This is a genomic window from Halomonas alimentaria, assembly GCF_009902005.1.
Lineage (GTDB): Bacteria > Pseudomonadota > Gammaproteobacteria > Pseudomonadales > Halomonadaceae > Halomonas > Halomonas alimentaria.
Window position 1 is genome coordinate 910733 of the sequence record NZ_WUTT01000001.1, and the last position, 57058, is coordinate 967790.

51 protein-coding genes (2 of these 51 cut by a window edge) are annotated in these 57058 nt (G+C 66.8%); 34 read left to right on the forward strand and 17 right to left on the reverse strand.

All coding sequences use genetic code 11. From position 1 onward, the window contains the following. The 8 genes from GRB96_RS04380 to GRB96_RS04415 form a co-directional block, all read left to right on the forward strand. Positions 1–369, forward strand: partial view of a TRAP transporter permease gene (locus tag GRB96_RS04380; RefSeq protein WP_161430864.1) — the 3' end only. Its footprint begins 2226 nt before the window's first position; only the last 369 of its 2595 coding nucleotides appear in the window; the start codon falls outside the window, past its left edge; the stop codon is at positions 367–369. A gap of 13 nt (positions 370–382) precedes the next feature. Then, positions 383–811, forward strand: a complete 429-nt coding sequence (locus tag GRB96_RS04385; protein WP_161430866.1) for a universal stress protein — start codon at positions 383–385, stop codon at positions 809–811. Positions 812–1071: 260 nt separating this feature from the next. Further along, positions 1072–1899 (forward strand): DUF2189 domain-containing protein, encoded by an 828-nt coding sequence (locus tag GRB96_RS04390; protein ID WP_161430868.1) that lies wholly within the window; start codon positions 1072–1074, stop codon positions 1897–1899. A gap of 99 nt (positions 1900–1998) precedes the next feature. Continuing rightward, positions 1999–2484, forward strand: coding sequence for a lysozyme inhibitor LprI family protein (locus GRB96_RS04395; RefSeq protein ID WP_161430869.1), 486 nt, complete (start codon positions 1999–2001; stop codon positions 2482–2484). 58 nt (positions 2485–2542) lie between these two features. Then, positions 2543–3040, forward strand: a complete 498-nt coding sequence (locus tag GRB96_RS04400; RefSeq protein ID WP_161430871.1) for a putative pterin-binding protein — start codon at positions 2543–2545, stop codon at positions 3038–3040. Positions 3041–3067: 27 nt separating this feature from the next. Then, the gene (locus GRB96_RS04405) at positions 3068–5221 is read left to right on the forward strand and encodes an ATP-binding protein (RefSeq protein WP_161430873.1); all 2154 of its coding nucleotides are present in this window, start codon (positions 3068–3070) and stop codon (positions 5219–5221) included. A gap of 70 nt (positions 5222–5291) precedes the next feature. Beyond that, entirely contained in the window at positions 5292–6455 is a 1164-nt protein-coding gene (gene nosP, locus GRB96_RS04410; RefSeq protein WP_161430875.1) for a nitric oxide-sensing protein NosP, read from the forward strand. Next, the gene (locus GRB96_RS04415) at positions 6433–7773 is read left to right on the forward strand and encodes an ATP-binding response regulator (RefSeq protein ID WP_240894121.1); all 1341 of its coding nucleotides are present in this window, start codon (positions 6433–6435) and stop codon (positions 7771–7773) included. Before nosP ends, GRB96_RS04415 begins: the two co-directional genes overlap by 23 nt. Here GRB96_RS04415 and GRB96_RS04420 read toward each other — a convergent pair. Beyond that, positions 7746–8417 carry a response regulator gene (locus GRB96_RS04420; protein ID WP_161430878.1) on the reverse strand — a complete coding sequence of 224 codons (672 nt, stop codon included), beginning with the start codon at positions 8415–8417 and terminating at the stop codon, positions 7746–7748. The two genes, GRB96_RS04415 and GRB96_RS04420, sit on opposite strands and share 28 nt — an antisense overlap. 147 nt (positions 8418–8564) lie before the next feature. On the opposite strand from GRB96_RS04420, the gene exaC reads away from it, so the two are divergent. Together exaC and adhP are read left to right on the forward strand one after the other, a co-directional pair. Next, complete coding sequence (exaC, locus tag GRB96_RS04425; protein WP_161430880.1) at positions 8565–10085, forward strand: acetaldehyde dehydrogenase ExaC; 1521 nt, start codon at positions 8565–8567, stop codon at positions 10083–10085. 138 nt (positions 10086–10223) lie between these two features. Then, positions 10224–11252 carry an alcohol dehydrogenase AdhP gene (gene adhP / locus GRB96_RS04430; RefSeq protein WP_205743486.1) on the forward strand — a complete coding sequence of 343 codons (1029 nt, stop codon included), beginning with the start codon at positions 10224–10226 and terminating at the stop codon, positions 11250–11252. 138 nt (positions 11253–11390) lie between these two features. Here adhP and GRB96_RS04435 read toward each other — a convergent pair whose 3' ends face one another. Further along, on the reverse strand, positions 11391–11630 hold the full coding sequence (locus tag GRB96_RS04435) for a hypothetical protein (protein ID WP_133482701.1): 240 nt from the start codon (positions 11628–11630) through the stop codon (positions 11391–11393). Between the two features lie 179 nt (positions 11631–11809). On the opposite strand from GRB96_RS04435, the gene GRB96_RS04440 reads away from it, so the two are divergent. Further along, on the forward strand, positions 11810–12439 hold the full coding sequence (locus tag GRB96_RS04440; RefSeq protein ID WP_232913384.1) for a methyltransferase domain-containing protein: 630 nt from the start codon (positions 11810–11812) through the stop codon (positions 12437–12439). Between the two features lie 24 nt (positions 12440–12463). On the opposite strand, the gene dauA is transcribed toward GRB96_RS04440, so the two are convergent. From dauA to GRB96_RS04485, 9 genes are all read right to left on the reverse strand, one after another. Continuing rightward, positions 12464–14215 carry a C4-dicarboxylic acid transporter DauA gene (dauA, locus tag GRB96_RS04445; RefSeq protein WP_161430882.1) on the reverse strand — a complete coding sequence of 584 codons (1752 nt, stop codon included), beginning with the start codon at positions 14213–14215 and terminating at the stop codon, positions 12464–12466. A gap of 183 nt (positions 14216–14398) precedes the next feature. Further along, positions 14399–15055, reverse strand: a complete 657-nt coding sequence (locus tag GRB96_RS15565) for a hypothetical protein (RefSeq protein ID WP_205743487.1) — start codon at positions 15053–15055, stop codon at positions 14399–14401. 92 nt (positions 15056–15147) lie between these two features. Continuing rightward, positions 15148–15861: a response regulator gene (locus GRB96_RS04455; RefSeq protein ID WP_161430884.1), complete on the reverse strand. Its 714-nt coding sequence runs from the start codon at positions 15859–15861 to the stop codon at positions 15148–15150. Next, positions 15858–17294 (reverse strand): ATP-binding protein, encoded by a 1437-nt coding sequence (locus GRB96_RS04460; protein ID WP_161430885.1) that lies wholly within the window; start codon positions 17292–17294, stop codon positions 15858–15860. The genes GRB96_RS04455 and GRB96_RS04460 overlap by 4 nt, the downstream gene beginning before the upstream one ends. A 94-nt stretch (positions 17295–17388) precedes the next feature. Beyond that, positions 17389–18315: a LysO family transporter gene (locus tag GRB96_RS04465; RefSeq protein WP_161430888.1), complete on the reverse strand. Its 927-nt coding sequence runs from the start codon at positions 18313–18315 to the stop codon at positions 17389–17391. Between the two features lie 107 nt (positions 18316–18422). Continuing rightward, on the reverse strand, positions 18423–19169 hold the full coding sequence (locus GRB96_RS04470) for a hypothetical protein (RefSeq protein WP_240894122.1): 747 nt from the start codon (positions 19167–19169) through the stop codon (positions 18423–18425). A gap of 127 nt (positions 19170–19296) precedes the next feature. Then, positions 19297–20640, reverse strand: a complete 1344-nt coding sequence (locus tag GRB96_RS04475; protein ID WP_161430890.1) for a nicotinate phosphoribosyltransferase — start codon at positions 20638–20640, stop codon at positions 19297–19299. Beyond that, on the reverse strand, positions 20637–21215 hold the full coding sequence (locus GRB96_RS04480; protein WP_161430892.1) for a nicotinamidase: 579 nt from the start codon (positions 21213–21215) through the stop codon (positions 20637–20639). The genes GRB96_RS04475 and GRB96_RS04480 overlap by 4 nt, the downstream gene beginning before the upstream one ends. Positions 21216–21285: 70 nt before the next feature. Continuing rightward, positions 21286–22221 (reverse strand): 2-hydroxyacid dehydrogenase, encoded by a 936-nt coding sequence (locus GRB96_RS04485; RefSeq protein ID WP_161430894.1) that lies wholly within the window; start codon positions 22219–22221, stop codon positions 21286–21288. Positions 22222–22498: 277 nt separating this feature from the next. Between GRB96_RS04485 and doeA the strand changes: the two genes are divergently transcribed. From doeA to GRB96_RS04530, 9 genes are all read left to right on the forward strand, one after another. Beyond that, positions 22499–23698, forward strand: coding sequence for an ectoine hydrolase DoeA (doeA, locus tag GRB96_RS04490; protein WP_161430896.1), 1200 nt, complete (start codon positions 22499–22501; stop codon positions 23696–23698). Positions 23699–23874: 176 nt separating this feature from the next. Next, positions 23875–24888 (forward strand): N(2)-acetyl-L-2,4-diaminobutanoate deacetylase DoeB, encoded by a 1014-nt coding sequence (gene doeB, locus GRB96_RS04495; RefSeq protein WP_161430898.1) that lies wholly within the window; start codon positions 23875–23877, stop codon positions 24886–24888. A gap of 16 nt (positions 24889–24904) precedes the next feature. Then, positions 24905–25381, forward strand: coding sequence for an Lrp/AsnC family transcriptional regulator (locus GRB96_RS04500; protein ID WP_161430900.1), 477 nt, complete (start codon positions 24905–24907; stop codon positions 25379–25381). Between the two features lie 175 nt (positions 25382–25556). Continuing rightward, on the forward strand, positions 25557–26426 hold the full coding sequence (locus GRB96_RS04505; RefSeq protein WP_161430902.1) for a carbon-nitrogen hydrolase family protein: 870 nt from the start codon (positions 25557–25559) through the stop codon (positions 26424–26426). A gap of 178 nt (positions 26427–26604) precedes the next feature. Next, the gene (locus tag GRB96_RS04510) at positions 26605–28077 is read left to right on the forward strand and encodes a biotin carboxylase (RefSeq protein WP_161430904.1); all 1473 of its coding nucleotides are present in this window, start codon (positions 26605–26607) and stop codon (positions 28075–28077) included. 2 nt (positions 28078–28079) lie between these two features. Next, positions 28080–29093 carry a C45 family autoproteolytic acyltransferase/hydrolase gene (locus tag GRB96_RS04515; RefSeq protein ID WP_161430906.1) on the forward strand — a complete coding sequence of 338 codons (1014 nt, stop codon included), beginning with the start codon at positions 28080–28082 and terminating at the stop codon, positions 29091–29093. Between the two features lie 54 nt (positions 29094–29147). After that, positions 29148–31928 (forward strand): aminotransferase class I/II-fold pyridoxal phosphate-dependent enzyme, encoded by a 2781-nt coding sequence (locus GRB96_RS04520; protein ID WP_161430908.1) that lies wholly within the window; start codon positions 29148–29150, stop codon positions 31926–31928. Between the two features lie 253 nt (positions 31929–32181). After that, complete coding sequence (locus GRB96_RS04525; protein ID WP_205743488.1) at positions 32182–33681, forward strand: NAD-dependent succinate-semialdehyde dehydrogenase; 1500 nt, start codon at positions 32182–32184, stop codon at positions 33679–33681. Positions 33682–33757: 76 nt separating this feature from the next. Continuing rightward, positions 33758–35185 carry an aminotransferase gene (locus GRB96_RS04530; protein WP_161430911.1) on the forward strand — a complete coding sequence of 476 codons (1428 nt, stop codon included), beginning with the start codon at positions 33758–33760 and terminating at the stop codon, positions 35183–35185. Between the two features lie 320 nt (positions 35186–35505). On the opposite strand, the gene GRB96_RS04540 is transcribed toward GRB96_RS04530, so the two are convergent. After that, a complete protein-coding gene (locus GRB96_RS04540) occupies positions 35506–35973 on the reverse strand; it encodes a rhodanese-like domain-containing protein (protein ID WP_161432999.1) in 468 nt (155 codons plus the stop codon). Between the two features lie 198 nt (positions 35974–36171). On the opposite strand from GRB96_RS04540, the gene GRB96_RS04545 reads away from it, so the two are divergent. Then, positions 36172–37497 (forward strand): IS200/IS605 family accessory protein TnpB-related protein, encoded by a 1326-nt coding sequence (locus tag GRB96_RS04545; RefSeq protein ID WP_161430913.1) that lies wholly within the window; start codon positions 36172–36174, stop codon positions 37495–37497. Here GRB96_RS04545 and GRB96_RS04550 read toward each other — a convergent pair. Continuing rightward, positions 37482–37688 carry a sigma factor gene (locus GRB96_RS04550; RefSeq protein ID WP_338074008.1) on the reverse strand — a complete coding sequence of 69 codons (207 nt, stop codon included), beginning with the start codon at positions 37686–37688 and terminating at the stop codon, positions 37482–37484. The two genes, GRB96_RS04545 and GRB96_RS04550, sit on opposite strands and share 16 nt — an antisense overlap. A 205-nt stretch (positions 37689–37893) precedes the next feature. On the opposite strand from GRB96_RS04550, the gene GRB96_RS04555 reads away from it, so the two are divergent. From GRB96_RS04555 to GRB96_RS04580, 6 genes are all read left to right on the forward strand, one after another. Continuing rightward, positions 37894–39342: an NfeD family protein gene (locus tag GRB96_RS04555; RefSeq protein WP_161433001.1), complete on the forward strand. Its 1449-nt coding sequence runs from the start codon at positions 37894–37896 to the stop codon at positions 39340–39342. Positions 39343–39396: 54 nt separating this feature from the next. Continuing rightward, positions 39397–40200: a slipin family protein gene (locus GRB96_RS04560; protein WP_161430914.1), complete on the forward strand. Its 804-nt coding sequence runs from the start codon at positions 39397–39399 to the stop codon at positions 40198–40200. A 107-nt stretch (positions 40201–40307) separates the two neighbouring features. Then, positions 40308–41186, forward strand: a complete 879-nt coding sequence (locus GRB96_RS04565; RefSeq protein ID WP_161433002.1) for a DMT family transporter — start codon at positions 40308–40310, stop codon at positions 41184–41186. Positions 41187–41507: 321 nt separating this feature from the next. Continuing rightward, complete coding sequence (locus GRB96_RS04570) at positions 41508–42998, forward strand: SulP family inorganic anion transporter (RefSeq protein WP_161430916.1); 1491 nt, start codon at positions 41508–41510, stop codon at positions 42996–42998. A gap of 63 nt (positions 42999–43061) precedes the next feature. Continuing rightward, positions 43062–43916 (forward strand): universal stress protein, encoded by an 855-nt coding sequence (locus GRB96_RS04575; protein ID WP_161430918.1) that lies wholly within the window; start codon positions 43062–43064, stop codon positions 43914–43916. A gap of 155 nt (positions 43917–44071) precedes the next feature. Continuing rightward, positions 44072–44446, forward strand: coding sequence for a RidA family protein (locus GRB96_RS04580; RefSeq protein ID WP_161430920.1), 375 nt, complete (start codon positions 44072–44074; stop codon positions 44444–44446). A gap of 128 nt (positions 44447–44574) precedes the next feature. Here the strand turns inward: GRB96_RS04580 and GRB96_RS04585 are convergent, their stop codons facing one another. Further along, positions 44575–45435 carry a MurR/RpiR family transcriptional regulator gene (locus tag GRB96_RS04585; protein WP_161430922.1) on the reverse strand — a complete coding sequence of 287 codons (861 nt, stop codon included), beginning with the start codon at positions 45433–45435 and terminating at the stop codon, positions 44575–44577. A gap of 228 nt (positions 45436–45663) precedes the next feature. On the opposite strand from GRB96_RS04585, the gene zwf reads away from it, so the two are divergent. The 3 genes from zwf to GRB96_RS04600 all read left to right on the forward strand — a co-directional run bounded on the left by zwf (position 45664) and on the right by GRB96_RS04600 (position 48621). Further along, positions 45664–47157 (forward strand): glucose-6-phosphate dehydrogenase, encoded by a 1494-nt coding sequence (gene zwf, locus GRB96_RS04590; protein ID WP_161430923.1) that lies wholly within the window; start codon positions 45664–45666, stop codon positions 47155–47157. Between the two features lie 114 nt (positions 47158–47271). After that, positions 47272–47940, forward strand: a complete 669-nt coding sequence (gene pgl / locus GRB96_RS04595) for a 6-phosphogluconolactonase (RefSeq protein WP_161430925.1) — start codon at positions 47272–47274, stop codon at positions 47938–47940. An 18-nt stretch (positions 47941–47958) separates the two neighbouring features. Then, positions 47959–48621, forward strand: a complete 663-nt coding sequence (locus GRB96_RS04600) for a bifunctional 4-hydroxy-2-oxoglutarate aldolase/2-dehydro-3-deoxy-phosphogluconate aldolase (protein ID WP_161430927.1) — start codon at positions 47959–47961, stop codon at positions 48619–48621. Between the two features lie 85 nt (positions 48622–48706). Here the strand turns inward: GRB96_RS04600 and GRB96_RS04605 are convergent, their stop codons facing one another. The 3 genes from GRB96_RS04605 to GRB96_RS04615 all read right to left on the reverse strand — a co-directional run bounded on the left by GRB96_RS04605 (position 48707) and on the right by GRB96_RS04615 (position 52996). Continuing rightward, positions 48707–49618 carry a D-hexose-6-phosphate mutarotase gene (locus tag GRB96_RS04605; RefSeq protein ID WP_161430929.1) on the reverse strand — a complete coding sequence of 304 codons (912 nt, stop codon included), beginning with the start codon at positions 49616–49618 and terminating at the stop codon, positions 48707–48709. A 78-nt stretch (positions 49619–49696) separates the two neighbouring features. Continuing rightward, positions 49697–51574, reverse strand: a complete 1878-nt coding sequence (gene edd, locus GRB96_RS04610; protein WP_240894124.1) for a phosphogluconate dehydratase — start codon at positions 51572–51574, stop codon at positions 49697–49699. 24 nt (positions 51575–51598) lie between these two features. Next, complete coding sequence (locus GRB96_RS04615; protein WP_161430932.1) at positions 51599–52996, reverse strand: coniferyl aldehyde dehydrogenase; 1398 nt, start codon at positions 52994–52996, stop codon at positions 51599–51601. Between the two features lie 111 nt (positions 52997–53107). On the opposite strand from GRB96_RS04615, the gene GRB96_RS04620 reads away from it, so the two are divergent. From GRB96_RS04620 to GRB96_RS04635, 4 genes are all read left to right on the forward strand, one after another. Then, the gene (locus GRB96_RS04620) at positions 53108–54241 is read left to right on the forward strand and encodes a GNAT family N-acetyltransferase (RefSeq protein ID WP_161430934.1); all 1134 of its coding nucleotides are present in this window, start codon (positions 53108–53110) and stop codon (positions 54239–54241) included. Between the two features lie 189 nt (positions 54242–54430). Then, a complete protein-coding gene (locus GRB96_RS04625; protein WP_240894125.1) occupies positions 54431–55798 on the forward strand; it encodes a sigma-54 interaction domain-containing protein in 1368 nt (455 codons plus the stop codon). A gap of 389 nt (positions 55799–56187) precedes the next feature. After that, positions 56188–56571 carry a hypothetical protein gene (locus GRB96_RS04630; RefSeq protein ID WP_161430936.1) on the forward strand — a complete coding sequence of 128 codons (384 nt, stop codon included), beginning with the start codon at positions 56188–56190 and terminating at the stop codon, positions 56569–56571. Then, a protein-coding gene (locus GRB96_RS04635) for a hypothetical protein (RefSeq protein WP_161430938.1) crosses the window boundary here: on the forward strand, positions 56562–57058 show its 5' portion. The gene runs 85 nt beyond the window's last position; only the first 497 of its 582 coding nucleotides appear in the window; it begins with the start codon at positions 56562–56564; its stop codon lies off the right edge, out of view. The genes GRB96_RS04630 and GRB96_RS04635 overlap by 10 nt, the downstream gene beginning before the upstream one ends.

Consider the following 57058-nt stretch of genomic DNA (forward strand, 5'->3'; position numbering starts at 1 on the left):
GCGCTGGGCAGCGTCGACGAGGAGAGCACGCTTCGCCTGCAGGTCAGCGGCCTGGATGCCTATGGCGACCCGCTGACCACCTACATGCAGCTGCCGGTGCCGGAAGGGGAGACGGGCCAGGAGCGCCTCGACAACCTGGGCCTGATGTTGCTGATCGAGGACGACAAGGCCATCGTCGACATGGTGGCCTATGGCAGCCAGGCCTCTGACCTGGGCTTCGACTTCGACCAGGAGATCATCGAGGTGCTGGCCCCGGTGGACCGCTGGACCAAGGAGCTGATGTGGATCCCGGCCTTCCTGGTGTTCGGCCTGATCGTAGTGATGCAGCGGCGGCGGCGGGATCGCAGTGCCGCGGTGACATCAGCCTGAGGGAGAGAGCGTCATGTACCAGAAGATCATGTTAACGGTGGACCTCAACGAGGAGGCCTCCTGGGTCAAGGCGCTGCCGACGGCGGTGGCGCTGTGCCGCAGTTTCGGTGCCTCGCTGCACGTGGTGACGGTGTTGCCGGACTACCGCATGCCGCTGGTCGGCTCCTACTTTCCCAAGGACTTCGCCAAGAAGGCCCATGAGGCGATCAAGGAGGCCCAGCACGAGTTCATCCGCGACCACGTGCCCGAGGACATCACGGCCCAGAGCGTGATCGTCGACGGCTCGCCCTGGGAGGCGATCGTCAAGGCCGCCAAGAAGCTCGAGGTGGACCTGATCGTCATGGCCTCCCACAACAAGCGCAAGTTCGCCGACTACGTGCTCGGTCCCAACGCCGAGCATGTGGTGCACCACTCCAAGGTCTCGGTGATGATCGTGCGCTGAGGATGAGTGGCTCTCGCCACGTCTGATCGGCCTTGTAGAGGGCCCCGACCCGGTGTCGGGGCCCTCCGCGTTTGCGTGGGGCGCAGAGCGTGGAAAAAGGCAAGCGCGATTCCCTGCAGAGTTGACTCGGATCAACTAGATTAAGACAGAGTTAACGAGGAAAGGCCCCGTTAACGTGTCTCGATGGGCCGGACCCGCGCCGGAACCATTCGCGCAGCGCCCGAGCCGGTCGGGCGGTAATCGGTGAAGAGAGGTGACACATGAATGCGGCAACCGCGAAAGCACGTGACGCGTCGGCAGCGCCTGGCGTCAGGATCACCATCCAGCCGGTGGGCATGGAACGCCCCAGGGCCTGGCTCGCCGCCGGCATCGAGGATTTCCGACAGGCCGCCGCGGTCAGCCTGGCCTATGGCATGTTCTGGGTAGGGCTGAGCATCGCAGTCACCGTCGGGGCCATCTATCTGGGGCTCTGGCACTGGCTGCTGCCGCTGGTGGCCGGGTTCATGTTCATCGGCCCCCTGGTTGCGGTGGGCTCCTACGGCATCAGCCGAGCCCTGGAGGCCAATCGCGCCCCCCACCTGGGTGATGCCTTCGGCGCCTGGCGTCCCCATGCCGGCCAGCTGGCGATGATGGGGGTGATGATGATGATCTTCTTCATGGCCTGGATCCGCGTGGCCACGTTGCTGTTCGCGCTCTTCTTCGGCTTCGAGGTGCCCAGCCCCGATGCCCTCTACGCGGCACTGCTGACCACCCCGCAGGGGCTCGGCATGATCGCCGTGGGCACGGTGCTGGGCAGCGTGCTCGCCTTCGGTGCCTTCGCCATCAGCGTGGTGGCCATCCCGACCCTGATGGATCAGGACCTCACCTTCATGGAAGGCATCGAGGCCAGCATTCGCTCGGTATCCAGGAACTTTCGCCCGATGCTGCTGTGGGCCGCCATCCTCACCGGCTGTGTGCTGGTCGGGGTGCTGACCTTCTATATCGGCCTGGCGCTGATCCTGCCCGTGCTGGGCTTTGCCAGCTGGCACGCCTACGAGGATCTGGTGGTCGTCAAGCCCCAGGAGGAGGGCCACCAGTTGCACAGCTGATCGGCTTAGAGTTTCTCTCGACAAGGCACTATGCTGGGGGGCGTGAACGCCCCCCAGCTCTTTATGGGTATCCGTCTTCTTGCCTGCTGTGAGTCTGTCATGCCGCACTCCCTGCCCGCCGCTGCTGTGCTGGCGGCCCTTGCTCTCATCGGTGAGCCGCTCCTGGCCCAGTCCGACCCCTCCGCCCAGGTCGAGTCGCTGCAGCATGAGCTGCACGCCTGCCTGGTGGAGGCCGAGGAGGACCTCGACGCCATGCTGGCCTGTGCCGACACGGCCGAGGCGGGCTGGCGTGAGCAAGTCGAGCGACTCACGGGGCGGCTGGACCGTGCGCTGGGAGAGGAGGCCCGCGACGCCCTGGTACTGTCGGAGCAGGCCTGGCAGGCCAGTCGTGAGGCGGACCTGACGCTGATGGAGGCCTACCATGCCCAGTTGCAGGAGGTGGAGCTGGTCATGCCGGGCATGCTCGAGCTGTCCCATCAGCTGCAGCGCAATGCCATCTTCGAGGCGCGGGCCAACTTGCTGCTGCGCCTTCTCGACGGGCTGGGATCTCTGCCCGATCCCGACCTGCCGCCTTCGTCGAGCTGACCATGGCGTCGTGATCGGGTAGTCTGGCGCCCAGAAGTCGCCGCCAAGGGTACCCGCCATGCGCCTATCGATCATCGCCCTCCTGCTGGCCTGTCTGCCGGTGCCCTCCTTCGGCGATGAGCTGCCGGTACCCGAAGGAGAGGTCCTGCTGACCATCACCGGTGATATTGCCCATCCCAATGTCGGTGAAGACGCGCTCTTCGACCGATCGATGTTGATGACGCTTTCCCCCCTGACGGTCTGCACCCGCACCCCCTGGCACAGTGAGTCGGGCTGCTTTCAGGGGCCGCTGATACGTGAGTTGCTCGCCGCGGCGGGGGGGCGGGCCGACAGCATCGTGGTGCAGGCCCTCAATGAGTACCGGGCCGAGATTCCCGTGAAGGAGTTGCACGACTACGACGTGATCCTGGCCATCAGCCGTGATGGCGAGCCGATCCCGATTCGCGAGTTCGGCCCGCTGTTCGTGCTCTATCCCTTCGATGATCATCCGGAGTTGCATAACGAGGCGGTGCGATTCCGCTCGGTATGGCACGTGGCGGAGATCCATGCGCCCTGAGCAGGCGGTGTCAGCGGGACGTCGCCCATGCTGAAGTTGCCCCTGCGGCTGAGGCTGGGGGCGATCAGTGCCCTGGTGCTGTTCGCCGCCGCTCTGGTCGTGGTGGGCCTGGTCTCCTGGCGCCAGGACAGCCTGGCGGGCAGCGTCGGCGGCGATGCCGTCTGGCATGCCTACAAGCTTGACCGGGATACCGTGCAGATGCGCAGCTATCTCGCCCAGCCCGAAGCGGGCCTCTCCGGACTGCGGCTGCGCTTCGAGCTCTTCTACAGCCGCCTGACCCTGATGCGCCAGGGCGATGTCACCGAGCTGGTCGCCCAGATTCCCGCGGCTGTTGACCTCATCGATGAGATCGAGGCACGCATCGAGGCACTGGACGACGCCATCGCAGGGCTTGCCTCGCTGGAGATGGAGTCCCGGCAGGACCTGGAACAGCGCCTGGAGGTGCTGGGCAACCGTACCGAGCGCCTGGTAATCGCCATCAATGGCTACCTGGCCGAGAGCGCGACCCACGAGCGGCGCCAGCTACAGCGGCTCTATGGCCTGCTGCTGGTGCTTATCCTCGCCATGAGCTTCGCCGCGCTGCTGGTGGCGATGATGCTGTTCCGCGAGGCACGCGACAACGCCGCGGCCCGCCGCGATCTGGAGACACTCAGCCACGAGTTGCAGGCCACCGCGCGGCGTGCGGAGTCGGCGAGCCGGGCCAAGTCGGAGTTCCTGGCCACCGTGAGCCACGAGATACGTACCCCGCTCAATGGCGTCATCGGCATGAGTGACCTGCTGCTAGAGGAGCCTCTCGAGGAGCATCCCCGGCAGTATGCGGCCACCATCCACGACAGCGCCAACTTGCTGCTGGGGCTGATCAACGAACTGCTGGACTTCTCCAAGATCGAGGCTGGACGGCTCGACCTGGAATACCAGCCGCTGTCGCTTGCGGCACTGGTGGAGGGCTCGGTGTCGATCTTCGCCGCTCGCGCCGAGTCACGCGGGATCGGGCTTGAGGCGCGGGTATCCGAGGCGCTGCCCGCCTGGGTGATGGGGGATCCGGCGCGGCTGCGCCAGGTACTGCTCAACCTGGTCTCCAACGCCGTGAAGTTCACCGACCAGGGCCGGGTTGTTCTCGAGGCGTCGCTCGAGGATGACGAGACCCTGCGGCTGGAAGTGCGTGACTCCGGCTGCGGCATTCCCGCCGAACAGCGTGAGCGCATCTTCGAACCCTTCCGCCAGGGCGATGCCTCTACCGCACGGCGCTTCGGCGGTACCGGGCTGGGCCTGGCGATCTCACGCCGACTGATCGATGCCATGGGAGGTAGCATCGACATGCAGAGCGAGCCCGGTGTCGGCAGTCGCTTCTGGTGCCTGCTGCCGCTGGTGCCCGCCGCCGAGCCGGCGCAGGCTGTTGCGACGGGCCGGGCCGAGCTTGGCCAGCCACAGGGGGCGCGACTGCTGGTGGTGGAGGACAATCCTGTCAACCAGCGAGTCGCCCAGGCGATGCTCGAGCGGTTGGGGTGTCGTGTGACCCTGGCCGAGTCCGGCGAGGCGGCATTGGCCCTGACAGAGCGCCGGCACTTCGACCTGATCTTCATGGATGTTCAGATGCCCGACATGGACGGCCTGGAGGTGACCCGCCGGCTGCGCCAGCGCCACGGCTGGTCGGCCACGGTGCCCATTGTAGCCATGACCGCTGGCGGACCAGGGAGGGAGCGGGCGCGCTGCCTGGCCGCGGGGATGAATGGCTACCTCACCAAGCCGCTGCTCCAGGAGGCCCTGCTGGAGGTGCTGCGCCGCCATCTGGGCGGCAGTGCCATGGCGCCCACCCTCGCCATGAGCCAGCAGACACTGGCCGATCCGCTGATCCTGAATTCGCTTCGCGACTCCCTGGGCGAACAGGGAATGGCGTCGATGGTGGTGCTCTACCGCGACCAGGCCGAGGCGCACCTCGCCCAGCTCACCATGGCCCTCGAGGCGGGCGATGCCGGGCGGCTGCGACATGCGGCACACCAGCTGAAGGGAGAGTCCGCGAGCCTGGGGGCGGTGAAGGTGGCGGGGCTGGCCGCGCGGCTCGAGCGGCTGGCTGTCGAGGAGCAGCTCGCGGCGGCGGGTCCCGTCCTCGAGGAGTTGCACGCCTGCCTTGCCACCACCCTGGCCTCCCTGACCCGCTGGGTACAAGACTCCGCGGACTGACTCCCCGGGCATTGTGGCCGCGCCGGGGGCCGGCCTACACTGGATTACTGCCTCGCCCCCGGAGTCGATGATGCCCCCCGATCCCACCGCGTTCACTGGCGCCCCCCCATTGTGCAGCGCGGTCTCGCGACATGCCGACCCTGCGGCTGCCGTGGCCGAGCTGGGCGAGGCGCTGCGTCATCCGGCGCTGGGGTTCGTGCTGTTCTTCTGCAGCGCCGACTATCCCCTAGAGGACCTGTCCCGGGCGATCACGCATACCTTCGGGCGGCTGCCGGTGGTGGGCTGCACCACCGCCGGCGAGATCAGCCCGACCGGCTATGAGCGTGGCTGTATCGTCGCCATCGGCTTCGCGAGGGGGGCCTTCGCCGTCGCCACCGCCCTGGTGGCCGACCTCGACCGCTTCGACCTGCTCGCCGCCCAGCGGCTGGTGGACGGCCTGCTGGAACGCTGCCGTCCTGAAGCCCCGGCGGGCGCCGAGCGCTTCGCCTTGACCCTGCTCGACGGCCTCTCCAGTCGCGAAGAGCAGGTGCTGGCCACTCTGGAGGCGGCGTTGGGGCGCATCCCCGGTTTCGGCGGCTCCGCCGGTGACGACAACCGCCTGGCGCGCACCCATGTCTATGCCGAGGGGCATTTCCACTCCCGGGCGGCGGTGGTGGTGATGGTGGCGACGCGGCTGCCCTTCGAGGTCTTCACCACCCACCACCTGCAGCCGCTGGACCACAAGCTGGTGGTCACCCGGGCGGACAGCGAGACACGTCGAGTGCTCGAGCTCAATGCGTTGCCCGCGGCCGAGGAGTATGCGCGACTGGTGGGAGTGCCGGTGGCGGCGCTGGATGCCCAGGCCTTTGCCCTGCACCCGCTGGCGGTGCGTATCGCCGATGCCCACTACGTGCGCTCGGTGCAGCGGGTCAACCCCGATGGCAGCCTGAGCTTCTACTGTGCCGTGGAGACTGGCATCGTGCTCACCGCCATGCGTCCCACGCCGATGCTCGAACAACTCGAGGTGGTCTTCGATGGCCTGGCGCAGCGTCTCGGCGAGCCAGCCCTGGTGATCGGCTGCGACTGTTTCCTGCGCCGGCTCGAGATCGAGGCGCGTGGCGAGCTGGCGGCGGCCTCGCGGCTGCTGGCCCGGGGCCGGGTGGTCGGCTTCAACACCTACGGCGAGCAGCACCATGGTATGCACCTCAACCAGACCTTCACCGGAGTGGCCATTGGATCCGCGACGTCCGCCTGAGCCTGGCGTCTCACCCGAGGCGCTGGCCGCCGAGAACGAACGGCTGCGCCGCATCTGTGCCGCCCTGATCGAGCGTGTGGAGGCGGGCGGCGTGCCCCATGGCGGCCCCTACGGCGCCTTCGAGCACTCGGTGCTGCTCGCCGAGCAGGTGCGCGAGCGCACCGAGACCCTGCAGCGCACCCTTGCGGCCCTGGAGCGCTCCCGGGCCGATGCCGAAGCGGCCAACCTTTCCAAGACCCGATTCCTCGCCGCGGTAAGCCACGACCTGCTGCAACCGCTCAACGCGGCCCGACTCTTCGCCAGCGCCCTGGAGGGCCACCGCCTGCCCGACGAGTCGCACCGCCTGGTCGGCAGCATCAATCGCTCGCTCAAGGACGTCGAGACGCTGATCGGCAGCCTGGTGGACATTTCGCGGCTCGATGCCGGGGTGCTCAGGCCCGATGTGACCAGCTTTCCCGCCGAGGAGCTGCTCGGGGTGCTGGCCGAGGAGTATCGCCAGGTGGCCACCAGCCGGGGGCTCGAGCTGCGCCATGTGCCGAGCCGCGCGGTGATCACCTCCGACCTGGCGCTGCTGGCGCGGGTGGTGCGCAACTTCCTGAGCAATGCCATTCGCTATACCCGCCATGGGCGCATCCTGCTCGGTTGCCGTCGGCGTGGCGACTGGCTCGAGATCCTGGTCGGGGATACCGGTCCGGGTATCGAACCGGCACAGCAGCGTGTGATCTTCGACGAGTTTCACCGCCTGGAAGCCAGTGGTGAGGAGGACGACCGGGGCCTCGGGCTGGGCCTGGCGATCGTCGAGCGCATCGCCGGCATGCTGGGCCATCCGCTGGCGCTCGCCTCACGTCCGGGGCAGGGCTCGCTGTTCTCGGTGCGGGTGCCCTGCGGCACCGAGCAAGTCAATCATCAGTCGGTCGCGCACGAAGCGCCGGGGCCACTGGCGGGGGCGAATGTATGGGTGATCGACAACGATGCCGACATCCGTGACGGCATGGAGGCACTGCTGGGTGGCTGGGGATGCCGGGTGGCCAGCGCCGCCTCCCCGCAAGGGCTGCAAGGTCCGCCGCCGCAGGTGCTGCTGGTGGACTACCACCTCGGCGAGGGGCAGCCGGATGGCCTGGCAGTGGCCGGCCGGTTGTGCCGACGCTTTCCGGGGTTACCGGTGGTGGTGATTACCGCCAACCACGATGCGGCTCTCAAGGCCCACATCCGCGAGGAGGGCTACGCCTGCCTGCACAAGCCGCTCAAACCGCTGCGGCTGAGGGTGTTGCTGGGGAACCTGCTGGAGGCTCAGCGCCCCCGGCGTTCGGCGAGGTAGGCAGCCAGGTCGAGTTCACCGGCGAGAAGCACGGCCTGGACCCGGCTGGTGACGCCGAGGCGACGCAGGATCGCCGAGACGTGAGTCTTCACCGTGGTCTCGGCGATACCCAGCTTGCGGGCGATGCCCTTGTTGGAGGCGCCGTGGCCGAGCGCTTCCAGCACCTCGAGTTGCTTTTCGGTAAGCCTCGTCAGGCGGTCGTCGAGGGGGGCCGGCGGCGAATCCTGCCTGGTGGGAGGCGGCCGGCGCATCACCTGGGGCGGCAGGTAGAGATGCCCCTCCAGGATGCGCTCCAGAGCCGCCAGCATGTCGTCGCGGGAGGTCGACTTGGGGATGTAACCCACCGCGCCGAGGTCGATGGCCTCGAGCACCGTGCGTCGATCCTGCTCGGCGGAGAGGATCGCCACCGGCAGGGAGGGCAGGGCCTCACGCAGCCGCGCCAGGCCATCGAGCCCCGCGGCGTCGGGGAGTCCCAGGTCAAGCAGCAGCAGATCGAGGCTCGCCTCGTGGCGTTGTGCCTCGCGCATGGCCTGGGCCAGGCTGTCGGCCTCCAGCAGCCGGCTGTCGGGAAGGCCGGCGGCGATTACCGCGGCGATGGCCTCGCGAAACAGCGGATGGTCGTCGGCGACCATCAGGGTGGTCATGGTGCTCTCCTTTCCTCTCCTCTGCGGGCCGGGCCCTCCTACCAAGGAAGGAGGGCGCCTCCTGCCACCGGAGTATGTCGCAGATTGCGCTTACGACCAAGACTGACAGTGCACAGCCTCTATAACGACAATTTCAGGAGCCAAGCCATGATCTACGCCAATCCCGGTGAATCCGGTGCCGTCATCGCCTTCGAGAAACGCTACGGCAACTACATCGGCGGAGAGTTCGTGCCGCCGGTGAAGGGCCAGTACTTCGACAACGTCAGCCCGGTCAACGGCGAGGTGTTCTGCGAGATCCCGCGCTCGAGTGCCGAGGACATCGACAAGGCGCTGGATGCCGCCCACGCCGCTGCCCCGGCCTGGGGCAAGACCTCCGCCGCCGAGCGCTCCAATATCCTGCTCAGGATCGCCGAGCGCATGGAGCAGAACCTCGAGATGCTCGCCGTGGCCGAGACCTGGGACAACGGCAAGGCGGTACGCGAGACCCTCAACGCCGACCTGCCGCTGGCTGTCGATCACTTCCGCTACTTCGCCGGCTGTATTCGTGCCCAGGAAGGTACCGCCGCCGATATCGATGCCAATACCGTGGCCTATCACTTTCATGAGCCGCTGGGCGTGGTGGGCCAGATCATCCCCTGGAACTTCCCGCTGCTGATGGGTGTCTGGAAGCTGGCACCGGCGCTGGCCGCGGGCAACTGTGTGGTGCTCAAGCCCGCCGAGCAGACGCCGGCCTCGATTCTCAAGCTGATGGAGGTCATCGGTGATCTGCTGCCCCCGGGCGTGGTCAACATCGTCAACGGCTATGGCGCCGAGGCCGGCCAGGCACTGGCCACCAGCAAGCGTATCGCCAAGATCGCCTTTACCGGCTCCACCCCGGTGGGCGCGCATATCCTCAAGTGTGCCGCCGACAACATCATACCCTCCACGGTAGAGCTGGGCGGCAAGTCGCCGAATATCTACTTTGCCGACATCATGAACGCCGAGCCGGAGTTCATCGACAAGGCCGCCGAGGGCCTGGTACTGGCCTTCTTCAACCAGGGCGAGGTGTGTACCTGTCCATCCCGGGCGTTGATCCAGGAGTCGATGTACGACGCCTTCATGGCCAAGGTCATGGAGAAGGTGGGTCAGATCACCCGCGGCAACCCGCTGGATACCGATGTCCAGGTCGGCGCTCAGGCCTCCCAGGAGCAGTTCGACAAGATCATGTCCTACATGGAGATCGCCCGGGAGGAGGGCGCCGAGTTCCTCACCGGTGGCAACAAGGAGAGCCTGGATCCGAGCATCGACAAGGGCTTCTATATTCAGCCGACCCTGCTCAAGGGCCACAACAAGATGCGCGTCTTCCAGGAGGAGATCTTCGGCCCGGTTGTCGCCGTGACCACCTTCAAGGACGAGGCTGAGGCGCTGGCCATCGCCAACGACACCGAGTTCGGCCTGGGCGCCGGGGTGTGGAGCCGCGATATCAATGTCGCCTTCCGCATGGGACGTGGGATCCAGGCCGGCCGGGTGTGGACCAACTGCTATCACCAGTATCCGGCCCACGCCGCCTTCGGCGGCTACAAGAAGTCCGGTGTCGGTCGCGAGACCCACAAGGTGGCCCTCGAGCACTACCAGCAGACCAAGAACCTGCTGGTCAGCTACGACATCAATCCGATGGGCTTCTTCTGAAGCCTCTGGCCGCTCGGTTGTTTTTCTGAGCGGCCCCCCAACGCCAAGAAGAGCGGTTGCATCGCTTCACTTGCTTCCCCTGGCGAGCATGAAGCAAAGGTGCAGCGTCAGGCTGCCCGCCAATCGAGGAGATATACAATGGATAACACGATGAAAGCTGCCGTGGTGCGAAAGTTCGGTGAGCCGCTGGCCATCGAAGAGGTCGCGACACCCCGGCCGCAGCAGGGTGAAATCCTGGTCAAGGTGGCCGCCTCCGGCGTTTGCCACACGGACCTGCATGCCGCCCACGGTGACTGGCCGGTCAAGCCCAATCCGCCCTTTATTCCAGGACATGAAGGGGTTGGCCATATCGTGGCAGTAGGTGAGGGTGTTACACATGTCAAGGAGGGCGACCGCGTCGGGGTGCCCTGGCTCTATTCGGCCTGTGGCTATTGTGAGCACTGTTTAGGAGGCTGGGAAACCCTGTGTGAATCTCAGCAGAATACCGGTTACTCGGTGAACGGCGGCTTCGCCGATTACACCTTGGCCGATGCCGGCTTCGTTGGCCGCCTGCCCGACAACGTCGACTTCCTCGAGATCGCGCCCGTGCTGTGTGCCGGAGTGACGGTCTACAAGGGGCTCAAGATGACGGATGCCCGCCCGGGGCAGTGGGTGGTGATATCAGGTATCGGCGGCCTCGGCCATATGGCGGTCCAATATGCTCATGCGATGGGCTTCAACGTAGCGGCAGTCGATATCGACGATGGCAAGTTGGCGCTGGCAGAGCGGCTGGGGGCTACAGTGACCGTCAATGCCATGAAAATCGATCCGGTTGACTATCTGAAGCGCGAGATCGGCGGCGCCCATGGCGCACTGGTCACGGCAGTATCGCCCAAGGCCTTCGATCAGGCCCAGCGCATGCTGCGCCGCGGCGGTACCCTGGTACTCAACGGCCTGCCGCCGGGCGACTTCCCCCTGCCGATCTTCGAAACCGTCCTCAACGGCATCACCGTACGCGGCTCCATCGTTGGAACCCGCCAGGATCTGCAGGAAGCGCTGGACTTCGCCGGCGAGGGCAAGGTCAAGTCCACGATCGCAACCGACAAGCTGGAGAACATCAATGAAATCTTCCAGCGCATGATCGATGGCCAGATCGAAGGGCGCGTGGTCCTCGACATGACGGGCTGACAGCGCAAGGGACGGACGTTCCCTGCCCCTGGGCGCGAGGTCAATCGCGCCTTCTCGGGCCCCTGGCCCCAGGCGAGCCACACTGGGCTGCTGTCTCGCACGACAACCTGATGGCCGGCCGTGAGGGTCGGCCATCTGTCAGGGCCGCATTACCATCTTCGCCTCGGTGAGCCGCTTGACCACGCTCTTGAAGCTGTTCTTGAGGATCAGCATTTCGCCATTGGTCAGGATGATCACGGCCACCGGCTCGTGGCGCGGTTCATTCTCCGCTTCGATCTCGGGGCGGATCTGCGCGATCTGATCGAGATGCACTAGCAGAACGTACTGCTCCTCGGTGGTAGGGAAGTCGGTGATGACCTCGATGAAGCGATGACTCATGGCCTTCTTGCTCCGTGAGTAGGGGGATGGTCTTCAGTGTAGTCGGGGGCGCGGCGGTGATCGTTGCTGAAGCCTATCGGGGCCAGGGCGCGAGGCGACGCGCGACTTTATTTGCCTCGTCGCTACACCTCCCGGCCGCTTTGCGTCATCATCTCCCGCCCGGAGTTCGCGGAGAAAGCATGGCGATGATCGACCTCGAAGCCCCCGACCTCCACCAGCAGCGGCTGCAGCAGGTCGCCGCCCTGATCCGTGCCAGCGGTGCGCGCCGGGTGCTCGACCTGGGATGCGGCTCCGGCGGGCTGCTGCAGTACCTGCTGCGCGACGCCCAGTTCGAGTGGGTGGTGGGCCTGGAGCTCTCCGGGGAACTGCTGGCCCAGGCCAAGCTGCGCCTGGAGGCGCTGCCGGCCGCCCGGGCGGGGCGCCTCGAACTGATCTGCGGCTCCTATGCCGATCCCCATCCGTCGCTGGCCGGCTTCGAGGCCGCGGCCATGGTGGAGACCATCGAGCATGTTCCGCCCGAGGCGCTCTCCCGGGTCGAGCGCGCGGTGTTCGCCGGTCTGCGGCCGCGGCTGCTGGTGATGACCACCCCCAACCACGAGTACAACCCGCTCTACGACATGGATCCGGGAGAGTTCCGCGATCCGGACCACAAGTTCGAGTGGGATCGGGCGCGGTTTCGGCACTGGAGCCAGGGCGTGGCGCGCCGTAACGGCTACCGCGTGCGCTTCTCCGGGGTCGGCGAGATGCACGCCCACCTTGGCCAGCCGACCCAGCTGGCGTGCTTCAGCCGTGAGGCGAGCGGCGCGTGATGTCGCCTCCGCTCACCGGCAGAGCTATCCAAGGTTTCCGGAGGGAGTCGCCAGCCAGCGCCTGGCCAGGCGCAGGGCTCGAGCCTGGTCTGCCACCACGGCCAGCCGGCCGGGTTCACGACGAATCCCTGCACGGCGCAGCTTGAGCACCAGCCGCGCGGGCAGCCCGACGAACACCAGGCCGATATGGCGCTCGTGGAGCTCCTCGGCGAGGGTCTGCAGGGCGACGATGGCGGTGGCATCCAGGCTCGGCACGTCGCGCATGTCGAGCAGCATCACACGGATGTCCGGGTCGACGACCTGTAGCGAGGAGACGGCCTTCTCGGCGGCGCCGAAGAACAGCGGACCATCGATATCGTAGAGCGCGATCCCGGGCGGCAGGTCGCCCAGGTCGTCACTCTCCTTCTCGTCCAGACGACGGGTCTGGGTCACCTCGGCCATGCGCCGGATGAACAGCGCCGCCGCCAGGCCCATGCCTACCGCCACGGCCAGCACCATGTCGAAGATCACCGTCAGTGCGAAGCAGATCACCAGGATGGCGGCATCGCTGAGCGGTGCACTCTTCAGGGTGTGCAGGAAATGACGAGCCTCGCTCATGTTCCAGGCGATGATGAACAGCAGGGCCGCGAGTGCCGCCATGGGCACCAGGGCCAGCACGCCGGCCAGCAGCACTACCGCCAGCAGCACCACCAGGGCATGGACCACTGCGGCCACGGGCGAGAAGGCGCCGCTGCGGATATTGGTGGCGGTGCGTGCGAGTGCCGCGGTGGCGGTGATGCCACCGAAGAAGGGCGCGACGATATTGCCGAGCCCCTGGCCCAGCAACTCGGCGTTGGGATCATGACGGGTGCGGGTGAGTCCGTCGGCCACCACCGCGCAGAGCAGCGACTCGATGGCTCCCAGCATGGCAATGGCCAGGGCCGGACCCAGCAGTTCACGGATCAGCGCGAAGTCCACGGCAAGCGGCGTGCCATCGGGGCCGGGCAGTTGCCAGGGCAATGTCAGGCTCGGAGCGAAGGGGGGAATGCCACTGCCGCTTTCTCCCGCCAGGCTCCAGCTGAAGCGCGAGGCGATGGTGTCGACCTCGATGCCCAGCGGAGTGACCGCCAGGGCCACCAGGGTGCCCACGGCGAGTCCCACCAGGGGTGCGGGAATCGGCAGGCGCAGGCGCGGCCAGAGGATCAGGGTGGCCAGGGTGACCATGCCGATCCCCAGCTCCGCCGGGTCGAGTCCCGGCACCGACCGGGCGATGGTGACCGCATTGCCCAGGGTGTTCTCGCCCAGATCCACCCCCAGGCCGAGGAAGTCGGGCAGCTGCAGCAGCGCGATCACCACGGCGATACCGGCGGTAAAGCCCAGCACCACCGGATAGGGCACGAACTGGATCAGGCTGCCCAGGCGGGCGAGTCCCAGGGCAAACAGGATCAGTCCGGCCATCAGGGTGGCGATCAGCAGACCACCGATGCCGTGGTTGGCAACGATGGGGAACAGGATGACCACGAAGGCGGCGGTCGGGCCGGAGACGTTGAAGCGTGAGCCCCCGGTGAGGGCGATGATGGCACCGGCGACGATGGCCGTGTAGAGGCCATGCTGGGGCGGCACGCCGGTGGCGATGGCCAGGGCCATGGAGAGGGGTACCGCGACGATGCCGATGGTCAGCCCGGCGAGCAGGTCGCGACGCAACTCGGCAAGACCGTATCCCTGACGCCAGGCGGCGACCAGGGCGCTGCCGGGCAGCGGGACACGATAGCTGGAACCATCGGAGGCGCGGGACATGACAACTCCTTTGCTTGCTAAAGAGCAGGAGGTGTTACGTTACGCCTACGTGTTGCAATGCCGCAAGACCACTTATGTCACAGGGGCCTCTTCCAGGCACGGCAAGGCCCGAGACGGCGCGGCCATATACAGCAACGCCCGGCACGGAACCGGGCGTTGCCATGGGGGCCGGGGTCGGGAGAATCAGTTCTTGCCTTTGCCTTCGGCCTTGCCATAGGCCTTGCGGGCGGCCTGCTGCATCTCCTCGATCTGCTCCTCGCTGAGCAGCTCGGCCAGCGCCGCCTGGTGCTCGTCGCGCAGCGCCTGGTACGCCTCGCGACGCTCCTGGCGGGAGTCGAAGTCGCGGTTGCGCAGCTCGGCCATGTCGGCGTAGTGGGCCCGACGCAGCTCACCCAGGGCCTCGCGCTCCTCGTCGGAGAGGTCCCAGCCGTCGACCATCTCGGTCATGCGCTGCTGCAGGGCCTTGGCGTGGCTCTGGCGCTTCTCGGTACGGTACTCCTCGCGCATCTCGCGGCGAGCCTCGTCGAGGGCGGCCTGCTGGTCGTCGCTGAGCAGCTCATCGATACGGTCACGATGCTCCTCGCGCAGCTCGGCCATGGCCTGGCGATGTTCGCGGTGAGCGTTTTCCAGCGCCTCGCGGGTCTCTGCATCGAGGCCGGCGCGCTCGAAGAGGGCCGCACGCTTCTCGGCGTAACGTTCGGCGCGGGCCTCCTGCCATTGCTGGCGCTGCTCGGCACGCTCGGCGTCGCCCGGTGCGGCAGTGGCAGTGAGTGCCAGCGGGGCGATGGCCATGGCGAGCAGGGCGGGGGCAAGGATGCGGCGAGAGAGTCGGGTCTGCATGGGGAAACTCCTGAGATTCTCGAATTGACGACTGTCACTTTGCGCGGCCGGCGTGCAAGGGCCATGCAGCGAAGGTGCAAAGGTGGTGCAGTTCACTCCTCGGGCTGGTACTTGTAGCCGACCCCGTAGACCGAGCGGATCACCTCGCGCTCCGGCCACGTCTCGGCGATCTTCCTGCGCAGCTTCTTCACGTGGCTGTCCACGGTGCGCTCGGAAACGATGCGGTGGTCGCGGTACATGTGGTCCATCAGCTGGTCACGGGAGAAGATCCGCCCCGGGGCGTGCATCATCACCTTGAGCAGCTGGAACTCCACGGCGGTGAGCCCCAGGTCATGACCGTCGGCCAGGGCGCGCCAGCCATCCTCATCGAGCACCAGATTGCTACCGACGGCATCGGGCTCGTTGGCCAGCTGGCTGCGGCGCAGCACCGCCTTGACCCTGGCCACCACCTCCCGGGGGCTGAACGGCTTGCAGATATAGTCATCGGCACCCAGTTCGAGGCCCAGCAGGCGGTCGACCTCCTCGACCCGGGCGGTCAGCATGATCACCGGCAGGGCCGGCCATCGCTGGCGCATCTCGCGGCACAGGGTGAGGCCGTCGGTGCCGGGCAGCATCAGGTCGAGCAGCACCAGCACCGGCCCCTCCCCGGCCTGGCGCGTCTCTTCCAGCCACGGCAGCACGCTGTCGCCGTGATCCAGGTGGTGGGGTTCGAAGCCGCTGCCGGCCAGGTAGTCGGCTACCAGTCGGGCGATCTTGGGTTCATCCTCGACGATCAGGATGCGCTGGGGGTGCTCGGCCTGGGTCATGAGGTCTCCTCCTTGAGCGTGGTGTCATCGAGTGGCGGGAAGCGCAGGATCCAGCGTAACCCACCCAGCGGCGAGGCGGCAGCGGTCATTTCACCGCCGTGGGCCTTGACCAGAGCGGTGGCGATGGAGAGTCCCAGGCCACTGCCGCCGCTGGCCCGGCTGCGCGAGCCCTCGACCCGGTAGAGCCGCTCGGTGAGGCGCGAGAGTTGGGCAGCTGGAACCCCCGGGGCGCTGTCATCCCAGAGGATCCGAATGCCGTCGGCCGTGCTCTCCAGGCTGACACGCAGCTGGCCGGGGGGGCGTGTATAGGCGCAGGTGTTGTCCAGCAGGTTGCTCCATAGCTGTCGCAGGCGGCTGGCGTCGCCGCGGATCCAGGCCGCCTCGGGAACACTGCACTCCAGGGTGAGGCCGCTGTCCTCCAGCCAGCCGCTGGCCTCGTCGAGGCGCTGGCGCAGGCTGTCGGCCAGGTTCAGTGGTGCCAGCTGGACCTCCAGGGCGCCGGCATCGCTCTGGGAGAGCAGGCGGAGGTCGGCGACCAGGCGCTCGAGCTGTTTCACTTCCTGGGAAAGTGAGTGCAGGCTCTCGTGATCCAGGGGGCGGATACCGTCCTGCATCGCCTCGATCTCCCCGCGCAGTACCGCCAGCGGGGTGCGCAGCTCGTGGGCGATGTCCGAGACCCAGCGACTGCGCGCCTCGCGGCTCGCCTCGAGAGTGGCAGCGAGCACGTTGAAGTCGCGGGAGAGTCGCGACAGTTCATCGCGGCCGCGTTCCGGCAGGCGTGTGCCGTAGTCGCCTTCGGTAAGGCGCCGGGTGGCCAGTGCCATGCCGCGGGTGCGTCGTCCCAGCCACCAGGAGAGGCCGCCGGCCAGCAGCAGCGAGGCCAGGCCCAGGGCGCCGATGATGATGCCCAGGTTACGCTGTTGCCGGGAGAGGAAGACCCGCTCCATGCGGGCCATCAGCTGCTCGGGCGGGCGGTAGCCCAGGGTACCGACCCGCTCGCCCTGATGCTCGATGGGCAGCCAGCGCAGGGTGGCGGCCTCCTCGTCATCATCGGGCGGCAGGCCGATCACCGGCAACCCCTCGGCGTCGTGGAGCACGAAGTCCTTGGGATCGCCGAGCTGGCGCTCGATGCCTACCGGTGCCGGCCCGGCGCCGGGCCACAGCTGGTGACGGACCAGGCGGTGCCAGGCGCGGGGCGAGGCGCGCAGCCACTGCCAGTCGCCGCGTTGCGACCACTCCTCGGCAAGCCCGGCGGCGAGGGTTTCGGCGCGCTGGGTCTGGGTCTTGTCCAGGTAGTCGAGGAAGCCCTGGTCGAGGCTCCTCGATACCGCCAGGAAGACCAGGCCTGAGATGGCGACATTGACCACCAGGATTACCGCGAACAGCTTGATGCCCAGCCGGGAGATGGCGGGGCGGGGCAGGGTCAGGCGCATGAGCGTCTCGCCGCGAGCAGGGTGATCTGCCAGGGTCGCCCCCGGGAATGCAGCCAATGGTCAGCGAATGTGCAAGTGGCGTGCAAGAGGCGATTCACAGTGTCAGCAGGAAGAGGATCAGCGGCGGCGAGAGCAGCGAGAGCAGAAAGCCCGAGACCACTGCCACCGGTACGCAGCCCACCCCGCCATGCTGCTGGATCACCGGCAGGGTGAAGTCCATGGAGGTGGCACCGCCGTAACCGATGGCCAGGGCCGCGTGTCGCCGGATCACCAGCGGGATCAGCACGAAGGCGACCAGCTCACGGGTCAGGTCGTTGAAGAAGGCGACACCGCCCAGCGCAGGCCCCAGGGCATCGCCCACCAGGATGCCCGACAGCGAGTACCATCCGAAGCCGGCGGCCATGGCCAGCCCCTCGTTCCAGCGCAACTCGAGCAGCGGCGCGGCGAGCAGGCCGCCGACCAGCGAGGTGGCGGCCAGGGTCAGGGCGATGGCCAGGCCGTGATGATTGAGCAGGATCTGACGCAGGGGCATGCCGGAGTTGCGCAGCTGGCAGCCGATCAGTGCCAGCAGGACATAGAGCACCCACTCGGCAAGGGTCTCGGCCATGGCGTGTAGCGGTATCGCCGATAGCCGGCCGGCGGCCAGTCCCAGCGCCACGCCGAGTACCACCACTCCGACCAGGGCCAGCGAGCCGGCCATGGCGGCGAGCTTGCTGGTGGGGGCGCCGGGCACCACGCGCGCCGGGTCGGCGGCGAGCCTCAGGCGGCGCGACAGCCACCACAGCCCCGCCAGGTTGCAGGTCGAGGTCACCAGGAACAGCGTCAGGGCCTGTCCGCCCATGCGCGACAACTGGCCGGCGAGGTTCTCGAGGCCGGCCAGGCCGAATCCCATCAGCAGCAGGATAAGATAGACCGAGGCATTGACCCCCCGGTTGATCACCGCCAGCACGGTGGGGTGACGCACCGGTACCAGGTAACCCAGCACCAGGGGCAGCAGCACGATCAGCAGGCCGCTCAGCATGGAGATTCCCTTCCCTCTGTAGCCGCCCCGGGGCGGCGCCTCGAAAGCGGCTACTCTAGCAGCCAGGTGCGAGGTGCCCAACTGCTTGTCGGGAGCACTCGCCAGGATCAGTCGGCCAGGCTCAGCTCACTGAGTGTCAGGTGGCTGCGGCGTTCGCCGTCACGGTGGTAGTCGACCGCGAGCAGCAGGCCCGGGATCTCGGGGTGGAAACGGAACACCAGCCTGCGGTTCGGCTTGTCGGCCTCCCGGGCTTCCACCGTCAGCGCCACGAAGGTACCTGCGGGCAGGGTGACCCGGGAGCGGCCCTGCGCCCGGGCTTTGAGCACCTCCTCGCGCCCCTTGTGATCCAGGTAGCGGATATCGCAGACGCTGGTGGCACAGTCGCCGTCGATGATGCGTCGCGAGAGTGCGAAGAGCGCCGTCTGGCGATCCGGCAGGCGTGTCAGCCGGTCGCCGGAGAGGCTGTAGCTGTCGCCCACCCCCAGCAGCATATAGCCGCTGGCGTAGTAGAGGGCCTGGATGCCCTCATCCTTCAGCAGGAACCGGCTGCGTTCGCTGCCACGGGCGATGCGGATGCCGGTCTCCATCAGGCTTTCCCAGTAGTCGCCCTCGTGGGAGAGCCGATGGTCGATATAGGCCGCCGGCCAGTCCTTGACCTCCAGGCGATAGCGAGCCGTGAAGGGGCGCGGCGCAATCGAGGCGCTGGCATCGTGGTTCTCGGCGCTGCGCTGGGCAGGACCCGGCGCCGCCGGGGCATCGGCCACGGCCAGCAGTGGCAGGCAGGCAAGCAGCCAGGGCATGAGGCGGGTCATCAGGCCACTGGGCCGAGACCACAGAGGGGCTCGCTTGGGCATGGACGCTCTCCGTAGCGGGAACCGGGGTGGACCGACATGGCCCGAGACGTGTGAGGCCAGTGCCTGCCCGGAGGTTCCCCATTACCCGACGATGCCACATTTCCCCCGCCTTTGGCAGGCACGGGTGTCAGCTGCTCGAGCGCAGGCGTGCCAGGGCAGGGGAGAGCTCGACCGGATAGTCGGCGTGGCCGGCCTCCATTCGCAGCAGGGACTCCGGCATGCAGCGCAGGGCGGCGGTAACCCGCTCCCGGGCGCCCTCGGCGAGGGCCATCTCGTCGTCGGCCACCTGGCCGCTGCGCACCAGAGGACGCAGCAGCGCCTCCCCCTCGATGCCGGGCTCGTCGCGCAGGGCGATGATGTCGCCGGCGTAGCGGCCCTCGGCGTCCTGCCGGCGGTAGAGCTGCTTGCGGCAGGGCAGGTTGATCTTGCCCGGCGAGTGCTTGAGCCGCGGCGTGCCGGCGTACTCCACCAGCTTGTAGGAGAGGTCGATGACCGGTGCATCCGAGGAGACGCCCATCTCGGTGCCCACGCCGAAGGCATCGATGGGCGCGCCGGCCGCGACCAGCTCTGCGATCTTCCACTCGTCCAGGCCGCTGCTGGCGACGATCCTCACCTCCGGGTATCCCGCCGCGTCGAGCCTAGTACGGGCCTCCCGGGCCAGCGTGCCCAGGTCGCCGGAGTCGAGGCGGATGGCGCCGACGCGTATCTCGGGGTCTGCGTCCATCAGGGCGATCACCTTGGCCACGCCGGCCAGGGTGTCGTGGGTATCTACCAGCAGGGTGGTACCTGGGTAGTGGCGGGCGAAGGCAGCGAAGGCAGCCTCCTCGTCGTCGTGGGCAAGGATGTAGCTGTGGGCCATGGTGCCGGAGAGCGGCATCTCGTGGCGCAGCCCGCCGAGCACGTTGCTGGTGCCGGCCAGGCCCGCGGTGCGATAGGCACGCACTCCGCGCACCGCGGCATCGATTCCGTGCATGCGGCGCAGGCCGAAGTCCATCACCGGCCGGTCGCCGGCCGCCAGTACCACGCGCACCGCCTTGGAGGCGATCACCGTCTCCAGCTGCACCAGGTTCATCACCAGGCTCTCGAGCAGCTGTGCCTCGGCGAGAGGCGCGTCTACCTCCATGAAGGGCTCGTTCTCGAATACCGGCGTGCCTTCGGGAAGGGTCCAGATATCCCCCGTGAATCGCCACTGGCCGAGCCAGGCGAGGAAGTCGTCACGGAACTGGCCGGTCTCGGCGAGGCTGGCCAGGTGGGCGTCATTGAAGTGCAGCCGCGTGGCCAGCTCGGCCGCATACTGCTGGCCACAGGCGAGCATGAAGCGTCGCGTCGCGGGCAGGCGGCGATAGAACAGGCTGAAGGTGGCGCGCTCCTGCAGACCCTCTACCCAGTAGGCCTGGAGCATGGTGAGCTGGTAGAGGTCGGTGAGCATCGCCAGGTCCGCGTCGGCGATGGCGTAGGAGGGATGCCTCATGCGGATACCTCGCCACTCACCTCGACGCCGGCGCTCTTCAGCGCATCACGCACCTCGGCCACCGCATCGGGTACCACCGCGGCGCTCAGGTGTTCGAGCAGCAGGGTGGTGAAGCCCTCGCGGCGGGCCTCCAGGGCGGTGGCCTGAACACAGACATCCAGTGCCAGGCCACAGACGATCACCCGCTCGATGCCGCGGCTGCGCAGGTAGCCGCCGAGTCCCGTAGCGTCGAAGGCCGAGTAGGCGTCGGCATCGAAGGCGCAGGCCTTGCTGACGCGGATGGTGTCGGCATCCAGCGCCAGGTCGGTATGGAAGGCCGCCCCCGGGGTGTCCTGCACGCAGTGCTCCGGCCAGGGGCCGCCGCGATGGGCGAAGCTCACATGGTCCACCGGGTGCCAGTCCCGGGAGGCGACGATCAATGCACCACCCGCGCGGGCTGCCGTGACCTCGGCATTGATTGCGGGTACCAGGGCGTTGCCGCCGGTTACCGCCAGGGCACCGCCTTCGCAGAAGTCGTTCTGCATGTCCACGACGAGCAGTGCGTCGCCGGGGCCATAGTTCACCTGGGTGGGCATCGCACATCTCCTTGGGTCGTTGGGGCTCGCCTCTCAGCCTAGGGCTTCGGCGACCTGCCGTGTAGCCTGTTCAGTAGCCGGCCGCGGGGTCCACCGTGTCCAGCGGCGCGCCGGCTTCGAAGGAGCGCAGTGCCTCGGCTACCTGGTCCAGTGCTGCCGCAAGTGGGGTCGGCCCGGCCATGTGGGGGGTCACCCACACCCGCGGATGGGCCCACAGGGGGCTTGCCTCGGGCAGCGGTTCCTCGGGGAAGGCATCGAGAATGGCGCCGCGCAGCCGACCCTCGGCCTCGCCCTCCCCGAGGGCATCGAGCAGGGCCGCCTCGTCGATCAGGGTGCCGCGCCCCGGGTTGATCAGGCTGGCACCCTCGGGAAGCCGGGCCAGGGCCACGGCGTCGATGATATGCCGGGTGGCCGGGGTGTCGGGCAGCAGCAGCACCAGGCTCTTCACCCGGCCGAGCAGCGCCGCGAGGCCGTCATCGCCGTGGTGGCAGGTGATGCCCTCCAGGTGCTTGGGCGAGCGGCTCCAGCCGTGCACCGGGAAGCCGTCGGCGGCGACCATCGACGCCACCCTGGAACCGATGGCGCCCAGTCCCAGCACCCCCACCGGCCAGTCGGCCTTGTCGCTCATGGCATGTTCGTGCCACTCCCGGCCCCGCTGCTGTCGCCGGTAGCGGTCGAAGTCACGCTGGAAGTGCAGCAGGCCGTAGCGCACGTAGTCGCCGATGGGCTCCGCCATGCCGGCGTCGCGCAGCTTGACGATGGGCACGCCGGCAGGCAGGCCGGGGTTGTTGAGCAGGGCATCCACCCCGGCGCCCAGGTTGACTATCCCCTTGAGAGCCATGGGTTCGCGCAGCAGTGACGCCGGGGGCTTCCAGGCCGCCAGGTAGTCGGCCTCGCGGCGCTTGTCGTCCGGCGCCGCACTGGTGAAGATCTCGGCCTCGGGCAGGCGCTCGGCGAGGGCTTCCTGCCAGCGTTCGGCATCGTCGATATGGACCAGTACCTTCATGTTTCCTCCCGGAGGTCGTGATGGACCCATCATCCCGGGCCCGGGTCTCGCGGACAAGCCCGTAACACTGGCATCTTTGACATCAGGAAATGCTTGACCGGCTACCGTGGGTTGGCAGTAACCTCCCGCTATGGGGGTCCTCCCCCACTGCCTGGTGCGACTGAGTGGCCCGTGGTCCGCGGCCCGTTCAGGCATTCGACAGTGATCGTGACCCTGGCCCGGGCCTTCTCCTCGTCGAGAGGGCCATTTTCTTGATGTTGCTTTGGCGAGTGGCCCAATGACCCAGGTAAACCTGCCCTTCACTCGTGAGGAATATGCCACCCGGCTGTGGAAGGTCCGCGCCGAGATGGCGAGTCGGGGCATCGATGTGCTGATCGTCAGCGACCCCTCCAACATGGCCTGGCTCACCGGCTATGACGGCTGGTCGTTCTATGTGCACCAGTGCGTGCTGGTCGGTCTGGAGGGTGAGCCGGTGTGGTATGGCCGGCGCATGGATGCCAACGGGGCGTTGCGCACCTGCTGGATCGATGCGGACAACATCACCTACTACCCGGACTATTACGTCCAGAACCCCGACATGCACCCCATGGAGTACCTGGCCCAGTCGATCATGCCCGATCGCGGCTGGCACCAGGGCGTGGTCGGCATGGAGATGGACAACTACTACTTCTCGGCCAAGGCCTATCAGAGCCTGCTGCGCGAGCTGCCCCACGCCCGCTTCATGGACGCCAACGCCCTGGTCAACTGGTGCCGCGCGATCAAGTCGCCCCAGGAGATCGAGTACATGCGGGTGGCGGCGAAGATCGTCGAGGGCATGCACTCGCGGATCCTCGAGGTGATCGAGCCCGGCCTGCCCAAGAGCAAGCTGGTCTCGGAGATCTACCGGGTGGCGATCGAGGGGTGGCGAGACGAGCGCGGCCAGGTGTTCGGCGGCGACTATCCGGCCATCGTACCGATGCTGCCCACCGGCAAGGACGCTGCCGCGCCCCACCTGACCTGGGACGACACCCCCTTCCGCAAGGGCGAGGGCACCTTCTTCGAGATCGCCGGGGTCTACAAGCGCTACCATGCGCCAATGTCGCGCACGGTGTTCCTGGGCAAGCCGCCGGCGGAGTTCGTGCGCGCCGAGTCGGCGCTGCTCGAGGGCATCGAGAGAGGCCTGGAGGTGGCCAGGCCCGGCAACCGAACCGCGGACATCGCCATGGCGCTGGGCGCGGCCATGGACAAGTACGGCTTTGACCGCGGCGGCGCCCGCTGCGGCTATCCCATCGGCATCAGTTACCCGCCGGACTGGGGTGAGCGCACCATGAGCCTGCGCCCCTCCGACGAGACCATCCTGCAGCCCGGCATGACCTTCCACTTCATGCCCGGCCTGTGGGAGGACGACTGGGGCCTTGAGATCACCGAGAGCATCCTGATCACCGAGACCGGCTGCGAGACCCTGGCCGACTTCCCACGCCAGCTATTCGTGCGCTGAAAGAAAGTGGCGGTGACCAAAGCGAGGGGCGCCGGGGATAGGCCGAAAGGGAGGTCCTATGCCAGGGATGGCATCGGTAGCGCCCAGGGACGGGTTCACAGCGCCTCCCTGAAGGCCTATCGCCGGTAAAGCCCCGAGCGGCTGTCCGCCAAACACAGAACAAGGAGTGGTACACCATGACCAAGCGTCCCAGCCCCATCAGCGCCACCGTCGACTTCGACGCCGACGGCGTCCAGCACGGCTTTCTCAAGCTGCCCATCTCGGTGGACGACTCCGCCTGGGGGGCGGTGATGATCCCGGTCACCGTGGTCAGGAACGGCGAGGGGCCCACCGCGCTGCTCACCGGCGGCAACCACGGCGACGAGTACGAGGGCATCACCTCGCTGCTCAAGCTGTCGAGCGAGCTCAAGGCCGAGGAGGTCACGGGCCGGGTGATCATCGTGCCCTGCATGAACACCCCCGCGGTGATGGCCGGCAAGCGTACCTCCGGGCTCGATGGCGGCAACCTCAACCGCAGCTTCCCCGGCGACCCCGACGGCAGCGTGACCGAGAAGATCGCCGACTACTTCACCCGGGTGATGGTGCCGATGTGCGACGTTGTGCTCGACCTGCACTCCGGCGGGCGTACCCTGGACATCATCCCCTTCGGCGCCTCCCATGTGCTCGACGACCCGGAGCAGCAGCGCCAGGCCCTGGAGGGCGCCAAGGCCTTCGGCGCCCCCTACGCCATGATGATGTTCGAACTCGACGCGGCGGCGCTGTTCGACACCGCGGTGGAGAGCCAGGGCAAGATCTTCGTGGCCACCGAGCTTGGCGGCGGCGGCACCTCCACCCCGGAGAGCATGTCCATCACCGAGCGCGGCGTGCGCAACTTCCTGATCCACTACGGCCTGCTCCAGGGCGAGGTGGAGATGCCCGACGAGCCCCAGGTCTACCTCGACATGCCCGATGCCAGCTGCTATGTGCAGAGCGAACACTCCGGCGTGCTGGAGCTCTGCCACGCCCTGGGCGAGCGGGTCGAGAAGGGCGAGGTGGTGGCCCGGGTCTACGACATGACACGCAGCGGCACTGCCCCGGTGGAGTACCGCGCGGCGCGCGGCGGCGTGCTGGCGGCAAGGCGCCATCCGGCGCTGGTCAACATGGGCGACACCATCGCGGTGATCGCCGATATCGTCGACTCCCTGGGATAAGGCGGCCGGGATCACCATGAAACTCGACCGCTACGACCTGAAGATCCTCGAGATCCTCTCCCATGACGGCCGCATCACCAAGTCCAGGCTGGCCGAGGCGATCAACCTCTCGGTCAGCCCCTGCTGGGAGCGGGTTCGCCGGCTTGAGAAGGCCGGCATCATCGAGGGCTACAGCGCCCGCATCAACGCCGCTGCGCTGGTGCGGCGCACCCCGGTGTGGGTGCAGATCGAGCTCAAGGCCCACAACGCCGAGAGTTTCGCCCGCTTCGAGGCACTGGTGCAGGAGACCCCCGAGGTCACCGAGTGCGTCGCCGTGGGCGGCGGCGTCGACTACCTGATCAAGGTCGAGGCCGACTCCATCGACGCCTATCAGCGCCTGATCGACGCCTGGCTCACCGGCGATGCCGGCATCGAGCGCTACTTCACCTATATCGTCACCAAAAGCGTCAAGCGACCCGTTCCGGGCTTCTCCCGCGACGACTTTGTCGGCTGAATCCGTGCCTCTGCGCGAGTAGACCGTTGAAGGGCGCTGGACGACTGCTGGCTAAGCTGGTAACTAATGGGGTGGGCGAAAGCCCACTGGCCGGGCGATCTATCCGGCACCGCGAATAGCCGGACGAGATGCAGTGCCCACGCAATACCCGGATCGCCTGACGAGAGAGACGACGATGTCCTACTTCACCATTGCCGGGGTGCAGATGCATGCTCTCCACCACGGCGACAATACCGAGGCCATGCGTCACCGGATCGACGTGCTGATGAGCCGTTTTCCCCAGGTGCAGATGGTCCTGTTCAGCGAGCTGATGCCCATGGGGGCCTCGCCACACCATGCCCAGCCGTTCCCCAGCCATGCCGAGCAGCTGTTCTGCCAGATCGCCGAGCAGCATCGCATCTGGTTGATCCCGGGCTCGATGTTCGAGCAGACCGACGATGGAATCTTCAATACCCTGTCGGTGATCAACCCTCACGGCCAGGTGGTGGCCCGCTACCGCAAGATGTTCCCCTTCCGGCCCTATGAGGCGGGGGTGGAGAGCGGCAGTGAGTTCGTGGTCTTCGACGTGCCCAACGTGGCGCGCTTCGGAGTCTCGATCTGTTATGACATGTGGTTCCCGGAGACCACCCGCACCCTCGCCGCCATGGGTGCCGAGGTGATCCTGCATCCGACCATGACCGACACCATCGACCGCGATATCGAGCTCTCCATCGCGCGCACCAATGCCGCGGTCAACCAGTGCTACTTCTTCGATATCAACGGTGCCGGTGCCATCGGCAACGGCCGCTCCATCGTGGTCGGCCCCTCCGGGGACGTCATCCACCAGGCGGGCACCGGCGAAGAGGTCATGCCCATCGAGGTGGACCTGAACCGCGTGCGACGCGAGCGCGAAACCGGCCTGCGCGGACTGGGCCAGCCGCTCAAGAGCTTCCGCGATCGGGCCGTCGACTTCTCGCTCTACCGCAGCGAGACCGGCTCGTCGCCCTTCCTCGACACCCTGGGCCCGCTGCAGAAGCCCCGGCGCGCCGACATTGAAGAGTACTGATCGAAAGCCCTGAGAGGGCACGGATCACGCCCACCCGGAGGGCCATACCATGCTGGAGTCCCTGAAGCGCACCCTGTGTCGGCTGCTCGGCCGCAGGGGCTCCGTTTCGCGACACGCGCCTCGATCCGCCGCGGGAGCGGCCGATGCCCCCTCATCCGACACCGTTGGAGCGACCACAATGAACAAGATCACCAGCATCGCCGACGTCCGCCGCCATTTCCTCAACAACAAGGAGCCGGTCTATTTCATCTCGGCGACCAACTTCAATCTGCTCGGCATCGGCGATTGGGTGGGCAACTTCCGGCATATCAACTACATCGACTGCTTCGAGGGCCAGCAGCGCAATGTCTTCGTGCCCAAGGAGAAGTTCCCCCGTGACTTCGAGAGTATCGAGGACATCAACAACTACCTCCTCGAACACAAGGAGGTGATCGACTTCATTCAGTCCCGGGCCGACGGTGAGAAGGCCGGTACCGCGGCCTTCCTGATGTTCGACGAGCACACCGAGGAGGTGTGCGAGCAGCTTGGCCTGCGCATCGCCTTCCCGCCGGCGGTACTGCGCCAACGCATGGACAACAAGATCGAGACGGTGCGTATCGGCAACAAGGCCGGGGTGCCCAGCGTGCCCAACGTGCTGGCCCGGGTCGGCAGCTACCAGGAACTCTGCGAGGTGAGCAAGGACCTGGGCAATGACCTGGTGGTGCAGACCGCCTTCGGTGACTCCGGCCATACCACCTTCTTCATCGCCGGCGAGGATGACTACTACAAGCACGCCGAGGAGATCGAGGCCGAGTCCGAGGTCAAGATCATGAAGCGCATCAACTGCCGCGGCTCGGCCATCGAGGCCTGCGCCACCCGCTGCGGTACCGTGGTGGGGCCGCTGATGACCGAGCTGGTCGGCTTCAAGACGCTGACTCCCTACAAGGGCGGCTGGTGCGGCAACGAGATGTTCGCCGGCGCCTTCACCCAGGAGATCCGCGACAAGGCGCGGGAGTACACCTTCAAGTTCGGCGAGGCGCTGCGCGAGGAGGGCTACCGTGGCTATTTCGAGCTCGATTTCCTGATCGACATGGACAACGGCGAGGTCTATCTGGGCGAGCTCAATCCGCGGGTCACCGGGGCCAGTTCGCTGACCAACGTGGCCGCCTTCGCCCACTCCGACATCCCGCTGTTCCTGTTCCACCTGCTGGAGTTCTCCGATGTCGACTTCGACCTCGACATCAACGAGATCAACGAGCGCTGGGCGCACCCGGAGAGTGTCGACAGCTGGAGCCAGCTGGTGATCAAGCATACCGACGAGAGCGTCGACCTGCTCACCGCCGCGCCGCGCACCGGGGTGTGGAAGATGGGGGCGGACGGCAGCATCGCCTATGACCACTACAGCTACCACCCCCACGCCGCCGAGAGTGAACAGGAGGGCTTCTTCCTGCGCATCAGCGGTGCAGGTGACTTCCGCTACGAGGGGGCGGACCTCGGCATCCTGATCACCCGAGGGCGGCTGATGGACGATGACTTCCAGCTCAACGAGCGGGCCAAGGCATGGATCGACGGTATCCGCGGCCAGTACGCCGGACAGTCGCTGCAGGACCCGGTGGTGGAGCAGGTCGCCGTCAGCCATGCCGTGGGCGGCGGTAACTTCAAGATCTTGTGAGCATGCCCGATGCGATGGATGACAAGACGCTGCGTTTTCGCAGCCTGATCGAGCTCGAGGCAGGGCCCAAGTGGCGCTCGCTGTTCGACACCCACTGGCATGCCTATGAGGCGTGGTATCTGGCCGAGGGCGAGCGCGAGCGGCCTGGGTACCTGGCCTGCCTCAACGCCCTGCGCCGGCACATGCCCGAGCTGCTGCCGACCTATCAGGCGCTGTGCTCGCTGGCCGGCGGGGGGGACCTGGCGTCACGCTTCCTCAGCCTCTACCAGCCACCCCCCTATATCACCGGCTGCTCCCAGGCGGTGCTGGCGCGTCCCGGCGCCACCCTGCTGGCGCGCAACTACGACTATCCGCCGGAGCTGTGCGAGGGCACCATCCTCTATACGCGATGGAACGAGCGCCGGGTGATCGCCATGACCGACTGCCTGTGGGGCGTGCTCGACGGCATGAATGATCGCGGGCTAGCCGTGTCGCTGGCCTTCGGCGGGCGCAAGGCGGTGGGCGACGGCTTCGGTGCGCCGATCATCCTGCGTTACCTGCTGGAGTTCTGCGATACGGTGCCCGAGGCCGCCGAGGTGCTGGCCCGGGTGCCCACCCACATGGCCTACAACATCACCGTGGCCGATGCCGCGGGACGCTACGTCACGGCGATGATCGCCCCGGACCGGCGTGCCAGCATCCGCCGGGTACCGGTGGCCACCAACCATCAGAAGAGGATCGAGTGGTATGCACACGCCCTGGCTTCGGAGACCCTGATCCGCGAGCGACAGCTCTCCATACTGGTGGACGACGAGGCCACCGATGCGGCGCGGCTGGAGGCGGCCTTCAAGGCACCGCCGCTGTTTCGCCACGACTATCGGCGGGGCCTGGGGACCGTCTATACCGCGTTCTACCGTCCCGCCGAGGGGCGTGTGCGTTACCACTGGCCGGGCCTCGACCTGGACCTCGGCTTCGACCACTTCCCCGAGGAGTGGGTCACCGTGCGCTACGGCGTACGCGAACGGCTCGGCGGGTGACCGCCAGTGATGACCCGGTAATGACAACGACAACCATCATGCAAGGGTATTGCCATGCACGAGACGAGTCCTACCGAGACGCCCTACACCGCCCTGGGCTTCTATCACAAGATCTCCCAGCTGCGTGCCGATACCTGGAACGCTCTGAAGCGTGACCTGGGCCAACTGATCAGGCAGCCCGCCGACACTGCCCGGGCGCGGACCCTGGTCAAGGCGATCGACGTCAAGCTCACCCGCCTGGAGATCATCGAGGACTACCATGCCTTTCCTTCCAAGGAGGACTTCCGGCATCTCTGGTCGCTGTTCGACCGCGAGGAGTATTCGCTGCTGGAGAAGGTGGTCAAGCGCCTGGTGCGGGCGCTGATCAGCGAGTCCTATCGGAGGCGTCACGTCGACCTCAGCGAGACCGACGGTGATGCGGAGGACCTTGAGACCCTCGACGCCCTCAACCAGCTGCGCCGTGGTCACCCGGCCTCCAACAGCTCGGCCCAGCCGTACTTCGAGCTGCTGATCGTCGACAACCTCTCCGCCCAGGAGGAGGAGGTGGTGCGCGAGGCCTTCCACAACATGCGTCGCCCGGAAGACCGCTTCGTCTACGACGTGGTCACGGTGCGCAGCTTCGAGGACGCCCTGATCGCAGTGCTGGTCAACCCCAACATCCAGGCCTGCCTGATCCGCTACGAGTTTCCCTACAAGTCGAAGTACAACCTCAGCGCGTTGCGCAACTATCTGGAGGGGCTCTCCGAGCAGGAGCTGGAGAACCAGTCCGAGGCCGAGCGCAGCATCCTGCTCAGCTCCATGATCCACGAGCTGCGCCCGGAGATCGACCAGTTCCTGGTCACCAGCGGCGATGTGGAAGCCACGGCCAGCCGCGATATCCGCCACTTCAACCGGATCTTCTATCGCGAGACGGACTACATCGAGCAGCACCACACCATCCTGCGCGCCATCGACAACCGCTATCGCACCCCCTTCTTCGATGCCCTGCGCGAGTACAGCAAGAAGCCCACCGGGGTCTTCCACGCCATGCCCATCTCGCGGGGCAAGTCGGTGACCCGTTCCCACTGGGCGGGCCACATGATCGACTTCTACGGCATCAATATCTTCCTCGCCGAGACCTCGGCCACTTCCGGCGGCCTCGACTCCCTGCTGCAGCCCTATGGCCCGATCAAGAAGGCCCAGGAGTATGCCGCCCGAGCCTTCGGGGCGCGCCAGAGCTTCTTCGTCACCAACGGCACCTCCACCGCCAACAAGGTCGTGGTGCAGGCGCTGGTCAAGCCACGGGACATCGTGCTGATCGACCGCGACTGCCACAAGTCCCACCACTACGGCATGGTGCTGGCCGGCGCCCACGTCAGCTACCTGGACTCCTACCCGCTGCATGACTACTCCATGTACGGCGCGGTGCCACTCCACGAGATCAAGAAGACCCTGCTCGCCTACAAGCGCGCCGGCGAGCTCGACAAGGTCAAGATGCTGCTGCTCACCAACTGCACCTTCGATGGCGTGGTCTACAACGTACGCCGGGTGATGGAGGAGTGCCTGGCGATCAAGCCCGACTTGGTGTTCCTGTGGGACGAGGCCTGGTTCGCCTTCGCGGGCTTCAACCCCACCTACCGGCCGCGCACTGCCATGCATTCCGCGCGTACCCTGCGCGAGCGTTACCGCAGCGAGGCCTACCGCGAGGAGTACGCCGCCTGGAAGGCGGAGTTCGACCAGCTCGACCCCGACGATGACGCCACCTGGCTCGAGCGGCGGTTGCTTCCTGATCCCGACGTGGTGCGCATCCGCACCTACGCTACCCACTCCACCCACAAGACCCTGACCTCGCTGCGCCAGGGCTCGATGATCCATGTCTGGGACCAGGACTTCCGCCAGAAGGTCGAGGCGCCGTTCCACGAGGCCTACATGACCCATACCTCCACCTCGCCCAACTACCAGATCATCGCCTCGCTGGACGTGGGGCGGATGCAGGCGGAGATGGAGGGCTTCGAACTGGTTCACGCCCAGGTGGAGGCGGCGCTCTCGCTGCGCGAGCAGCTCTACACCCACCCGCTGCTGCAGAAGTACTTCCGGGTGCTGATCAACAAGGATATGGTGCCGCTGGAGTACCGCCAGTCGGGAGTCGATACCTTCTTCGACCCGGTGACCGGCTGGAACAAGATGGAGGAGGCCTGGGCCAACGACGAGTTCGTCGTCGACCCCAGCCGAATCACCATCGCCATCGGCGCCACGGGCATCGACGGCGATACCTTCAAGAACGAATACCTGATGAACAAGTACGGCATCCAGATCAACAAGACCTCGCGCAATACCGTGCTGTTCATGACCAACATCGGCACCACCCGCGGCTCCATTGCCTACCTGCTCGATGTGCTGATCAAGCTGGCCAAGGAGTTCGAGGCGCGCTGGGAGGAGAGCAGTCGGCCCGAGCGCAAGATCATCGAGCACCGCGTGCACTCCCTGACCCAGGAACTGCCGCCACTGCCCGACTTCAGTCGCTTCCACGACGCCTTCCGCCAGTGCCCCGACACCCCCCAGGGGGATATCCGCCGCGCCTACTTCCTGAGTTACGACGAGGAGAACACCGAGTACCTGCGCTTCGACAATGGCGCGCTGCAGGCCGCGATGCGAGAGGGCCGTGACGTGGTCTCGGCGAGCTTCGTGATCCCCTATCCGCCGGGCTTCCCGGTACTGGTGCCGGGGCAGGTGGTCAGCGAGGAGATCCTTGCCTTCCTGCAGGCGCTGGATGTCACCGAGATCCACGGCTATCGCCCGGAGCTGGGGCTGCTGGTGTTCACCGAGGAAGCGCTGGTCGACCCCGCGGCGGGCTGAGCGCCTCGCTTGCATCCGACCACCACAGAAAAACTTCGTGTCACGCCGGCGAGGACGAAAAAAAGCCCATTCGCCTCGTCGGCTAACGAAAACTCCCGCCGCAGCTTCTCCCCTATCATGTCCCCATCGAGCCGCACCGGACGCAACCGGGCGGCTCGCCAGTTTTTTATCGTTTTCTCGGCGCCCGAAGCCGCGCCGGAACACCACTGGCCACACCACGTCAATCCGGCCAGTGCGCAAGGGGAGGTGCCGCATGAACATGAAGCTGTCCAGGACGCTGTCCACCATGCTCGACGATCCGCGTCTGTTCCGTCAGTACGCCTATGTCGATGGCAAGTGGACCCACGGCGACGGCGGCCGCGAGGAGGCCGTGATCGATCCCGCCACCGGCGAGGTGATCGGGCATATTCCGTGGCTCGAGGCCGACCAGATCCGCGCCGCCGTGGATGCCGCCGAGGGCGCCTTCGTGCACTGGCGCGCACTGCGCGCCGACGAGCGCTGCGAGCGCCTGCTGGCCTGGTACGACCTGCTGCAGGCCAACCGCGAGGACCTGGCCACCATCATGACGCTGGAGCAGGGCAAGCCGCTGCCCGACGCCCGCGGCGAGGTGGAGTACGGGGCCAGCTTCGTGCGCTGGTTTGCCGAGGAGGGCAAGCGTACCTTCGGCGAGACCATCCCCAGCCATATCCCCAACGCCGCCCTGGGCACCATCAAGGAGCCGGTGGGTATCGCCGCGCTGATCACCCCGTGGAACTTCCCGCTGGCGATGATCACCCGCAAGGCCGCCGCCGCCATGGCCGCCGGCTGCCCGGTGATCGTCAAGCCCGCCGGCGAGACCCCGTTCTCGGCGCTGGCACTGGCCGAGCTGGCTGAGCGTGCCGGCATCCCGGCTGGCATCTTCAATGTGGTGCTGGGTGAGCCCGCCGAGGTCTCGAAGATCCTCTGCTTTGATGACCGCGTCAAGGCGCTCTCCTTCACCGGCTCCACCCGGGTCGGCCGCCTGCTGCTCGAGCAGAGCGCCAACACCGTCAAGCGCGTGTCGCTGGAGTTGGGGGGCAATGCGCCCTTCATCGTCGGGCCGGACATGGACCCCAAGGAGGCGGCCTTCGCCGCGGTGGCGGCCAAGTTCCAGACCGCCGGCCAGGACTGCCTCGCCGCGGACCGCATCCTGGTCCACGAGTCGATCCATGACGAGTTCGTCGAGCACTTCGCCGAGCGCATGGCGGCGCTGACCGTTGGCAATGGCCTGGAGAGCGAGATCGACCTGGGTCCGCTGATCCACCGCCAGGCGGTGGAGAAGGCCGCGGCCATCGTCGATGACGCCCTGGCCAAGGGCGCCACCCTGGTGGCCGGCGACCAGAGCCTGGCGCCGGGCGAGAACTTCTTCATGCCCACCCTGCTCACCGGGGTGACCCATGACATGAAGATCTGGCACGAGGAGAGCTTCGCGCCGGTGGCCGGGATCACTGCCTACGCGAATGACGACCAGGTCATCGAGATGGCCAACGACACCGAGTATGGCCTGGCGGCTTACATCTATACCCACGATATCCGTCGCATCTGGAAGATCATGCGCGCGCTGGAGTTCGGCATGGTCTCGGTGAACTCGGTGAAGATGACCGGCCCGCCCGTGCCCTTCGGCGGCGTCAAGCACTCCGGCCTCGGTCGCGAGGGTGGCATCACCGGCATCGACGAGTACCTGGAGACCAAGTACTACTGCCTGGGGGCGCTTGGGTCGGTCTCCGGCAGCTGATTTCAACCCCTGCATGACGACGATGAAAATCCTCCCCGGCAGGACGCCGGGGAGCCTTGATTACAGAGAGAACGACATGAGCCAGCAGCACCAGGACCTGATCGACCGCGACCGCAAGGTCACCTTCCACGCCTCCAGCCACCTGCGCGATTTCGCCCACGGCGACGCCCCGGGCCGCGTGATCACCGGTGGTCAGGGCATCACCATCCGCGACAAGGATGGCCGCGAGTTCATCGACGGCTTCGCCGGGCTCTATTGCGTCAATATCGGCTACGGCCGTACCGAGGTGGCCGAGGCGATCTATCAGCAGGCCCTGGAGCTCTCCTACTACCACACCTATGTGGGGCACTCCAACGAGCCGCAGATCGCCCTCTCCGAGAAGATCATCGAGCTCGCCGGCCCCGGCATGTCCAAGGTCTACTATGGCCTCGGCGGCAGTGACGCCAACGAGACCCAGCTCAAGCTCGTGCGCTACTACAACAACGTGCTCGGTCGCCCGCAGAAGAAGAAGGTGATCTCGCGCATGCGTGGCTACCACGGCTCGGGCCTGGCCACCGGCTCGCTGACCGGCCTCAAGGCGTTCCACGACCAGTTCGACCTGCCCTTCGAGGGCATCCTGCACACCGAGGCGCCGTTCTACTATCACCGCGCCGCCGAGCAGCAGGGCATGAGCGAGCGCGAGTTCTCGAAGCATTGCGCGGCGAAGCTCGAGGAGATGATCCTGGCCGAGGGCCCGGAGACCGTGGCCGCCTTCATCGGCGAGCCGGTGCTCGGTACCGGGGGCATCGTGCCGCCGCCGGAGGGCTACTGGGAGGCGATCCAGGCGGTGCTCGCCAAGTACGACGTGCTGCTGATCGCCGACGAGGTGGTGTGCGGCTTCGGGCGCATCGGTGCCGACTTCGGCAGCCACCACTACGGCATCAAGCCCGACCTGATCACCGTGGCCAAGGGGCTGACCAGCGCCTACCAGCCGCTTTCCGGCGTCATCGTCGGTGACCGCGTCTGGAAGGTGCTCGAGCAGGGCACCAGCGAGTACGGCCCCATCGGCCACGGCTGGACCTACTCCGGCCACGCCCTGGGTTGTGCCGCGGCGCTGGCCAACCTGGCGATCATCGAGCGCGAGAAGCTGACCGAGAACGCCGCCGAGACCGGCGCCTACCTGCAGCAGGCCATGGCCGATGCCTTCGGCGACCATCCCATCGTCGGCGACGTGCGCGGTGTTGGCATGCTTGCAGCGCTGGAGTTCTCTGCCAACCCCGGGAAGCGTGAGCACTTCGACCCGGCACTCAAGGTGGGTCCGCGCATCGCGGCCGCGGCACTCGACGAGAACCTGATCGCCCGCGCCATGCCCCAGGGTGACATCCTCGGCTTCGCGCCGCCGCTGATCGCGACGCCGGCCCAGGTCGACGAGATCGTCGCCCGCGCCCGTCGTGCCGTGGACAAGGTCACCGACGCCCTGGTGCGGGAAGGTGCCCTCAAGGCGGTGACTGCTCCGGTCGCCTGATCCGGAGTTCACCCCTGCCGGCCCTCGGGCCGCTTCATCGCCGCGGGCCTGTCCCGCGGCGATGCCGTTGAAGGGGACTCTTGCCTCGCCGGCCGGGCTGGCACACCCTCGAGACATCGACCCACAGTGAAGGAGCGCTTCCCATGGCAAAGGTCCTGGCCTTCGATGTCTACGGCACGCTGATCGATACCCACGGGGTGGTCTCCGACCTCGACGCCCTGGCCTCGCGGCTCGGCTGACGCGATAGGCAGGAACGACGAGGCCCCGCGAGCTCAGGCTCGCGGGGCCTCGTTGGTAGTGCCAGTGAGACCAGCAGGCGGTCAGTCGACCAAATCACCGACGGTGACGGTGCCGCGCTCGGCCAGCTGTAGTGGACGGTCGTCTTCCCGGGCCCATTCGGCCATGGAGCCGTCGTACATGCTGACGCTCTCCAGGCCGCCCACCTCGCTGAGCTGGAACCAGCCGCTGGCGGCCCAGTGGCCGGTGTTGCAGAAGGCCACGGTGGGGGCCTCCGGGTCCAGGCCGAGAGCCTCGATGTTGGCCTTGAGACGCTCGGGGTCGAGGTAATAGGCGCCATCACGCTCGACCAGGGCGGCGTGGTGAGGCAGATTCACGGCGCCGGGAATCGTGCCGGGAGCACGTGCGGCGGGCGACTGGGTCTCGTCGCGATAGAAGTCCACCGGACGGGCATCCACCAGCGCCGCGTCACTCTCCCTTGCGGCCTCGACCTCGGCGGTGGTGGCCAGCAGGTCGTCCTGTAGGCGGCCCTCGAAGTCGGTGGCCGCGATGGCCTCCGGGGCGCCTGAGGCGACCTCGAAGCCCTGTGCCTCCCAGCCGGCGACACCGCCGTTGAGCCAGTCAGCCGCGCATCCTACGTATCGACGCGAAGCGTGATGCGCTAGTTAAGCGGCGAGCCTTGGCGAACGTCAAGGCAAATGCTGGATAAATATCAGGTAATGGCTTAGGCTTTTTCCATGACTCGAACCATGATTCGCACGGACAAGTGGCCACTACAAGCCACGACGCAGCAGCGACACCTGATGCGTTTGACGCTGGCGGAGTATCGCCAGTTCTGCCGTGCGTTGTCAGTGGTGGTCCTGGCCAACTGGCCGTCGCTGCAGCAGGCCCCCAGCTTTGCCGCTGCCGTGGAGCGGCTGATGCACCCGACCAAGAAGAACCCCTCGCCTCGCCACCACTACTTCGTGAAGCGTTTCTACAAGTTCCCGTCCTACCTGCGCCGAGCCGCCATCGAGTTCGTCAAGGGCCAGGTATCGAGCTACCTGACCCGCTATTGGGCCTGGCAGTCGGGAGATCGCCAGCGGAAACATGCCCAGCCACCGCGCTTCAACCCCGTGGCCGGCTGCTATCCGGCGATGTATCGCGGGCAGCTGGTCAAGTTCAACGCCGACTTCACTACCGCCAGCCTGAAACTGTGGGATGGCAAGGAGTGGCTGTGGCATAACGTGGCGATCAAGGCGGTACGTCAGCGCCATCTTCTCGGCACGGTGAAGTCGCCCACCCTGGTGCTCAATCGACGCTGCCACCTGGCAGTGCCGGTGGCGTTGGCACCTCAATCCCTCCCTGACCAGCAGCGCGTATGCGCCGTGGACGTGGGGATCAATACGCTGGCCACGGCCAGCATCGTGACACCGGACGGCACTGTCGCAGCGCGTGGATTCTTCCACCCCGCTGCGGACATAGACCGTCGCGACAAGCGCGCCACGCTGATTCGCCGCAAGGCGCGCAAGACCGCCAGGCTCTCGAAAGGGTTCGGGCGGACGTGGTATCGCAAGGCCCAGCACATCAACGAGGACATCGCCCAGCAGACCTCCCGTCGACTGGTCGACTTCGCACTGGCACAGGGAGCCGATGTGATCGTGCTGGAAGACCTGAAGGGCTGGCGCCCCAAAGCTGGCAAGAAGCGGTCGGGACTTCGCCAGCGCTTCCATCAGTGGCTGCATCGCTGGCTGGCCACGCTGATCGAGCAGAAAATGGCCGAGGCGGGTGGTCGGGTTGTCTACGTCTATTCCCGGGGCACGTCTTCCTGGGCTTTCGATGGCTCGGGTCGCGTCAAGCGGGACAAGGCACAGCACGAACTGGCTACCTTTCCGAACGGCAAGCAGTACAACGCCGACCTCAACGCCAGCTACAACATCGGTGCCCGCTATTGGGCTTGGAAACACAAGCTGACCCGCCGCAAGGACGGGCAGTTGTCAGCGGGCAGAAGCTCCCCTGGCAAACCGAGAACACCGGTCACGCTCTCAACACTCTGGCGGCGAGAGCCTGAAGCCCCGCATCAATGCGTCGCATGATGCGTGGGAGTGTTCACGATGCCTAAGACCCAGGTCTCGTAGCCGGAGCGGCCGGCGAAGCTGGCCTCCTTCTCGATGGCCGCCATCAGGGCTTCCTGAACCGCATCCTCGGCCAGGGCGTTGTCCCTGAGGTGCATGCGGGCGAAGGAGAGCAGGCGAGGGCGCAGCGCCGCTTCGCCGGCGAGTCCCACGACCTGTAAGCCGGTATTGGCGGCCCCGTATACCGCCGGGCGCGACAGCCTGTCGCGCCCGGCAGTGCGGGTTTGCCAGCCCGCTCGCTCGCCGCCTACGCTGAAGACATCCGTCGGGGTGTCGCGCACTGAACCCGGCGGGCACGCCGAGACTCACACATCAGGAGACCTCCACTCGCCGAGGGGAGTCGCAGGGATGACCGCCATGACGCCACGCCATCGCGCCCTCACCGGGCGCCGCCTGTTGCTGTTCAGTCTCGCCTGCCTGGCGTTGGGCGCCTTGCTGCTGGTTGGCCAGGCCGCGGTGCAGGCCCAGCAGGGCGAGGGACGCAGTGCACTGGTGATGCGTCTCGAGGGTGCCATCGGTCCCGCTACCGCCGACTACTTTCGCCGCGGCCTGGCCCGTGCCGCCGAGGCGGACGCGGAACTGGTGGTGGTGGAGATGGATACCCCGGGCGGTCTCGACGCTGCCATGCGCGACATGATCCGCGACATGCTCGCCTCCCGGGTGCCGGTGGCGATCCATGTCACCCCGGCCGGTGCCCGGGCGGCCAGCGCCGGCACCTACCTGCTCTACGCCAGCCATGTCGCCGCCATGGCCCCGGCCACTCATCTGGGCTCGGCAACGCCGGTGCAACTGGGCGGCGGTGGCCTGCCGGGCCTCGGCGGCGAGGGCGAGGAGGAAGGTACAGGCGAGGAGGGGGAGGCGGCCGAGGACCCGTCGCAGGCCCCCGAAGGCGAGGCGAGCGATGAGCCCCGCCGCGGCGAGACCGCCATGGAGCGCAAGGTGCTCGAGGACGCGGTGGCCTATATCCGCAGCCTGGCCGAGCGCCATGGCCGCAACGCCGACTGGGCCGAGGCGGCGGTGCGTGAGGCTGTCAACCTTACCGCCGAGGAGGCACTCGCGGAAAACGTCATCGACGTGGTGGCCCGGGACCTCGACGACCTGCTGGCCCAGAGCGACGGGCGCACGGTGGTGATGGATGACGGCGAGCGCACCCTGGCCAGCGCGGACCTGGCCATCGAGCGTTTCGATCCGGACTGGCGCACTCAGCTGCTTTCGGTGATCACCGACCCCAACGTCGCCTACTTCCTGATGATCATCGGCTTCTACGGGCTGATCTTCGAACTCTCCAACCCGGGCAGCCTGGTACCGGGTACCATCGGCATCATCTGCCTGCTGCTGGCGCTGTTCGCCTTTCAGGTGCTGTCGGTCAACTATGCGGGTCTGGCGCTGATCCTGGTGGGGTTGGCGCTGATCGTGGGCGAGGCGCTGATGCCCAGCTTCGGCATCCTCGGATTCGGCGGCATAGTCGCCTTCGTGATTGGGTCGGTGATCCTGATGGATGCGGAAAACCTGCGGCTCTCGCTGCCGTTGATCGGTGGCGTGGCCCTTATCTCCTCGGCGCTGATGCTGTGGATCATGCTGCGCTTCGTGGGCCTGCGCCGCCGCCCCGTGCTCACCGGCCAGGAAGAACTGATCGGCCATGAGGCCGTGGCCCTGGAGGACTTCACCGACAGCGGTCATGTGCGCCTGATGGGCGAGCGCTGGAATGCACGCAGCCGGGTGGCCATCGCGTATGGCCAGACGGTGCGGGTCACCGCGGTGGATGGCCTGACCCTGGAGGTGGCGCCGCTGGAGTCATCCGGGTAAAGCAAGCCGGGAGATGGCATCCGCCGTCGCCCGATCGTTCAAGGAGTGGCAACCATGCTGATTTCCTATCTCGTTCCCGTCGTGCTGGTGGTGATGCTGCTGGCAGCGTCGATCCGTATCCTGCCGGAGTACAAGCGCGGCGTGGTCTTCTTCCTGGGGCGCTTCCAGTCGGTGAAGGGGCCGGGACTGATCATCATCATACCCGGCATACAGAAGATGGAAGTGGTGGACCTGCGGGTGGTCACCATGGACGTGCCCGAGCAGGACGTGATCTCCCGTGACAACGTCACCGTGAAGGTCAACGCGGTGCTCTACTTCCGGGTGGTGGATCCCGAGAAGGCGATCATCCAGGTCGAGAACTTCACCCAGGCGACCAGCCAGCTGGCCCAGACCACGCTGCGATCGGTGCTCGGCAAGCATGACCTCGACGAGATGCTCTCCGAGCGCGACAAGCTCAACGACGATATCCAGGAGATCATCGACAGCTCCGCCGAGAGCTGGGGCATCAAGGTGGCCAATGTCGAGATCAAGCACGTCGATCTCGACGAGAGCATGATCCGCGCCATTGCCCGCCAGGCCGAGGCCGAGCGTGAGCGGCGTGCCAAGGTGATCCACGCCGAGGGCGAGCTGCAGGCCTCCCGCAAGCTGGTCGAGGCCGCCAACGTCATGGCCGAGAACTCGGCGGCGCTGCAGCTACGCTACCTGCAGACCATGGGCGACATGAGCAACAAGAACGCTTCCACCATCGTCTTCCCGCTGCCCATGGATATCATGGAGGCCTTCCGCCACCTCAAGGCCTCTCCGGCCGCCCAGGCACGTACGGGAGGCCAGGCGCCTGAGGACGGCAGCGCTTCCTGACCCGCTGATGCCACGGCCGGCTGGCCGTGGCATGCTGAGGGCCCATCGCGATAATCGAGGTTGCCTTGAGCCCCGCTCCCCTTTCTCTCCGCCAGCAGGGTCTGCTGATGACCGGCGGCGGCGCCCTGATCATTTCCCCCGACGCCCTGCTGATCAAGGTGATCGGCCTGCCCGATGCCGAGATCCTGATCTGGCGCGGCCTGCTCACCGCACTCGGTTTCATTGCCATCGTGGTTGCCCGCCATGGGCGAGCGGCGCCGTTGGCCTACCGGCGCTGCGGCTGGACCGGCATCGGCGTGGCCGTGCTCTTCAGTTTCTCCACCTTCGGCTTCGTGCTCGGCAACCAGTACACCCGCGGCGGCAACGTGCTGATGATCCTGGCAGGTGCCCCGCTGATCGCCGCGCTCCTCTCCCGGGTCTTCCTGCACGAGAGACTGCCGCGGCGCACCTGGCTGGCCATCTTCGGCTGTCTGCTGGGTATCGCGCTGATCGCCCTGGATGATGCCGGATCGGGCTCCTGGCTCGGCAATGGCTTCGCCCTGCTGGCGGCCACGGCCCTGGCCGCCAACTTCACCCTGGCGCGCACCCGGCCGGGGGTCGACATGAGCCCCATGCTCACCCTGGCCGGGCTGATCGTGGCGGTCGCCGCGGGGCTCTATGGCCTGCTGGGTCCCGGTGTCGAGTTGCCTTCCGGCCCTTCACTGCTGTGGCTGGTGGTGCTCTGCCTGGTGCTGCTGCCGCTGGGGTTCACCCTGATCCAGCGTGGCCCCCTCTACCTGCCCGCCGCGGAGGTGGGGCTGCTGATGCTGCTGGAGGTCGTGGTGGGCACCCTCTGGGTGTGGTGGCTGCTCGGCGAGCGGCCAGCCCCCGCGGCATTCCTGGGCGGTGCCCTGGTGCTCGGCAGCCTGCTGGCCAAGGGGCTCGTCGACAGGCGGATCGAGCGGCGTCGGCGGGCGCCGGATGCAGCGCAGCACGAGCCCTGCTAGAATGCCGCGCTTCTGTCGCGCCAACCCCTGGATCTTCGTCTGATGAACCCCGAGCACATGATGACTCCCCTGGCAGGGCTGGCCACTCCGCCCTAGCGCACCCCCTCCTATCTCCCGGCGATGCCGCCGTCTTCGGTGCGTCATCGTTCGACATCATCATGATGTCACTTGCGCCCCTGTGCGCCTCACTCTTCGTGATTCACGCCCTCGCCGCCCTCCTTCTGAGGAGACAGCACCCTCCTGACAGGTGCCGGAGAGGGCATGTGGACGACAGGATTTCGACGCCTCACGGCCCATCCATTCCCCTGACTGGACCGCAGCATGTACGAAAAGATGAAACTGAGTTGGTTCTCCAACCTCAAGGGCGACACCCTGGCGGGTATCGTCGTCGCCCTGGCGCTGATACCCGAGGCCATCGCCTTCTCCATCATCGCCGGTGTCGATCCCAAGGTGGGTCTCTACGCCTCCTTCTCCATGGCAGTGATCATCGCCTTCGCCGGTGGTCGACCGGGCATGATCTCGGCGGCCACCGGTGCCATGGCGCTGCTGATGGTGACCCTGGTCAAGGAGCACGGCCTAGAGTACCTGCTGGCGGCCACCCTGCTTACCGGGGTGCTGCAGATTGTTGCGGGGTACCTGAAGCTGGCCGACCTGATGCGCTTCGTGTCGCGGTCGGTGGTCACCGGCTTCGTCAACGCCCTGGCGATCCTGATCTTCATGGCCCAGCTGCCGGAATTGACCGGGGTGACCTGGCATGTCTACGCCATGACCCTGGCCGGCCTGGCGATCATCTATGGCTTCCCCTACCTCCCTGTGGTCGGCAAGTCGCTGCCTTCGCCGCTGGTCTGCATCCTGGTACTCACTGCCGTCTACCTGCTGACCGGCATGGAGATCCGCACGGTCGGCGACATGGGCGAGCTGCCGGACAGCCTGCCGGTGTTCCTGTGGCCCGAGGTGCCGCTCAACCTCGAGACGCTGATGATCATCCTGCCCTACTCGGTGATGCTGGCCGTGGTGGGTCTGCTGGAGTCGATGATGACCGCAACCATCGTTGATGACCTGACTGACACCCAGAGCGACAAGAACCGCGAGTGCAAGGGGCAGGGCCTGGCCAACATGGGTACCGGGTTGCTTGGTGGCATGGCGGGCTGCGCGATGATTGGTCAGTCGGTGATCAACATCAAGTCGGGAGGCCGGACCCGGTTTTCCACCCTCGTTGCCGGCGTGGCGCTGCTGCTGATGGTGGTGTTCCTCTCCGACTGGGTCTCGCAGATTCCCATGGCGGCCCTGGTGGCGGTGATGATCATGGTCTCCATCGGCACCTTCAGCTGGGAGTCGATCCGTGACCTCAAGAAGCACCCGATGAGCACCAACGTCGTCATGCTGGCCACCGTGGCCGTGACCGTGGGCACTCACAACCTGGCTATCGGCGTCTTCGTCGGCGTGCTGCTCGCCGCCATGAACTTCGCCAACAAGGTCGGCAATATCCTTTACATCGGCAGCGATGAGACCGACGAGGGCAGCACGCGGGTCTACACGGTGGTGGGCCAGGTGTTCTTCGCCTCCTCAGAGCGCTTTGGTAACGCCTTCGATTTCAAGGAGACGGTGGAGAAGGTCACCATCGACCTGTCACGCGCCCATTTCTGGGACATCACTGCCGTCCAGGCGCTGGATCGCATCGTGATCAAGTTCCGTCGCGAAGGCACCGAGGTGGAGCTGATCGGTCTCAACGAGGCGAGCGCCACCATCGTCGACCGCTATGCGGTGCATGACGATCCCGAGGTCGTCGAGAAGCTGATGGGCGGGCATTGACGCCCGTCTCGATGAAGGGGAACGTGACACCATGACCCAATACGCCAGTATCAGGACAAGACGATGACCGAACAGGTAATGGCCGCCATCGACGGCTCGAAGTTCTCGGAAGGAGTGTGCGACTACGCCGCCTGGGCCAGCCTGGCACTGGGTGCCCCGCTGACCTTCCTGCACGTGAACGACAACCACCCCCAGACCGCCGAGACCGACCTCTCGGGCAACATCGGCCTGGGCTCCCGGGAGCACCTGCTCGAGGAACTCTCCCAGCTGGAGGAGAGGCGTGCCAAGGTGGCCCAGGAGCAGGGCCGGTTGATGCTCAAGGCGGCCCGAGAGCGCGCGGTCGAGAAAGGGGCGAGCGAAGCCGCCGGCCGCCAGCGCAACGGCACCCTGGTCGAGACCCTCGAGGAGCTGCAGGAGGAGATCCGCCTGCTGGTGGTAGGCAAGCGCGGTGAGACCGCCCACCAGGACAGTGGCCACCTGGGTTCCAACCTGGAGCGGGTGGTGCGCAGCCTGCACCGCCCGATCCTCATGGTGCCCCACGCCTTCAAGGCGCCCGAGAAGGTGATGCTGGCCTTCGACGGTAGCAAGACCACCCGCAAGGGGGTGGAGATGCTGGCGAAGAGTCCGCTGTTCGAGGGCGTGCCGGTGCATGTGGTGATCGTTGGTGCCGAGACCGGCGACAATCGCTCCCAGCTCGACTGGGCACTCAAGACCCTGCGCGACGCCGGTCATGAGGCCGAGGGCGCCATCCGCGCCGGCGAGGTCGAGGCCACCCTGCGCGCCTACCAGGAGGAGCAGCAGATCGACCTGCTGGTGATGGGGGCCTATGGTCACTCGCGCATTCGCCACCTGCTGGTGGGCAGTACCACCACCGCCATGCTGCGCAAGGCCAAGGGGCCGGTGCTGCTGCTGCGCTGATTCAGGTACAGCCACTTCCGCCACGACGCCCCGCTGCCGCCATGGCCGGGGCGTCGTCGTTACTCGCATTCCCGGGGCGGCGCGTCGTATATCGACGCATCCCGGCGAAGCGGAGATAATCGCTGGCGTCTTCCATCCTCATCAGGAGAACGCCCATGACCATCCATCGCCACGACACCAAGGCGCGCATGAGCCGCGCCGTGATCCACAACGGTATCGCCTACCTGTGCGGCCAGGTGGCCGGCCCCGAGGCACGCCACGGCGACATCACTGCCCAGACCGAGAGCATGTTGGCCCGCGTGGATGCCCTGCTCAAGGAGGTCGGTAGCGACCGCGAGAACCTGCTCACCGCCACCATCTACCTCAAGGACGGCCACGACGTCGCCGCCATGAATGCGGTATGGGACGATTGGGTGCCCACAGGTCACGCCCCGGCGCGTACCTGCGTGTGCGCCCCCATGCCCTCTGACGAGCTGAAGGTGGAGGTGACCGTTACCGCCGCCATCAGCGGCCAGGACTACAGCTTCTAGCTTCGCTGGGGGCCGGGCACGGCCCTCTGCGGGCGCCATCTAAACCCCGCCCCGTCGGGTTCCGGCGGGGCGGGGTGGTGCTGGGGCAGCGGTTTGCAGGAGGGGCGGAAGGGACGAGAACCGCGGCGTCAGCCAGTGTTGCCGGGGTAGCGTGTTGCCCTGAGGCTCTCCTTGATCTTCTTGAGGTGGTCGAGGAAGTCCTCTCCGCGACGCAGCGTCACCCCGGTGGCCAGTACGTCGATCAGTGCCAGCTGGATCATCCGCGAGGTCATGGGCATGTAGTAGTCGGTGTCCTCGGGGGTAGCGACCTCCAGGGTCTCGCTGCACTCCCTGGCCAGCGGGGAGTCCGGCGCGGTGATGCCCAGCACCACGGCACCGCTCTCCCGGGCGAGCCTGGCGATATCCACCAACTCGCGAGTGCGCCCGGTCCAGGAGATCACCACCACCACGTCGCCGGTATGGCAGGTGGAGGCCACCATGCGCTGCATCAACACGTCGACGTAGGCGGTTACCGGCAGGTTGAAGCGGAAGAACTTGTGCTGGGCGTCCTGGGCCACGGCGCCCGAGGCGCCCAGCCCGAAGAAGTGGATCTGCTTGGCCTGGATCAGGAAGTCCACCACGCGCTCGATACGCGCGGCGTCGGTCTGGCGTCGCGCGGTGTCCAGGGCGGCAATGGTGGCGCCGAAGATCTTCTGGGTGTAGTCGGCGGCAGTGTCGTCGGGCTCCACCGCCTGGCTGACATAGGGCGTACCCCTGGCCAGGCTCTGGGCCAGCTTGATCTTGAAATCCGGATAGCCCTTGGCGTCGAAGCTGCGACAGAAGCGGTTGACGGTTGGCTCGCTGACCGACGAGGCTTGGGCCAGGGTGGCGATGCTCATGCCGGTAGCGGCGGCGGGGTCGGCCAGGATCACGTCGGCGACCTTGCGTTCGGAGCGATTGAGTTGCTCGAGGCGCTGACGGATGCGGTCGATCAGATCGTGACGGGCCATGTGGGGGAGCGCTCTCCGTGCTGGGGCGGCGTGTTGCCGCGAGGTGGTACCTTGATCGGTAATGTGGTGATTTAACTACATGACGCCGTCTATCCTAGCTTGTGACGGCGCGCAGCGGCCACAGGGTGTGCCACGGCATCTCAATATAATGTAAGTTTACAGTTATTGATTGAAAAGACTTCTGGGCTATGGATAGTTTTTTAGTAAGTTAACGCAAGGGAGGCGGAGATGCGCCAACGTAACCGAAGTGGCCAGGCAGGCAGCACGGAGGTCGATCTGGTGCTGTTCGGCGCCCTCGGCGACCTGGCCCAGCGCAAGCTTTTCCCGGCGCTCTATCACCTGGAGCGCGAGGGGCTGCTGGATCCCGCCACCCGCCTGCTCGGCCTGGCCCGCCAGGGGCACGACCTGGACGGCTTTCGCTGCCGAGTGGAGAAGTCGCTCGAGGCCCGCGTCAAGACCCAGGAACTCGACCGTGAGACGCTGGCTCGCTTCCTGGCCCGCCTCGACTTTCTCCCGCTCGACTTCACCTGTCCCGAAGGCTATGGCGCCATCCGCGAATGGCGCCGACACGCCAGTCGACCCATGGTGGTCTATCTATCGGTGGCGGCCAGGATCTACGGCGACATCTGTCGCCATCTCGACACCTCTGGCTGCCTCGACGACACATCGCGGGTGGTGGTGGAGAAGCCGATCGGCTATGACCTCGCCTCCTCGGCCGGGATCAACGACGCCATCGCCGCCGCCTTCCCCGAATCGCGCGTCTATCGCATCGACCACTACCTGGGCAAGGAGACGGTGCAGAACCTGATCGCACTGCGCTTCGCCAACCCGCTGTTCGGTACCCAGTGGAACCAGAACCATATCTCCCACGTGGAGATCACCGTGGCCGAGGAGGTGGGGATCGAGGGGCGCTGGGGCTACTTCGATGACGCCGGGCAGCTGCGCGACATGGTGCAGAACCACCTCCTGCAGCTGGTCTGCCTGATCGCCATGGACCCGCCCGCCAACCTCGACGCCGACGCCATCCGCGATGAGAAGGTCAAGGTGCTCAAGGCGCTCAAGCCATTTACCGACGATATGCTGGGGCGCGACGTGGTGCGTGGTCAGTACACCGCCGGCTCCATCGATGGCAAGGCGGTGCCGGGCTATCTGGAGGAGGAGGGCGCCAACACCAAGAGTCACACCGAGTCCTTCGTGGCCATGAAGACCGGCGTGGCCAACTGGCGCTGGGCCGGGGTGCCCTTCTATCTGCGCACCGGCAAGCGCATGCCGGAGAAGCTCTCGCAGATCGTCATCCATTTTCGCCAGCAGCCTCACTACATCTTCGACCCCGACCAGCGCGACCTGGCCGCCAACAAGCTGGTGATCCGCCTGCAGCCGGAGGAGGGCATCGCGCTGGAGGTACTGACCAAGGACAGCGGCCTGGACAAGGGCATGCGCCTGCGCCGGGGCCCGCTGCACCTGGACTTCAACAGCGCCTTCCCCAAGACCCGCATTCCCGACGCCTACGAGCGCCTGCTGCTCGAGGTGATGAAGGGGCAGCAGTACCTCTTCGTGCGCCGCGACGAGGTGGAGCACGCCTGGCAGTGGTGCGATAACCTGATTGCCGCCTGGGAGGAGCATGACGAGCCGCCGCGCCGCTACCCCGCGGGCTCCTGGGGGCCGGTCGCCTCCATCGCCATGATTACCCAGGACGGACGAAGCTGGTATGAGGATTACTAGCGAGCGTCAGGAGCGCCGCGACGAGGCCGGAAACGGCAAGGGGCTGGCTTCGTCGGGAGCTGCAGGAGCGCGATTTGTCGCGCGATTCTGGAAGGTCTCCAGGGAGTAAACCATATGAGCGAGCTGTGTCGAAAGCGCCTGGCTACCCAGCTGGCCGAGGCGGTGGCCGCGGCGCTGCGTGCCGACCTGGCCAGCCACGAGCGGGCACTGCTGGTGGTATCCGGGGGCGCGACGCCGGTGCCCTTCTTCCAGGCCCTGGCGGAGCGTGATCTGCCCTGGGAGCGCGTCCAGGTGACCCTCGCCGACGAGCGCTGGGTGCCCGAGGATTCCGCCGAAAGCAACGCCCGCCTGGTGCGCGAGCATCTGCTCCAGGGCCCCGCTGCCGCCGCCACCTTCGTGCCGCTGACCACGGCCGACCCCACTCCCGAGCAGGGGGCGGCCGCCGTGGCCGAGCGCCTCGAGCCCCTGGCCTGGCCGGCCAGCGCCGTGATCCTCGGCATGGGCGGCGACGGCCACACCGCCTCGCTGTTCCCCGACAGCCGCGAGCTCGCCCTGGCGCTGACCACCGAGGCCGCGGCGGTGGCGGTACGCACGCCGAGCCAGCCCCAACCACGTATTACCCTCTCCGCCGACCGCCTGCACCAGGCGCGGCGGCACTTCCTGCATATCACCGGCGGCGACAAGCGCGCCGTGCTGGCCCAGGCACTGGCGGGCGACGACGTTCGCGAGTTGCCGATCCGCGCCTTCCTCGCCTGTCCGCTGGCCACCTACTGGGCCCCCTGATCTCACGGAGAGATATCAATGACCATCGACAAGCAGCTGCCCTCGACCCGCACCACCGAACTGGACAGCATCTGCCTCAAGGCCGAGGTGATTCCGGTGCTGACCATCCAGCGCCTCGAGGATGCCGTGCCCCTGGCCCGTGCCCTCGTCGAGGGCGGCCTGACCGTGCTGGAGGTCACCCTGCGCACCGACTGTGCCCTGGAGGCGATTCAGCGCATCAAGGAGGCGCTGCCCCAGGCCAGCATCGGCGTGGGCACGGTGCTCACCCCGGCCCAGTATCGCCAGGCAGAGGAGGTGGGTGCCGACTTCGTGGTGACACCCGGCACCACCGAGGCGCTCTACCGCTACGGCGTAAGCAGCCCGGTACCGATGCTGCCCGGCGTGTCCACCGTCTCCGAGCTGATGGCCGGTTGGCAGTACGGCTACCGCCGCTTCAAGTTCTTTCCCGCCGAGGCCAGCGGCGGCGTCAAGGCCCTCAAGGCCTTCGCCGGCCCGCTGTCCGAGGCGCGCTTCTGTCCCACCGGCGGCATCACCCTGGAGAACGCCGAGGTCTACCTGGCGATCAAGAATGTGATGTGCGTGGCTGGCTCCTGGCTGACCCCGGCATCGCTGGTCGAGGCAGAGGACTGGCATGGCATCCACCAGCTGGCCCGTGAGGTGGCCCAGCGCTACCACCACTAGGGGCGAGGCACCGAGGGCCCCGAGCCATCGGCTCTGTGTCGAGCCGCAAGTGAACTGACCCCCAATAGTTGGCCGGACAGTCGCCTTACCCCCGCGAGAGTGTGGTGCCCAGCAGGTGCTGGGCACCGGGCACCAGCCATACCGGGTCGAGACGGGTGTTGGCGGCTTCCACGCAGAGGAAGCGGCGGGCGACCTCGCCGGGGGTGTCCGCGGGGAGGGTCTCGCCGGGGTGCCAGACCACCGCGGAGTCGCTGCCCTGGCGCGCGATCCGCAGGCGGCGCTCACCATCGTCCAGCACCAGCTCGGCATTGCTGTGGTAGATCCGGTCGATGCCGCCGCGCACCCCCAGCTCGCCCTGCTGTTCGCCCTCGGCGAAACCGGCCAGCTTGTCCAAGTAGCGGGTGCCGGGGAGCCCTTCCAGGCGGCAGACGAAGGTATCGGCCACCGCCAGGTAGGTGTGCAGGGCACCGCTCATCTTCACCGGGGTCTCGCCGGTGTGTTCGGTGATCAGCTCCACGTGCAGGCGGTTGGCATTGGCCTGAACCACCAGACGGGGGGCGAGCTGTTGATGCAGGCGCTGCTCGGGGGAGAGATGCAGCTCCACGCCTTCCTCGTGCTCATCCACGGCGTCCAGGCGCCACTGGGCCTGGCGCGCGGTGCCGTGGAAGGGGCCGCTGTGGTCCTCCGACTCATCGGCATAGCGGTCATCGGCAAACCACGGCCAGCACAGCGGGATGCCGCCGCGGATCGTGCCGGGCAGCGCCTGGGGCGTGGGCGTCACCCACAGCCAGCCGCTGCTGCCATCGCCTGCTGGGCGAGAGCCCTCAGCGGTCGCGGCGTCGGGCGACGGAAGATAGTGAAGGAGTTGACCTCCCTGCAGCGAAAGGGCGAGCTCACCCCAGGCCTCGTTGGCCAGCCAGACCTCACGGCCGGCCCATTCGGCGCGGCGCTGGCCGGTGGTCTCGTCGAGCAGGGTTCTGAGCGAAGCGGGGATCATGGGGCCTCCGGGTTGTGATGCCGACATCGTCGTGGCGGAAAAGCAATCGCGCAGCCTAGCACGACGGCGCGGCTTATCTCAGGCATCTTCTGCATGGATCTGCCCGGCCTGGCGGGCCAGGTCGTCGGCCTCGAAGCCGCCGAATACCGAGGCGCCCAGGTCGGCGGCGCTGGCCAGGTGGCGGAAGCCGCCGAACAGCTCGCGGCCCAGGCCAACGTGGTGGGGGGCCAGTTCGGCGACATGGCACTCGCGCTCGGCCCAGGTGTGGGCGTCCACCTTCGCCTCGAGGGTGCCGGAGTTGGCATCCAGGCGCACGATGTCGCCATCCTTGAGCTTTGCCAGCGGGCCTCCGTCCAGTGCCTCGGGGCTGATATGGATGGCCGCCGGCACCTTGCCGGAGGCGCCGGACATGCGCCCGTCGGTGACCAGTGCCACCTTGTGGCCGCGGTCCTGGAGTACGCCCAGGTAGGGCGTCAGCTTGTGCAGCTCCGGCATGCCGTTGGCCTTGGGGCCCTGGAAGCGCACCACGGTGATCACGTCGCGGTCCAGCTCGCCGGCCTCGAAGGCCGCCTTGAGCGCGTTCTGGTCCTCGAAGATCCTGACCGGGGCCTCCACCACGCGGTGCTCCTCGGCCACCGCCGAGACCTTGATCACACCGCGACCCAGGTTGCCGTCCACCACGGTGAGCCCCCCCGTGGCGGCGAAGGGCGTTGCCACGCCACGCAGCACCTCCTCGTCGAGGCTCTTCTCGGGGCCCTCGCGCCAGGTGAGCTTGCCGTCCTCGAGGAAGGGTTCCCGGGTGTAGGCGGTGAGGTCGGTGCCGAACACCGTGGGGATGTCGCCATGGATCAGCCCCGCGGCGAGCAGCTCGCGGAACAGGAAGCTCATGCCGCCGGCGGCCTGGAAGTGATTGATGTCGGCCTGGCCGTTGGGATAGACCTGCATCAGGCTTGGCGTGATCGCGGAGAGGTCGGTGAAGTCCTCCCAGGTGATGGTGATGCCGGCGGCGGCGGCCATGGCCACCAGGTGCAGGGTGTGGTTGGTGGAGCCGCCGGAGGCGAGCAGGCCGACGATGGCGTTGACGATGGCGCGCTCGTCGACCTGCTTGTAGAAGGGGCGGTAGTCGCCGCCGGGCTCGCTGTTGCGGACCGCCTGCTCGGTGGCGAAGCGGGTCAGCGCCTCGCGCATTTCGGTGCCCGGGTTGACGAAGGAGGTGCCCGGCAGGTGCAGGCCCATCATCTCCATCATCAGCTGGTTGGAGTTGGCGGTGCCGTAGAAGGTGCAGGTCCCCGGGCTGTGGTAGGACTGCGACTCCGCCTCGAGCAGCTCCTCGCGGCTCGCCTTGCCCTCGGCGAACAGCTGGCGAATACGCGCCTTCTCCTTGTTGGGCAGCCCGCTGGGCATGGGGCCGGCCGGCACGAACATCGCCGGCAAATGGCCGAAGCGCGCCGCGGCGATAAACAGCCCCGGCACGATCTTGTCGCACACGCCCAGGTAGAGTGCGGCGTCGAACATGTTGTGGGAGAGGCCTACGGCGGCGGCCATGGCGATGACGTCGCGGGAGAACAGCGACAGCTCCATGCCCGGCTGGCCCTGGGTGACGCCATCGCACATGGCCGGCACTCCCCCGGCGAACTGGGCGGTGGAGCCCATGGCGCGGGCGGCGGCCTTGATGGTCTCCGGGAAGGTCGCAAGCGGCTGGTGGGCCGAGAGCATGTCGTTGTAGGCGGAGATGATGCCGAGGTTGGCGCTGTTCATCAGCTTCAGCGCGTTCTTGTCCGTCTCGCCACAGGCGGCGAAGCCGTGGGCCAGGTTGCCACAGGAGAGCTCGCCGCGGTGTACGCCGCGGCGGTGCTGGTCGGCCATGCGGGCCTCGTAGAGGATGCGGCGCTCGGCGGAGCGCTCGCGGATGCGACGGGTGATGTCGGCGACGGTGGGATCGAGCGAGGGCAGCATGTCGAGCTCCATTGGGTTGGTGCGCTAGAGGCCCAGCAGCCTGAGCAGCCAGCGCCGATAGGGAGGATTGAGCCAGCCTACCGGGCTGCGTGGTGACTGGAGGAAGACGGCGCGGGCATGGCTGAATCGCCGAAAGCCCGCCTCGCCCTGGTAGCTGCCGATACCGCTCTCGCCTACGCCGCCGAAGGGCAGGGCGGGTACGGCGTTGTGCCACAGGGTGTCATTGAACACCACGCCGCCGGAGTGGGTCTCCTCGAGCAGCCGGCGGCGCAGGTCACTGTCGTCGGTAAAGGCATAGAGCGCCAATGGGCGGGGAGCGCGCTGGACACGGGCAATGGCGTTATCCATATCAGGCACCCCGATCACCGACAGCCAGGGACCGAAGACCTCCTCACGCATGATGGCCAGGTTCTCGGTGGGGTCGACCACCAGGGTTGGCGGCAGCTTGACGCCGCCATCGGCCAGCTCGAGTCTCTCGCCGAGTTCGATCACCCGGCAGCCATGGTTCCGGGCCTCGTAGAGCATGCTCTCGAGTCGCGCGCGATGTTCGGCACCCGGCACCGAACTGTAGTCGCGGCTGGCGGTGCCCTCGGGGTAGAAGCGTGACACCTGGTGCTGCATCGCCTTGAGGAACCCCTCCAGCTGAGGGGCCTCCACCAGCACGTAGTCGGGGGCGATGCAGGTGCGGCCGGCGTTGAGCCACTTGCCGAAGGCGATGCGCTCGGCAGCCTTCTCCAGATCGGCATCGCCGGCTATCAGGACCGGGGTCTTGCCGCCTAGTTCGAGGGTGATCGGTGTCAGGTTGGCCGCCGCGGCGCGCGCCACCTCGCGACCGATGGCGGCGCTGCCGGTGAACAGCAGGTGGTCGAAGGGCAGGGCGGCGAAGGCGCGGGCCACCTCGGAATCACCCTCCATCACGCAGAGCTCCTCCGGGGCGAAGTAGCGAGCCGCCAGGCGAGCCATCAGCACCGAGGTGGCCGGGGTCTGCTCGCTGGGCTTGATCATCACCCGGTTGCCGGCGGCCAGGGCATCGATGGCGGGCAGCCAGGCGAGGCTCCAGGGATAGTTGGAGGGGGAGATGATGCCCACCACCCCCAGCGGCTGGGTGTGCACCCGGGCACGGGCCGGCTGCAGTCGCCAGCCGACCGGCTGACGGCTGGGTCGCATCCAGCGGCGCAGCCGGCGGCGGGCGAAGCCTGCGCCCTGGAGTATGGTGGCCACCTCGGCCAGGCGGGTCTCCACCTCGGCCCGCTGGCCGAAGTCGGTGCTGATGGCTTCGGCGATCTCGTCGCGGTGGCGGCGGGTCAGGGTGGCCAGGCGCGTCAGTCGATCACGGCGGGTGGCAAGGCTCGGATAGGGCTCCGCAGTGAAGGCGCGGCGCTGGGCGTCGAGCTGGACCTGGAGATCACGGGCATGACTCATGCTGGGATCCTGTTCACGGTGATGGAAGGTCGGTCGGGGTCTGGGCACAATGGTGGCGCCATCTCGCCGCCAGGGAAAGGTGCCAGGACGCCCCGTGAATGGAGTGATCGCATGTCCATGCTGAAGCGTCAGACTATACCCGCCATGGAGGCGGTCTCCGCCACCGACTGGAATGCCCTGGTCGGTGATGATTATCCGTTCCTGCGCCACGAGTTCCTGCATGCCCTGGAGGCCAGTGGCTCGGTGGGGCCGCCTACCGGCTGGGTGCCGCGCCACCAGACCCTGTGGCAGGGCGAATCGCTGGTCGGCGTCATGCCGCTGTATCACAAGCACCACTCCTTCGGCGAATACGTCTTCGACTGGGCCTGGGCCGATGCCTGGGAGCGCGCCGGTGGACGTTACTATCCCAAGGCGCTGACGGCGATTCCCTACACGCCGGCGCCGGGCCCGCGCCTGGCCCTGGCGCCGGGGGTCGATCCGCGCGCGGCTCGCGAGGTGCTGGCCGACGCCTGGGAGATGGGCAACCTCTCGAGCTGGCACCTGCTGTTTGCCGAGGAGGACGAGGTGGCCGGGTGGCAGGCGGCTCGCCCGGAGCTGCTGGCGCGCCACGGGGTGCAGTTCCAGTGGCGCGATCGCGGCTATGGTGACTTCACGGGCTTCCTGGCTGCCATGAACTCCAAGCGCCGCAAGGCGATCCGCCGCGAACGACGAATCGTTGCCGACCAGGGACTCACCCTGCACCGCCTTGAGGGCGAGGCGGTCGACGCCGCGGCCCTCGAGCACTTCTATCGCTGCTACGAGATCACCTACCTGGAGCGCGGACGCCACGGCTACCTGAACCTCGAGTTCTTCCGGCGCCTGCGCGCCAGCCTGCCGGAAGCGCTCTTGCTGGTGCAGGCGCGCCTCGACGGCAAACCGGTGGCGGCGGCACTCTGCCTGCAGGGCACGCGTACCCTCTACGGGCGCTACTGGGGCAGCGAGGTGGTCGCCGACTGCCTGCACTTCGAGGCCTGCTACTACCAGGGCATCGAGCACTGCCTCGAACGCGGCCTCACCGCCTTCGACCCCGGGACCCAGGGCGAGCACAAGCTGACCCGCGGGTTCGAGCCGCGGCTGCTGACCTCGCTGCATCATATTGCCGACCCACGCCTGCGCGACGCCGTGGCGCGCTTTTGTGCCGAAGAGCGTGTCCAGGTGCGCGCCTACTGCCGGGATGCCGAGCAGGCGCTGCCGTTCAGGACTTGAATCGCTGCAAGGCACAGTAGCGAAGCAGAACTGTGCCGCATTGCTATACTTCTGGCGTTGCGGCGGGTGGACTAAGGGTTGTTGATCCGTTTGCACAAGGTTGCGTAGCGGGCATGTTCTGCTACGTGTTGCCTTTTGTCCCAGGAAGCTTGCCCGGCCAGGTAATGCCGGCAGGAAGGATGCGTAACAATGGATATGTTGCAGCAACGCTGCTGGATGGTCGCTCAGCGGGCACCGGTCCAGAAGCGGATGGAGCAGGAACTGGGTCGGCTTGGATGGGAGGTGAATGGCCTGGCTCCTCCCTATTCGGTGGAAGAGGTGCGTCAGCAGGCGTGTCATGCGGGGGTGGTTCACTTCCCGGATCTCTCCAGGCAGGGGCTCCGGCACGTCGAGTCGCTGATCATCTCTTCCGGAATCCCCTGTGTGGGGGTCATCTCTCCGGATTGCCTGGATGACGATGAGGTGCGCAACGTCATCGCCAACCTCTGTCACGGCTTTGTGGTCGAGCCCCATGAACTGGAAAACCTGGACTGCCTGCTGCGCCATGCCGCCCGGCTCGGCAAGCTCCAGAAGGAGGTGGCGGATGGCCCGTGCAACGGCGAAGTAGGGGAGACCTCACCCGGCGAGTACGAAATGGTGGGGTCGACGCCTGCGATGTGGAAACTCTTCAAGACCATCCGCAAGGTGGCGGCGGTGGATGCTTCGGTATGCATCAGCGGCGAGTCCGGCACGGGCAAGGAGCTGACCGCCCAGGCAATCCATGAGCGCTCCCAGCGCGCCAAGCAGCCCTTCCATGCGATCAACTGCGGTGCCTTGCCCGACCACCTGATCCAGTCGGAGCTCTTCGGCCACGAGAAGGGGGCCTTTACCGGTGCGGTACAGCGAAAGATCGGCAGGATCGAGGCCGCGGATGGCGGCACCCTGTTCCTGGACGAGATCGGTGACCTGCCACTGGAGCTGCAGGTCAACCTGCTGCGCTTCCTCGAGACCCGGCGCATCCAGCGGGTCGGGGGGCTAGAGGAGATACCGGTGGATGTGCGAATCCTCGCCGCCACCCACGTGGATCTCGAACGGGCCGTGGCCGAGCAGCGGTTCCGGGAAGACCTCTTTCATCGGCTGAATGTGCTGCAGGTCAAGGTGCCCCCGCTGCGGGAGCATCCCGAGGATATCGAGATACTGGCGCGCTACTTCTTCGAACGGTTCAGCCATGAGAAACCCAGCCAGTTGAAGGGCTTCTCCAGCGAGGCCCTGCTGGTGATGCGTCAGTATCGCTGGCCAGGCAACGTCAGGGAGCTGATCAACCGGGTACGACGCGCCATGGTCATGTGTGACAACCGCCTCATCCAGCCGGATGACCTGGGCATCGAGCGGCGTAGCCTGCCTCGCTGCACGATGACCCTGGATCAGGCACGCGATGCGGCTGAGCGCGATATCCTGCTGGCGGCACTCGGCCGTAACCACAACCAAGTACAGCCGACCTCCAAGGAACTCGGGGTCTCCCGCGTCACCATTTATCGGCTGATGGAAAAGCACGGCATCGCCCGAAAGCTGGCCTGAGGCTCCCCACGCCTCTTCCAGAACGCCGCCCTCCCTTTCCGCTAACGCCTTTCCTTCCTGCATCCACGCCTCACCAGGCGTGGATTTTTTCTTCCTGCCGGTTTGGTGGCTGATGCATCAGCGCTGTTACATTCGAGGAAAAATCAATAACTTTCTGATTTATAAAGATTATTATCGGGATTCCTGGATATCTTGTCGCCCAATACTCCGAACGTGTTACGCAATCTTAACACTTTGCAATATTCGCTTTTACTTTAACTTATTGAAGTTAAAGGTTTTCACATGTTGGCACGAGGATTGCTGTAACAAGGGCAAGAGCAAGGAAAAGATCAAGAACTACGACGTTGTAAGTGACCCGATGATGGGACGTGTTTCACGGAGAGCCTGAGATGAACGTGATCCAGTCAGCCAACCGCAGACAGAGCGCATCAGGGCGTTGCACGCACCTGCTGTCGGCTGGCATCGGCGCGCTCTTCCTGGTGACGGCCCATCAGGCCGCGGCGGATGAAGCCGAGGCCGCTCTGGAACTGGCGCTGTTTGGCGACCAGGTGGTCGAGCTGCTGGAGGATGCAAGCCTGGCCGGAATTCGCGGCAAGTACGTGGAGCGCCGTGACGAGCTCGTGGACACCGTGATCCTGTGGGATGAGCGTCCCGGCGGCTCCGGTCAGGGCGGAAATGGTGCCGGTGGTCCGAGCGGCAACAGTGCCCAGGGGTTCAACAATCACCAGGCCACCAGGGTCACCACGCAGAGGAGTCAGTCGTCATGGCGGTAACCAGGCAAACGGCAACCACGCAAAGGACTACACCGGTAGTCGTGATGGGGGTACGGGGAAGGCAGTGCCGGCTTCTGAGAACGACGCTGGTCGCTGCGATCGCGGCAGGGGTGATGGCCCACGCCTCGCTGAGCATCGCCGCCGACGCCTCGACCCAACACAGGCTTAACCCCGGTGTCAGGCCCGGCGATATCGTCATCATGCGGGAGGTGGAGCCGACCCACATTCGCTCGGTCGATCGTTATGCCGGCCCCATTACCTCGCGGGCCAATGTTCGCGACGCCGGCATGGAGATGCAGCGCAGGCTGGTGAGCGGCGGCGTCGTTGCGCTCTCGGATGATCGGGCGGCAGGGGTTCGCAGCACAGCGGTGTCCACGGCCGGCGTGGCCCTGCGCCATACCGAACTGCTGCGCACCGGTCTGGAGGGCGTCGAGGTCGGCTCGCGTCGTGCCGCCAGCCCCCTGGGCGGCGGCAGCGCCAGCGGGGG

Coding starts and splice junctions, on each gene's coding strand:
- GRB96_RS04515 (WP_161430906.1), top strand. CDS start 28,080: ATGCCCGATGCGATGGATGACAAGACGCTGCGTTTTCGCAGCCTGATC.
- GRB96_RS04400 (WP_161430871.1), top strand. CDS start 2,543: ATGCGCCTATCGATCATCGCCCTCCTGCTGGCCTGTCTGCCGGTGCCC.
- GRB96_RS04475 (WP_161430890.1), bottom strand. CDS start 20,640: ATGAGGCATCCCTCCTACGCCATCGCCGACGCGGACCTGGCGATGCTC.
- GRB96_RS04555 (WP_161433001.1), top strand. CDS start 37,894: ATGACGCCACGCCATCGCGCCCTCACCGGGCGCCGCCTGTTGCTGTTC.
- GRB96_RS04440 (WP_232913384.1), top strand. CDS start 11,810: ATGGCGATGATCGACCTCGAAGCCCCCGACCTCCACCAGCAGCGGCTG.
- GRB96_RS04580 (WP_161430920.1), top strand. CDS start 44,072: ATGACCATCCATCGCCACGACACCAAGGCGCGCATGAGCCGCGCCGTG.
- edd (WP_240894124.1), bottom strand. CDS start 51,574: ATGCTGCCCTCGCTCGATCCCACCGTCGCCGACATCACCCGTCGCATC.
- nosP (WP_161430875.1), top strand. CDS start 5,292: ATGCCCCCCGATCCCACCGCGTTCACTGGCGCCCCCCCATTGTGCAGC.
- GRB96_RS04570 (WP_161430916.1), top strand. CDS start 41,508: ATGTACGAAAAGATGAAACTGAGTTGGTTCTCCAACCTCAAGGGCGAC.
- GRB96_RS04585 (WP_161430922.1), bottom strand. CDS start 45,435: ATGGCCCGTCACGATCTGATCGACCGCATCCGTCAGCGCCTCGAGCAA.
- doeA (WP_161430896.1), top strand. CDS start 22,499: ATGACCCAGGTAAACCTGCCCTTCACTCGTGAGGAATATGCCACCCGG.
- GRB96_RS04395 (WP_161430869.1), top strand. CDS start 1,999: ATGCCGCACTCCCTGCCCGCCGCTGCTGTGCTGGCGGCCCTTGCTCTC.
- GRB96_RS04455 (WP_161430884.1), bottom strand. CDS start 15,861: ATGACCCAGGCCGAGCACCCCCAGCGCATCCTGATCGTCGAGGATGAA.
- GRB96_RS04545 (WP_161430913.1), top strand. CDS start 36,172: ATGATTCGCACGGACAAGTGGCCACTACAAGCCACGACGCAGCAGCGA.
- doeB (WP_161430898.1), top strand. CDS start 23,875: ATGACCAAGCGTCCCAGCCCCATCAGCGCCACCGTCGACTTCGACGCC.
- GRB96_RS04620 (WP_161430934.1), top strand. CDS start 53,108: ATGTCCATGCTGAAGCGTCAGACTATACCCGCCATGGAGGCGGTCTCC.
- GRB96_RS15565 (WP_205743487.1), bottom strand. CDS start 15,055: ATGCAGACCCGACTCTCTCGCCGCATCCTTGCCCCCGCCCTGCTCGCC.
- GRB96_RS04525 (WP_205743488.1), top strand. CDS start 32,182: ATGAACATGAAGCTGTCCAGGACGCTGTCCACCATGCTCGACGATCCG.
- GRB96_RS04465 (WP_161430888.1), bottom strand. CDS start 18,315: ATGCTGAGCGGCCTGCTGATCGTGCTGCTGCCCCTGGTGCTGGGTTAC.
- GRB96_RS04420 (WP_161430878.1), bottom strand. CDS start 8,417: ATGACCACCCTGATGGTCGCCGACGACCATCCGCTGTTTCGCGAGGCC.
- dauA (WP_161430882.1), bottom strand. CDS start 14,215: ATGTCCCGCGCCTCCGATGGTTCCAGCTATCGTGTCCCGCTGCCCGGC.
- zwf (WP_161430923.1), top strand. CDS start 45,664: ATGCGCCAACGTAACCGAAGTGGCCAGGCAGGCAGCACGGAGGTCGAT.
- GRB96_RS04630 (WP_161430936.1), top strand. CDS start 56,188: ATGAACGTGATCCAGTCAGCCAACCGCAGACAGAGCGCATCAGGGCGT.
- GRB96_RS04520 (WP_161430908.1), top strand. CDS start 29,148: ATGCACGAGACGAGTCCTACCGAGACGCCCTACACCGCCCTGGGCTTC.
- GRB96_RS04500 (WP_161430900.1), top strand. CDS start 24,905: ATGAAACTCGACCGCTACGACCTGAAGATCCTCGAGATCCTCTCCCAT.
- GRB96_RS04505 (WP_161430902.1), top strand. CDS start 25,557: ATGTCCTACTTCACCATTGCCGGGGTGCAGATGCATGCTCTCCACCAC.
- adhP (WP_205743486.1), top strand. CDS start 10,224: ATGGATAACACGATGAAAGCTGCCGTGGTGCGAAAGTTCGGTGAGCCG.
- pgl (WP_161430925.1), top strand. CDS start 47,272: ATGAGCGAGCTGTGTCGAAAGCGCCTGGCTACCCAGCTGGCCGAGGCG.
- exaC (WP_161430880.1), top strand. CDS start 8,565: ATGATCTACGCCAATCCCGGTGAATCCGGTGCCGTCATCGCCTTCGAG.
- GRB96_RS04600 (WP_161430927.1), top strand. CDS start 47,959: ATGACCATCGACAAGCAGCTGCCCTCGACCCGCACCACCGAACTGGAC.
- GRB96_RS04510 (WP_161430904.1), top strand. CDS start 26,605: ATGAACAAGATCACCAGCATCGCCGACGTCCGCCGCCATTTCCTCAAC.
- GRB96_RS04625 (WP_240894125.1), top strand. CDS start 54,431: ATGGATATGTTGCAGCAACGCTGCTGGATGGTCGCTCAGCGGGCACCG.
- GRB96_RS04565 (WP_161433002.1), top strand. CDS start 40,308: ATGACCGGCGGCGGCGCCCTGATCATTTCCCCCGACGCCCTGCTGATC.
- GRB96_RS04470 (WP_240894122.1), bottom strand. CDS start 19,169: ATGCCCAAGCGAGCCCCTCTGTGGTCTCGGCCCAGTGGCCTGATGACC.
- GRB96_RS04435 (WP_133482701.1), bottom strand. CDS start 11,630: ATGAGTCATCGCTTCATCGAGGTCATCACCGACTTCCCTACCACCGAG.
- GRB96_RS04605 (WP_161430929.1), bottom strand. CDS start 49,618: ATGATCCCCGCTTCGCTCAGAACCCTGCTCGACGAGACCACCGGCCAG.
- GRB96_RS04615 (WP_161430932.1), bottom strand. CDS start 52,996: ATGAGTCATGCCCGTGATCTCCAGGTCCAGCTCGACGCCCAGCGCCGC.
- GRB96_RS04385 (WP_161430866.1), top strand. CDS start 383: ATGTACCAGAAGATCATGTTAACGGTGGACCTCAACGAGGAGGCCTCC.
- GRB96_RS04390 (WP_161430868.1), top strand. CDS start 1,072: ATGAATGCGGCAACCGCGAAAGCACGTGACGCGTCGGCAGCGCCTGGC.
- GRB96_RS04405 (WP_161430873.1), top strand. CDS start 3,068: ATGCTGAAGTTGCCCCTGCGGCTGAGGCTGGGGGCGATCAGTGCCCTG.
- GRB96_RS04460 (WP_161430885.1), bottom strand. CDS start 17,294: ATGCGCCTGACCCTGCCCCGCCCCGCCATCTCCCGGCTGGGCATCAAG.
- GRB96_RS04530 (WP_161430911.1), top strand. CDS start 33,758: ATGAGCCAGCAGCACCAGGACCTGATCGACCGCGACCGCAAGGTCACC.
- GRB96_RS04485 (WP_161430894.1), bottom strand. CDS start 22,221: ATGAAGGTACTGGTCCATATCGACGATGCCGAACGCTGGCAGGAAGCC.
- GRB96_RS04480 (WP_161430892.1), bottom strand. CDS start 21,215: ATGCCCACCCAGGTGAACTATGGCCCCGGCGACGCACTGCTCGTCGTG.
- GRB96_RS04575 (WP_161430918.1), top strand. CDS start 43,062: ATGACCGAACAGGTAATGGCCGCCATCGACGGCTCGAAGTTCTCGGAA.
- GRB96_RS04560 (WP_161430914.1), top strand. CDS start 39,397: ATGCTGATTTCCTATCTCGTTCCCGTCGTGCTGGTGGTGATGCTGCTG.